This is a genomic window from Psychrobacter sp. NPDC064578 (genome assembly GCF_044901245.1).
Taxonomy (GTDB): domain Bacteria; phylum Pseudomonadota; class Gammaproteobacteria; order Pseudomonadales; family Moraxellaceae; genus Psychrobacter; species Psychrobacter cibarius_C.
The window spans coordinates 1-57671 of sequence record NZ_JBJDPI010000008.1; the positions used below are offsets into that span (position 1 = coordinate 1).

The 57671-nt window shown below is 43.1% G+C and carries 42 protein-coding genes (1 of these 42 running past the window's edge); 23 read left to right on the forward strand and 19 right to left on the reverse strand.

Features of this window, described 5'->3' with window-relative positions; all coding sequences use genetic code 11:
- Positions 1–203 precede the first annotated feature (203 nt).
- Entirely contained in the window at positions 204–698 is a 495-nt protein-coding gene (gene rimI / locus ACI2JM_RS10290; RefSeq protein WP_404644006.1) for a ribosomal protein S18-alanine N-acetyltransferase, read from the forward strand.
- A 63-nt stretch (positions 699–761) separates the two neighbouring features.
- Here the strand turns inward: rimI and ACI2JM_RS10295 are convergent, their stop codons facing one another.
- From ACI2JM_RS10295 to trxB, 3 genes are all read right to left on the reverse strand, one after another.
- The gene (locus ACI2JM_RS10295; protein ID WP_045447676.1) at positions 762–1196 is read right to left on the reverse strand and encodes a MerR family transcriptional regulator; all 435 of its coding nucleotides are present in this window, start codon (positions 1194–1196) and stop codon (positions 762–764) included.
- Between the two features lie 96 nt (positions 1197–1292).
- Positions 1293–2102 (reverse strand): leucyl/phenylalanyl-tRNA--protein transferase, encoded by an 810-nt coding sequence (gene aat, locus ACI2JM_RS10300; protein WP_404644008.1) that lies wholly within the window; start codon positions 2100–2102, stop codon positions 1293–1295.
- Positions 2103–3125, reverse strand: a complete 1023-nt coding sequence (gene trxB / locus ACI2JM_RS10305; protein ID WP_193007872.1) for a thioredoxin-disulfide reductase — start codon at positions 3123–3125, stop codon at positions 2103–2105. It lies immediately after the preceding gene.
- 589 nt (positions 3126–3714) lie between these two features.
- Here trxB and ACI2JM_RS10310 point away from each other — a divergent pair.
- The 3 genes from ACI2JM_RS10310 to ACI2JM_RS10320 all read left to right on the forward strand — a co-directional run bounded on the left by ACI2JM_RS10310 (position 3715) and on the right by ACI2JM_RS10320 (position 9092).
- Positions 3715–7095, forward strand: a complete 3381-nt coding sequence (locus ACI2JM_RS10310; protein ID WP_404644011.1) for a DNA translocase FtsK 4TM domain-containing protein — start codon at positions 3715–3717, stop codon at positions 7093–7095.
- A 97-nt stretch (positions 7096–7192) separates the two neighbouring features.
- Positions 7193–7474, forward strand: a complete 282-nt coding sequence (locus ACI2JM_RS10315) for a hypothetical protein (protein WP_201580932.1) — start codon at positions 7193–7195, stop codon at positions 7472–7474.
- Between the two features lie 124 nt (positions 7475–7598).
- Positions 7599–9092 (forward strand): amidase, encoded by a 1494-nt coding sequence (locus ACI2JM_RS10320; RefSeq protein WP_404644013.1) that lies wholly within the window; start codon positions 7599–7601, stop codon positions 9090–9092.
- A 31-nt stretch (positions 9093–9123) separates the two neighbouring features.
- Here the strand turns inward: ACI2JM_RS10320 and ACI2JM_RS10325 are convergent, their stop codons facing one another.
- The 8 genes from ACI2JM_RS10325 to dapC all read right to left on the reverse strand — a co-directional run bounded on the left by ACI2JM_RS10325 (position 9124) and on the right by dapC (position 18254).
- Positions 9124–10017 (reverse strand): DODA-type extradiol aromatic ring-opening family dioxygenase, encoded by an 894-nt coding sequence (locus ACI2JM_RS10325; RefSeq protein ID WP_404644015.1) that lies wholly within the window; start codon positions 10015–10017, stop codon positions 9124–9126.
- Between the two features lie 127 nt (positions 10018–10144).
- Positions 10145–10633 (reverse strand): 23S rRNA (pseudouridine(1915)-N(3))-methyltransferase RlmH, encoded by a 489-nt coding sequence (gene rlmH / locus ACI2JM_RS10330; RefSeq protein ID WP_404644017.1) that lies wholly within the window; start codon positions 10631–10633, stop codon positions 10145–10147.
- Positions 10634–10848: 215 nt separating this feature from the next.
- Entirely contained in the window at positions 10849–11397 is a 549-nt protein-coding gene (locus ACI2JM_RS10335; RefSeq protein WP_404644019.1) for a DUF421 domain-containing protein, read from the reverse strand.
- A gap of 147 nt (positions 11398–11544) precedes the next feature.
- Positions 11545–12060, reverse strand: coding sequence for an ABZJ_00895 family protein (locus ACI2JM_RS10340; RefSeq protein WP_404644021.1), 516 nt, complete (start codon positions 12058–12060; stop codon positions 11545–11547).
- Positions 12061–12117: 57 nt separating this feature from the next.
- Positions 12118–14127, reverse strand: coding sequence for a D-alanyl-D-alanine carboxypeptidase/D-alanyl-D-alanine-endopeptidase (gene dacB, locus ACI2JM_RS10345; protein ID WP_404644023.1), 2010 nt, complete (start codon positions 14125–14127; stop codon positions 12118–12120).
- A gap of 119 nt (positions 14128–14246) precedes the next feature.
- Positions 14247–14852 (reverse strand): 3'-5' exonuclease, encoded by a 606-nt coding sequence (locus ACI2JM_RS10350; protein ID WP_404644025.1) that lies wholly within the window; start codon positions 14850–14852, stop codon positions 14247–14249.
- A gap of 34 nt (positions 14853–14886) precedes the next feature.
- Complete coding sequence (locus ACI2JM_RS10355; RefSeq protein WP_404644027.1) at positions 14887–16827, reverse strand: DUF294 nucleotidyltransferase-like domain-containing protein; 1941 nt, start codon at positions 16825–16827, stop codon at positions 14887–14889.
- A 158-nt stretch (positions 16828–16985) separates the two neighbouring features.
- Positions 16986–18254: a succinyldiaminopimelate transaminase gene (gene dapC / locus ACI2JM_RS10360; protein WP_404644029.1), complete on the reverse strand. Its 1269-nt coding sequence runs from the start codon at positions 18252–18254 to the stop codon at positions 16986–16988.
- A 257-nt stretch (positions 18255–18511) separates the two neighbouring features.
- On the opposite strand from dapC, the gene ACI2JM_RS10365 reads away from it, so the two are divergent.
- Positions 18512–19183 (forward strand): hypothetical protein, encoded by a 672-nt coding sequence (locus ACI2JM_RS10365; RefSeq protein WP_404644031.1) that lies wholly within the window; start codon positions 18512–18514, stop codon positions 19181–19183.
- A 106-nt stretch (positions 19184–19289) separates the two neighbouring features.
- Here the strand turns inward: ACI2JM_RS10365 and glnD are convergent, their stop codons facing one another.
- Together glnD and map are read right to left on the reverse strand one after the other, a co-directional pair.
- The gene (glnD, locus tag ACI2JM_RS10370; RefSeq protein WP_404644033.1) at positions 19290–22052 is read right to left on the reverse strand and encodes a [protein-PII] uridylyltransferase; all 2763 of its coding nucleotides are present in this window, start codon (positions 22050–22052) and stop codon (positions 19290–19292) included.
- 215 nt (positions 22053–22267) lie between these two features.
- Complete coding sequence (gene map / locus ACI2JM_RS10375) at positions 22268–23059, reverse strand: type I methionyl aminopeptidase (RefSeq protein ID WP_372815769.1); 792 nt, start codon at positions 23057–23059, stop codon at positions 22268–22270.
- Between the two features lie 298 nt (positions 23060–23357).
- Between map and ACI2JM_RS10380 the strand changes: the two genes are divergently transcribed.
- From ACI2JM_RS10380 to ACI2JM_RS10425, 10 genes are all read left to right on the forward strand, one after another.
- Entirely contained in the window at positions 23358–24434 is a 1077-nt protein-coding gene (locus ACI2JM_RS10380) for an esterase/lipase family protein (RefSeq protein ID WP_404644035.1), read from the forward strand.
- Positions 24435–24508: 74 nt separating this feature from the next.
- Entirely contained in the window at positions 24509–25621 is a 1113-nt protein-coding gene (locus tag ACI2JM_RS10385; protein ID WP_404644037.1) for a lipase secretion chaperone, read from the forward strand.
- 312 nt (positions 25622–25933) lie between these two features.
- Positions 25934–26422, forward strand: a complete 489-nt coding sequence (locus ACI2JM_RS10390; RefSeq protein WP_055125201.1) for an META domain-containing protein — start codon at positions 25934–25936, stop codon at positions 26420–26422.
- 255 nt (positions 26423–26677) lie between these two features.
- The gene (locus ACI2JM_RS10395; protein ID WP_404644039.1) at positions 26678–27682 is read left to right on the forward strand and encodes a Xaa-Pro aminopeptidase; all 1005 of its coding nucleotides are present in this window, start codon (positions 26678–26680) and stop codon (positions 27680–27682) included.
- Between the two features lie 182 nt (positions 27683–27864).
- Complete coding sequence (locus ACI2JM_RS10400) at positions 27865–28530, forward strand: OB-fold-containig protein (RefSeq protein WP_201540432.1); 666 nt, start codon at positions 27865–27867, stop codon at positions 28528–28530.
- 251 nt (positions 28531–28781) lie between these two features.
- Positions 28782–30860, forward strand: coding sequence for a hypothetical protein (locus ACI2JM_RS10405; protein ID WP_404644041.1), 2079 nt, complete (start codon positions 28782–28784; stop codon positions 30858–30860).
- 564 nt (positions 30861–31424) lie between these two features.
- Entirely contained in the window at positions 31425–37580 is a 6156-nt protein-coding gene (locus ACI2JM_RS10410) for a DNA repair ATPase (protein ID WP_404644043.1), read from the forward strand.
- Between the two features lie 320 nt (positions 37581–37900).
- Positions 37901–38071 carry a DUF2256 domain-containing protein gene (locus ACI2JM_RS10415; RefSeq protein WP_083475743.1) on the forward strand — a complete coding sequence of 57 codons (171 nt, stop codon included), beginning with the start codon at positions 37901–37903 and terminating at the stop codon, positions 38069–38071.
- Between the two features lie 51 nt (positions 38072–38122).
- Positions 38123–38269, forward strand: a complete 147-nt coding sequence (locus ACI2JM_RS10420) for a DUF2256 domain-containing protein (RefSeq protein WP_404644045.1) — start codon at positions 38123–38125, stop codon at positions 38267–38269.
- Positions 38270–38295: 26 nt separating this feature from the next.
- Entirely contained in the window at positions 38296–38796 is a 501-nt protein-coding gene (locus tag ACI2JM_RS10425) for a hypothetical protein (RefSeq protein ID WP_404644047.1), read from the forward strand.
- 2 nt (positions 38797–38798) lie between these two features.
- Here the strand turns inward: ACI2JM_RS10425 and ACI2JM_RS10430 are convergent, their stop codons facing one another.
- The 3 genes from ACI2JM_RS10430 to metH form a co-directional block, all read right to left on the reverse strand.
- A complete protein-coding gene (locus tag ACI2JM_RS10430) occupies positions 38799–40775 on the reverse strand; it encodes an ATP-dependent nuclease (protein ID WP_404644049.1) in 1977 nt (658 codons plus the stop codon).
- Positions 40776–40859: 84 nt separating this feature from the next.
- Positions 40860–41789 carry a bile acid:sodium symporter family protein gene (locus tag ACI2JM_RS10435; RefSeq protein WP_404644051.1) on the reverse strand — a complete coding sequence of 310 codons (930 nt, stop codon included), beginning with the start codon at positions 41787–41789 and terminating at the stop codon, positions 40860–40862.
- Positions 41790–41997: 208 nt separating this feature from the next.
- Positions 41998–45786 (reverse strand): methionine synthase, encoded by a 3789-nt coding sequence (gene metH / locus ACI2JM_RS10440; protein ID WP_404644053.1) that lies wholly within the window; start codon positions 45784–45786, stop codon positions 41998–42000.
- 567 nt (positions 45787–46353) lie between these two features.
- On the opposite strand from metH, the gene ACI2JM_RS10445 reads away from it, so the two are divergent.
- The 3 genes from ACI2JM_RS10445 (at position 46354) to ACI2JM_RS10455 (ending at position 48990) form a co-directional block, all read left to right on the forward strand.
- A complete protein-coding gene (locus ACI2JM_RS10445; RefSeq protein WP_404644055.1) occupies positions 46354–46908 on the forward strand; it encodes a fasciclin domain-containing protein in 555 nt (184 codons plus the stop codon).
- Between the two features lie 342 nt (positions 46909–47250).
- The gene (locus ACI2JM_RS10450; protein ID WP_404644057.1) at positions 47251–48201 is read left to right on the forward strand and encodes a fasciclin domain-containing protein; all 951 of its coding nucleotides are present in this window, start codon (positions 47251–47253) and stop codon (positions 48199–48201) included.
- Positions 48202–48384: 183 nt separating this feature from the next.
- Positions 48385–48990, forward strand: coding sequence for a fasciclin domain-containing protein (locus ACI2JM_RS10455; RefSeq protein WP_055125212.1), 606 nt, complete (start codon positions 48385–48387; stop codon positions 48988–48990).
- Positions 48991–49348: 358 nt separating this feature from the next.
- Here the strand turns inward: ACI2JM_RS10455 and ACI2JM_RS10460 are convergent, their stop codons facing one another.
- Entirely contained in the window at positions 49349–50896 is a 1548-nt protein-coding gene (locus ACI2JM_RS10460; protein ID WP_055125213.1) for a sodium:alanine symporter family protein, read from the reverse strand.
- 1199 nt (positions 50897–52095) lie between these two features.
- On the opposite strand from ACI2JM_RS10460, the gene ACI2JM_RS10465 reads away from it, so the two are divergent.
- The 4 genes from ACI2JM_RS10465 (at position 52096) to ACI2JM_RS10480 (ending at position 55951) form a co-directional block, all read left to right on the forward strand.
- A complete protein-coding gene (locus ACI2JM_RS10465; RefSeq protein ID WP_045456163.1) occupies positions 52096–52728 on the forward strand; it encodes a LemA family protein in 633 nt (210 codons plus the stop codon).
- A gap of 261 nt (positions 52729–52989) precedes the next feature.
- Positions 52990–54153: a TPM domain-containing protein gene (locus tag ACI2JM_RS10470; RefSeq protein WP_404644059.1), complete on the forward strand. Its 1164-nt coding sequence runs from the start codon at positions 52990–52992 to the stop codon at positions 54151–54153.
- Positions 54154–54216: 63 nt separating this feature from the next.
- Positions 54217–54741 carry a TPM domain-containing protein gene (locus ACI2JM_RS10475; RefSeq protein ID WP_109591531.1) on the forward strand — a complete coding sequence of 175 codons (525 nt, stop codon included), beginning with the start codon at positions 54217–54219 and terminating at the stop codon, positions 54739–54741.
- Positions 54742–54952: 211 nt separating this feature from the next.
- Positions 54953–55951 carry an adenosine deaminase gene (locus ACI2JM_RS10480; protein WP_201601843.1) on the forward strand — a complete coding sequence of 333 codons (999 nt, stop codon included), beginning with the start codon at positions 54953–54955 and terminating at the stop codon, positions 55949–55951.
- Between the two features lie 128 nt (positions 55952–56079).
- Here the strand turns inward: ACI2JM_RS10480 and ACI2JM_RS10485 are convergent, their stop codons facing one another.
- A complete protein-coding gene (locus tag ACI2JM_RS10485) occupies positions 56080–56880 on the reverse strand; it encodes an NAD-dependent deacylase (protein WP_404644062.1) in 801 nt (266 codons plus the stop codon).
- A gap of 35 nt (positions 56881–56915) precedes the next feature.
- On the opposite strand from ACI2JM_RS10485, the gene ACI2JM_RS10490 reads away from it, so the two are divergent.
- Positions 56916–57284: a hypothetical protein gene (locus ACI2JM_RS10490; RefSeq protein WP_045454568.1), complete on the forward strand. Its 369-nt coding sequence runs from the start codon at positions 56916–56918 to the stop codon at positions 57282–57284.
- 340 nt (positions 57285–57624) lie between these two features.
- Here ACI2JM_RS10490 and ACI2JM_RS10495 read toward each other — a convergent pair whose 3' ends face one another.
- Positions 57625–57671, reverse strand: the end of a protein-coding gene (locus ACI2JM_RS10495) for a contact-dependent growth inhibition system immunity protein (RefSeq protein ID WP_193007849.1). Its footprint extends 247 nt past the window's final position; only the last 47 of its 294 coding nucleotides appear in the window; its start codon lies beyond the right edge, outside the window; the stop codon is at positions 57625–57627.

The following is a 57671-nucleotide window of genomic DNA, read 5'->3' on the forward strand; positions in this document are numbered from 1 at the left end:
GTTGTTGCTAACGTATTGAACTAATCTATTAGTCTCAGTAATGAGCTTGTAAGTTAGTCATAAAAAGCCATCCTTGTTTAAGGGTGGCTTTTTTTTGGCTATAAAAAGGTAATGGCATAATCAATATTGTAATGATAAATATTTGAAATACAGTAAGTGCTATTGTATTTGGGTTTGTATAAATAATAATAAGAGGATACATAATGCTGATGATAAAGATTTTATCAACCCATAGTGCAGATTTTGAGCAAGTGCTACAAGCAGTAGCGGATATTGAAGCCATCGTTCAGCCGCAAGATGCTTGGGGCTATCAGACATTGGTGGAATCACTCAAACAAGATAGCATGCATCTGCTGATCGTTTATGAGCAAAAAAATAATAGTATTAATAATACTGTGACAGGCTATTGTCTATATCAAGTGATTTTTGAACAAGCGGAGATTTTACGTATTGGCACACATCCTGATTATCAACGCCAAGGTATTGCCTCACAAATTTTTGCCAGATTGAATACAGAATTGACAAGGGATCAGGTAGAGAGCCTTTCATTAGAGGTGCGCTCAGATAATGTACCTGCGATAGCCTTATATGAGCAGCAAGAATTTGATCTAATTCATAAGCGTAAAGGGTATTACCAAACTCCCCATCAACCAGCTATTGATGCACTGATTATGCAGCGCCTGTACGTCCGAGAATAATGAATGGCATCGAATAGAACCAAATAAACCTGCAGAATAGTAGATGGGTCGGCACTTTTATCATTATTGAGTGGGTATTTTCTTTTTACAGATTTCAATATTGAGTTTATAGTCATTATCTACTTTCATACGCTCAAGAACGTCGATGCGTTCGCTTAATAGCTCTACCATGAGGCTGATATTGGCTTGCTGTTTTTGTATTTGCGCCAATTTTTGCTGAGTAAGCATCAGTTGTAAATCAACATCCAATTGACCATCGTAATAATCATTCAAGCTGTCCCTGATTTCAGTGAGTGTAAAGCCAATTGCTTGCGCACTTTTGATTAGCTCAATACGTTCGATACATTCTGGATGAAACTCGGTATATAAACGGGAGCCTGCCTGACGCTTACGAGATTTTAGCAAGCCCAGTTGGTCATAATGACGAACAGTGTCTTTGGTTGTTTGAGCTTTTGTTGCCAGTGTTCCAATCAGTAAGAATGATGTGTCGGGTGCCATGATAACCTCGTCGATAGGTAGCAGTTGATAAGGTACGAGTTAATAAAGTAGCGATTAACAAACAGACATAAGCTATCAATCACTTCGTCATCGTATTTATTTTAAGATAAGCTGCCAAGGTTCTATGGTATCAAGTAACGATACGGCGAGTGATTTGTGAGAGTTATTTTGCCATTTGACAATGTTATTAGCCGTTAAGAGATCCAATTGAGTCAAGAAGTCAGCACGCGGTAACGTGGTTGCACCCAAGCTGATCAAATGCTCATTTGGTAGCTGACAGTCGACCAGCGCCACATGGCTTTGTTCACATAAGCGCATTAAACCCCAAAATGCGAACTTTGAGGCGTTAGAGGCGATATGAAACATCGATTCGCCAAAGTAAATGCTACCTATTTTTAGACCATAAAGCCCGCCAATGAGTTGCCCTTTATCATTCCAAACTTCAATGCTATGTGCAAATCCTTGTGCATGCAGTTCGGTATAAGCCTCAATCATTTCTTCATGAATCCAAGTATGTTCGCCCTCGGGCTGTTCATTATTGAGGCGATCACTGCGCGGTAAACTACAGGCATGAATAACGTCATCAAAAGTTTGATTCAGGGTTAATTGCCAACGCTCGCGGATGGCTTGCTTACGCAGCGACTTGCTTGGCTTATAATTGGTTGGCACCATCACGCAGCGCGGTTCAGGGCACCACCATGCAATTGGCTCATCTTCATTAAACCAAGGAAACAGACCCTGCGCGTAAGCAGAAATCAATGTTTCGGGTGCCAAATCTCCTCCGACAGCGACGATGCCAATGCCGTCAGGATCAACCATCAAAGGGTCAGGAAAGTCATAACGCCCAAGACTTTTTAAGGTCTCAGGCGTGATGTGCTCATTGTTGTATTGAGAGAAATTACCCATTTAGGCTTCTTTATCAGCAGTCAATGTTGACGCATAAGTATGGTCAGCGGCTGTGGCTTCGCCAATCGCATCCAAGTATTTTTCAGCATCTAGCGCGGCCATACAGCCCGTACCAGCAGAAGTGATTGCTTGACGATAGACATGGTCTGCGACATCACCTGCGGCAAATACACCTTCGATGCTGGTTTGTGTGGCATTGCCGTCTAAGCCGCTTTTGACAATAAGATAGCCGTCTTTCATATCCAGCTGACCTTTAAATAAGTCTGTATTCGGCTTATGACCAATCGCGACAAACATGCCGAACACGTCTAATTGTTTGGTGCTGCCATCAATCATAGATTCGATGATTACGCCATTGACGCCCATGTCATCACCGACGACTTCTTTGACTTTATGATTCCACTCGATTTTAATATTACCGTTTTTGACTTTTTCAAACAGTTTATCTTGGAGGATTTTTTCAGAGCGTAAGCTATCACGGCGATGCACCAAGGTCACTTCAGCAGCAATGTTAGATAAATATAGGGCTTCTTCAACAGCAGTATTGCCACCACCGATGACGGCAACTTTTTGATCTTTATAAAAGAAACCATCACAAGTTGCACACGCTGATACGCCTAGACCACGGAATTTAGTTTCTGATTCCAGTCCTAAATATTGTGCTGATGCGCCCGTTGAAATAATTAATGCGTCACAAGTGTAGCTACCGTTATTACCCGTCAGCTCAAAAGGTCGCACGTTTAAATTGACTTCATTGACATGGTCATAAACCAGTTCAGTACCAAAGCGCTCGGCATGGGCTTTCATGCGATCCATCAATGCAGGACCTGTTAAGTCATGCGCATCGCCCGGCCAGTTATCGACTTCAGTGGTGGTAGTTAACTGTCCACCTACTTCCATGCCCGTGACCATGACAGGTTTCAGGTTGGCACGTGCTGCATACACAGCCGCTGCATAACCAGCAGGGCCTGAGCCTAGGATAATGAGTTTTTCGTGACGTGGAGCGGTATTGTCAGTTGCCATGAGTTGTTCCTTGCTAAATATAAATGTTAAAAATACGAGTGAGCAATATAATAAAAAACAGTCTTCAAAATTGATGCTAATGGGATTTTCTAATCGCTGCGTGATAATAACATAAGGGCATTGGACGAAAAGTACAAGTTTGCTAAAACAAACACAGGTATGATTACAATCAAAGTATATTTTTCTTGAAATATTATGGTTAGAAACCGCTGGTAGTTTATAGGTCTTGTCTAATATGACTGTCTTTGTTCTGTTCGTTATATTTTGCGAGTGACATAGGTTGTTGCTTAAACCGTATGATTTTTATCTAAACCGTATACAGACTGATTTTATTGCACGCTTTCTTTGTAAGACGGTCGCCACTATCCCTATGTATTTGTTATTATAAGAAGTTATGCCAAGTGTGCCAAAGGCAAAAAGAAGGCTGTTGTATATCGCTTTTATAATAGACAATGTTTTCTGTACACTTCGCTAAGTGCGTTTGTATCAGCACTTTATATCCAACCCTTTATCAGCGCTTTATGTCAGCATGATTAGGCTTAGTCATGCATTGGCGACCATTTAGTATTAATAACAAGGCAGATCTTACGTGATATCAGCACCGCTTATTGAGTATTTAAAAAAGGGAATATTTACCCTCCTTGGGTTAATACTGGCCGTTTATCTATTTGTCATTTTGATGACATATACCAGTAACGATCCTAGTTGGTCGCATATCAGTAGCGATATGACCACGATTAATAATGTAGGCGGTGAATCGGGTGCTTGGTTATCTGACTTGCTTTATAGCTTCTTTGGTTTTGGTGCATGGTGGCTGCTGGCGTTTGTGGTTTATGAGTCTATCCTTATTTGGTGGGACAACAAGCCAACGTTTTGGCTGATGCGAGTGGTTGCTTATGTGTTTTTATTATTAAGTGCCAGCGCTTTGTTTGCACAATTGGTGGCGTTAGTACAGCAATTGACCAATCCAGGAACGCTAGGGCTGGAAAGCGTAGCTGGTGGCATAATTGGGTTTGAATTACAGGCGCGTTTGGCACAGCTTTTATCGCAGTGGGGGAGTGTGATTTTCTTGACGGCATTCGTCATTATTACCGCGACTTTTGCCTTTAATATTCATTGGCTAGCGATTTATGAGAAGATTAAGGCGCTATCGTGGCTGGGCTCAGGGGTGAAGCGTCAGGGTAGAATGCATGATAGCGTGTCAACCACGCCAGAAAATATCAATGCCAAGCAAAATGATGAAAGCATAGCCAACAGTAACGCGAAAAAAGACGCGGCCGATCACGAGCAGTTACCACTTGAGTTGCAAGTTGCTGGCAATGCTCAAGCCGTAGACAACAGTAGTCGGTTCAGCAATGTGTTGTCAGAGTTCTTGGCAACGTCAGGGTTGGCTGAGAGCGTTAAAGCGTCTGTAGTTGCCGCAACACAAGCGGCGATGCCTAATTCAGCTGCTAAATCTAGTCGTGAGAATAGTGAGCCTGTCCCTGTCTCAGTAGAGAAACCTAGCAGTAATGTTCAAAATCTAGCAAGTCATATGACTACATCGACGCCGTCAAGTCCTGCCATGACTGCTATCCGTAAAGTCGAGCCAAGCTTTGCTTGGAATGACGCCAATACTGTCGATGACTTGTTAGCCAGCGAGCAAATGGCTTATCACGCTAATAATATGAACACTTCTGATTCAGCCGCTACTACTTCTGTATCTGCTGATAGCAATACTGAATCGTTAGATACAGCGGTGCTAGACTCTACAGCGATATCAGACGCAGAGATGTCCGAAGCTCAATCAACAGAGAACTTGCAGTCAACAGCTCAGCCATCAATAAATGAGCTGGTATACGGTGAGACGGCTGACGAAACGGATAATGAGCCTAAATCGTTTGAATTAGAGGATAAAGTGGAGGCCGTTGATATGCTGGCTGATGCATGGTTGGCAGAGCATGCGGATGTCTCAACATCTACAGCTATGCAGTCTATAGAAACAGGGCAACCTTCAGAAACAGTACAAGCAGCCAATAGGACTGAGCTGCCCAGACAAGCAGCAGTCACCGCGCCTGCGACAGACTCATCTAATAGCGAGATGAACGACTTTACTGATAAATGGTTTGATGAAGAGCCTGAACTGTCAGAGGATTTCGAGACTTCTTCTGTATCTAATGTAGCGAGTGTCGCCAAAGCAGTAGACGTGGTTGAACCAGTTGCTTCAGTCGCTGATATGACGCCGACCAATACGCCACCGTCTAATCCTAAACTGCCGCCTACGGTAGAAACCCGCGTCACAGCATCAGCTATTGAACCAATAGTCGCGCCTAAACCAACGGTAAGTTTTGCGGTACCTGAGGGCGATAGTAGCAATCATATCACTGACATGATGCCAGAGGATGACAGCGCTGAGGATGTCAATGCGCCCGTTATGCCAGATATTAGTGATGATGCCGCCTTCAGTCAAAAATCACGCTCGATGCAAACGGCTGCCTATCGCAGTAGCCTAACGCCTATTCCAGAGATTTCTATTTTGGATAAGCCAGACCCTGATCGTAAGCCCAGTTATACCGTCGCCGAGCTTGAGCAATTATCAGAGTTACTAGAGATTAAGTTACAAGAATTTAATGTAAAGGCGAATGTGGTCAACGCCATTCCGGGTCCTGTTGTTACCCGCTTTGAAGTGGAACTTGCTGCTGGAGTAAAAGCCAGTAAGGTTACCGGTATTTCACGTGATTTGGCGCGCTCGCTATCGATGGCGTCTTTACGTGTGGTTGAAGTCATTCCGGGTAAGCCCTATATCGGTATCGAAGTACCCAATAAGCAGCGCGAAATGGTACGTTTGATTGAGCTATTGAATACCGAAAAATTCCAAGATCCCAAAGCTCAAATCAGCATGGCGATGGGTAAGGACATCGGTGGTAATGCCATCATTACTGACCTTGCGCGCGCGCCGCATATGTTGGTTGCTGGTACTACAGGTTCGGGTAAATCGGTATTGGTCAACTCGATGTTACTATCGATGCTACTCAAATATACGCCAAATGAGCTGCGTCTTATCTTGATTGATCCAAAGCAGCTCGAGCTTGCCAACTATAATGATATCCCGCATCTGTTAACACCAGTCGTCACCGATATGACTGAAGCGGCCAGTGCTTTGTCATGGTGCGTGGCAGAGATGGAACGTCGCTATCAACTGATGAGTTTACTCAAAGTGCGTAAGCTTAATGAGTTTAATAAAAAAGTCATTGCTGCTGAGAAATCGGGCAATCCGATGCTTGATCCTTTGTGGCGACCTAATGACAGCGTGAGTATCAGCCAAGCACCGAAGCTAAAAACCTTGCCGATGATTGTCATTGTCGCGGATGAGTTTGCCGATATGATTATGCAGGTTGGTAAACAAGCCGAAGAGCTTATCACCCGCTTGGCACAAAAATCACGCGCAGCAGGGATTCATTTAATGCTTGCTACCCAGCGCCCGTCGGTCGATGTCATTACTGGTTTGATTAAAGCCAATATTCCCGTGCGGGCGGCACTACGAGTAAACTCAAAAGTAGATTCGCGGACGATTCTGGACAGTGGCGGTGCCGAAGACATGCTGGGTAATGGTGATATGCTATTTTTAGGACCTGGTCAAATTGAGCCAGATCGTGTGCATGGTGCCTATGTCAGCGATGAAGAGGTCAATCGTGTTTGTGATGCATGGCGTGAACGCGGTGCGCCTGATTATATCGATAATATGGCAGGCAACTTTGAACTGTCTAGTCCTAGTGGCGGTGGTAGTACGGCTAACGCCTCTGGTGAGGACGATGACCTTTATAACGATGCTGTGGCCTTTATTATGGAGACGCGAAAAGTTTCTGCTTCTAGTATCCAGCGTAAATTTAGCATCGGCTATAACCGTGCCGCACGTATCGTAGATTCTATGGAGGACGCGGGGTTGGTCAGCTCAATGGGCAAAAGCGGTAAGCGTGAGCTATTAATGTAGATAAATGTTGAGCTTAAAAGTAGTTATCGTTGGTTATCTATATTAGAATAAATATAAAGAGTAATAATTGCATCTGCTCAATATATAGGGAAGTTTTATGAAAAAGATAGTATTTACTATTATCGTTGCAACTTTAGGTATTTCCAACATTACGCTTGCTGATACGTTTCAAAAGCATATGTACTGTTCTAAGCCTAGTAAACCCTATAACTTTACATCTGAGGCTCAATACAATCGATTTGTGGATGATGTCAATAAGTATCAAAGTTGTATTAACGACTTTGTTGAGGAACAGAACCGTGGAATTAAAAATCATCAAAAATCAATAAATAATGCGATTGAAGAATGGAATAGGTTTGTTCAGTTTGAACTAAAATAAAGCTTTCAAAAACAGAAAAGTCAAACATAACTGTTTGGCTTTTTTTATGAGTAGACATTACTAAGAAAACAACACTATATTAGTTTAACTTAACTCAATACTTATAAACCAAGGAAGGTCAGTTATGTTTAAAGAATATACCCAATATGATGCCATAGCATTGGCGGCATTGGTCAATGCAGGTGAAGTCAGCGCTAAAGAGGTGTTAGATGCTGCCGTCTATCAAGCCAATACACTCAATCCCAAATTAAACGCTATTATCCATCGTTTCGATGACCGTGCTTATCATGCTGCACAGGCGGGATTACCCTCAGGTATATTTAATGGTGTGCCTTATCTGCTCAAAGATTTGTCATTTAGCTTTGCCGATGAGCCAATCACGATGGGCAGTCGTAGTGTTAATATCATCTCTGAAAGCGACAGTGAAATCGTCAAGCGTATGAAAGCCACGGGTGTGAATACCTTTGGCAAAACCAATACGCCAGAATTTGGTTTAATCATTACCACTGAACCAAAAGCCCATGGTGCGACTCATAACCCTTTCAAAAAAGGTTACAGCTCTGGCGGTTCATCGGGCGGTAGTGCCGCGTCAGTGGCGAGCGGTATCGTACCGATGGCGGGTGCGGGTGATGGTGGTGGCTCAATACGCTTCCCTGCTGCTTGGTGCGGCGCGTTTGGACTCAAACCCAGCCGTGGTCGTAACCCGATAGGCCCTAAATTCGGGGAAGGCTGGGAAGGTGCAGTCGCAGATCACGTGATTACCCGCAGCGTACGTGACAGTGCCGCGATGCTCGACGCTACAAATGGCGCAGAGATTGGTGCGCCTTATGTCATCGCGCCACCTGATGGCACATTTTTGCAAGCTGCGATGCGCGCACCAAGGCAATTAACCATTGCCTTGCATCAACAGCCATTGATTGCCAATACTGTGGTGGATAAAGAAGTGTTAGCCGTATTAGAGCAAACGGCTAAGCAGCTAGAAGCCATGGGTCATCGCGTCATACCCGCTGAGCCGAATATCAATATCGAGCAGTTTTGGCATGACTTTATGGTGGTGGTCTGCACCCATACCGCTTTTACCATTGATAATATCGAGCGTGACTTTGGGGCAGAGCATATCAAAAACCTAGAGCCGCAAACCTATAATATGGCATTGCTGGGTCGCTCATTATCAGCCGTTGATTTGGCGCATGCTAAGCATGGCTGGCATCACAGTCAGTATCAAACGGGTTTGCTACTTGAAACCTATGACATAATTTTATGTCCGACCGTGCCGACACCTGCAGTTAAGCATGGTGTACTGCCACCAAGTGTTATGGATGAAATGCTCATGCGTAGCGCAGGAGTGCTCAATAAGGGCATCGATATGGGTAAGTATGCCTTTAGCTCAGGTATGATCGAAAAGCTTAGTCAGCCTGTACTGGGCAAAATGGCCTTTACACTACTGGGTAATATCACGGGATTGCCAGCGATGTCATTACCGGTAGGAATGAGTAAAAAAGGTTTGCCAATTGGGATGCAGCTGATTGGGCGTATGAATGATGAAGCGACATTATTCAGTGTGGCAGGGGAGATGGAGCGAGCAGGGTTGTTTACCAAACACGCTTTTGAGAGGTAAGTTTGCATTTTATCGATTAAGTAATTATTACTTAATCAAATCGATAAATATCCATGCCTAAGCTATGATGCGCCATACTTTGATGGACAACTGAGACACGCTGACCTGTACCTAAGGCAAAAAACAATGGCAACAGATGCTCGTCACTCGGATGAATATCTTTATAGTCAGGATATTGCTGCCAATCTAAAGCACTAGGAATGTCTGTTTTGAGCTGTTGTAGCAGCCATTGCTTAAATGCTTTAGCCGTTTGATCAACACTATCTGCTTGCCAGCGTAATGCTTGCAGATTATGGGTAATGTTACCTGAGCCAATGATAAGTATTTGCTCTTCACGTAGGCGCGCTAGCTGCGCACCCAATTGATAACAGGCGATACTGTCATAATGCTGCGGTAGAGAAACCTGTACGATAGGTATCTCAGCCTCTGGATATAAGTGCCTGAGTGGCGCCCACACCCCATGATCGCAAGCCCGCACCGGATTAACACTACAAGTAATACCGCGTGCAGTGAGCTGCTGGGCAAGGGATTCAGCAAGTGCTGGCTGACCAGATGCAGGGTATTGAAGCTCATATAGCTCAGGTGGAAAACCTGAAAAATCGTGCCAAGTCTTAGGTTGCGGATTACTGCTCATTTCGAGTTTGGCGGATTGCCAATGCGCTGACATAATCAGGATGGCACGTGGCTTGGGTAGGTTTTGCCCGATACGTGCCAGTGCACTGGTCGTGGCTGATTGCTCAATGGCAAGCGTGGGTGCGCCATGCGAGATAAACAATGCTGGTAGCTTAGCCAAATTCGACCTTAAATCAGGTGCATCTGTCCAAACGCCAGTCGCCGTAATAGGCGTTGGCGAATGAGTGTACGAATCATCAGACTGATGGAGTGAATGAGAGGCGTTAGGTGTCGCGCGTTTTGGATATTTCATGTAGCGTTTATTAGGGCGCTCAGTAGTTTTTCAATCTTTTCTATCATTGATATTGTGCCCATAAACTATCAGCACAGAATATTGGTACAAAATATTAGCACAGAGTATAGCAGTGTTTAATGACTGCTTAATTGCCACGATGATAAGGATGGTTGTTATTGATACTCATCGCGCGATACAACTGCTCCATGAGCACAACGCGTACCAACGGATGCGGTAATGTCAGCGCTGATAGTGACAATTTTACATCGGCTTTGGCTAATACTTCTGGTGATACGCCGTCCGCACCGCCGATCACCAGTGCAATATCATCGCCTTGCTGCATGCCATCAGCTAATTTGTCAGCCAGCCCTTCTGTCGAAATCATTTTACCTTTGACATCCAATACCCATAGTTGCTCACGCCCTGATGCATTATGAGCGGCCAATATTGTCTGTCCTTCTTGCTCACGATATTGTGCCAAATTGGCATCAGAAGGGTTTTTTGCACGCTTTGCGGCAGCAATTTCCACGATTTCTGTGCTAAGCATAGGCTGGATACGCTTAAAATACTCATCGAACCCCGTCTGTACCCATTTAGGCATTTTATTACCGACGGTTAAAATCCTTACTTTCATAGCCAGTACCACTTTAATTTTAGTCATTAGTAAAATGTAACAGAAGAATTCTACGCTTGAATGAACGTAACAAACAAGACTCTTAGGACGCTTTTTTATGCTTTACTGTTTTTTGATAAACACTGGCTCTTTGTCCAAGCTTTATTTAGAAAATTTTAATAGTAGTTCGTTTGATATCCATATATGGATGGCTTGCCACTTATATTGTATGGGTCTTACATCAAAGGCAGTATGGTTTGCGAGACACTATCTCCTGTATTTTGGTCATTATTGCTAGCATCCATCGGGTTAGGTTTTGGAATAATCGTAAGCTTGGCGTCAGATTCAAAAACGATGGCTTCAACATCATCAAAACTATTCACTCCTTCAGAGCGCATCGCACATTCAATCTCTTGACGAGTTAGCCGCTCAGCGCGCATCGCATCTGGTAAAAACTGCCCTTGATAAAAAACAATACGCGGCTCTGATAAAATAAAGCTGCTAAATTGCGGTGAGATAGAAGCGTATTTGGTGACCAAAAACTGCAATAGGTAAAGCACTAAAATCGATGAAACTCCTTCGACAAAGGGAATGTCTTTGAGCAGAATAGTACTGGCACCAAGTGAACCGATCATCACGGTGACGATCCAATCAAAATTATTAAGCTGCGAGGTGGAGCGTTTACCTGAGATTTTGGTCACCAGTACGATCAACACATAAACCATGACAGTCGTCAAAACGATGCGTCCAAGCTTGTCTATATTGTCAAAAAAAACCATGTCCATGATAAATGCTCCTATTAAAATATAAAACCGTTAATCACCTAAAATCATTCAAAAGGTTACTCATTAAAGTTAGCCTAACGGATTTTATGTATTAATAGGAAGAAAAATTTGTAGCACCTTGTAGAGGTTCGGCTGAGGTCTCCTCGCTCACATAGTTTTGCGTTTAGGGTCAAGCAGGCGATTGATCGCCCAAAGACTGATGCGAGCACTGACCAGTGTCAGCGCCAATATCATCACCAGCGATGACACCAATGGCAATGGTTGCTGGACGGCCATCTCCAGTAGGACTTCGCGATTTACCGCATCAAACAACCAAAACCATATGGCTAAGAAGTAAATGACAGTCAGTAGCCAGACCACCGCGACGCCGCCAAACATTAAGCGATTAATTTCACCGCTATTCAATGCGCGCTGCTGATGTTTGACAAATTTATGAACCGCGATATAAGCGCCGATAATGATAGACAACACCGTTACCAGTTGCGAATTCACAGCAAGCTTGGTTTGAATCATCATAAATATTGCGCTGGAAAGCGTATAGCCAATCGCGAAATAGCCTACATATTGTGCCAGTTTAGGCTGCGCTGACTCATGATTCTTCGGCAGCGGCTTGCCACCTGAATGAGTCTTGGATTTATTGAGATTGGTTGTCTTGCGTGACATAAGTGAACCTTTATAAAGGTGGAAAATAGGATGTGGAAAATAGGATGTGGAAAATACTTAATGCTGCGCCGTCCAATCAAGCATCGCATCTAGCACGGGTCTGGCTGTATAAGCGTTATGTGCTTGCTCACTATTGATGAGTCCAACCACGACATAATCCTGTCCCGACAATCCTTTGACATAGCCTGCCATCGAGGTGACATTGTTTAAGGTACCTGTTTTTATCCACGCACGACCAATGGCTGCTGATTCTGGTAGGCGTTCACTATGAGCGGTAATGGTGCCACTAACGCCAGCGATACCTAACGAGTTGACGTAAGCGTTAAAACTTGGATGGCTATAAGCATAAGTTAATAGCTCGCTTAGGTTGGCGGCTGTGATGGTACAGTCGCGACAGAGTCCTGAACCATTGGTCAAATGTGGCGGCGGTGTGCTTAGATTGGTCTGCCACCATTGATTAATAGTCTGCAATGCGACAGGATAGCTCGTCGCAGTCGGCGTGCCAAATTGATACAAGCTATGTGAATTACTAATAGCTTTATCGAGCGTTTTATTATCAACTTTATCATAAACACCAATCGATAGCGCCACTTGCTCAGTCATCACATTGTTTGAAAAGTGATTGATATCGTAAATCTGCTGCGTCAAATTCAACGATGGGTAGCTGACAATAGGCAGCGGTGACATAGGAAGTGCTGCCAAACCATGCGTTGATTTGGTGTTTTTCATGGTAGTGTAAGGTGCTTCTTGAGTGATGACATGACCACTCAGCGTATTGCCTAGCTCTTGCCATTTTGCGGCAATAACGCGTGCGGCAAAATCTTTGGCGTCAGGATAAGCCACATAAAAAGCATGCTCTTGGCAGCTGTTTGGCAATTGAGTCTTTAACACCAATTGTTTTGTTTGCCACTCAGGTGCGAGACTATAACGCGCTTGCCCACAGGCCGCCGAACGCGTATTTATGATGCTGGGCAAAGCATAATTTGCTAATTTTGGTGTATAAGTCAGATTTGCTTGGTCATCGTTTAACGGATAGCTTTTGATACCGATGGTACTAAAATTCACCAAAAAACCATCGGGACTGGCGTTATAAGGACGCAGTGGCGAGTTGTCAAAGGCAGCAGGGTCTTTACTGACATTTTTAAAGACGCCACTGTCAATGATAATATCACCGTCGATATGACGGATACCGGACGACTGTACTTTATAAAGAAGCTGTTCTAAACGCTCGTGGGTCATTTTTGGATCGCCGCTGCCTTGAATAATCAAATCGCCATGCAGACGGTCACCGATGACAAGGCCTGTATGATAGACACGGGTATGCCAGACAAAATCAGCGCCTAGGGTGTCTAAAGCAATAAAGCTGGGAACGAGTTTCATGGTGCTGGCAGGCGTGCGAGCGATATCAGCTTGATGGTTCAGCAACGGCGAAAATGAAATTTTTATGGAGGGGTTATCAGTACTGATGTCATCAGTTTTATCATTATTAGCATTGTTGTTAATGATAGCTGTTTTTGCCTTATCACCCAATATCGTTGGGATGCTTTCTAAGCTTTGATAAGTGTAAGGATCATCGGTGTAAGCATGCAGTTTTTTCTCATGCTTTTCAATGGTACGCTGCTCAATAGTAATCAGCGTACTCTGTTGGCGCACATGGTTATTACTGGTTTTGTCATTATTATTTTGCGTGGTTTTTTGAGAATTACTTGTTATATCAGCATTTATATTGGCAGTCGGTTTTGGCTGAAGAGCGGGGTTAGGTGAGCGGTGTGTGCTGCTGCTATCAATAACCTGAATGGGAGCGGGCAGGTGACTGGCATTTTTATCACCGACTGGTGTGACGATAATACTAATATCAGCTTCTGTTAAATCGGCTCGTAATAATGCTGCTTCGATGGCTTTTGGTAGTGCTGCTTGCGCATGGATTGGCAATATTGTCGCCGTTGCTAATAACGCCATGATAGGTACGTATTTAGCAGGCGGCTTCGACGGTCGCAGATAACGAAAAAAAGGGAATAATTTGGCCGTAAAAGCAGAGGAATGACGGAGTTTAGAGGTGGGTCGCATGAGCATCTTTCATCAGGTGGCAAAAACAGCCTATGGTAACATGAGTTGACGTTTTCGCGTAGATGGCAGCCGTAGATGAAAACCTGTTTTTATCTGAATTTTTAAAATACGCACACACGTTAGCGCACATGTAAAAATGCCATGGCGGTCATGATTGCGTCGTTATAAGCATCGTGAGCGCCTAGATCGGGTATATTATAGTGCGCTAAAATATTGGTCAGATGCTGCGCTTGGCTAGATAGCCCTTGGGTTTGACCACTCATGCGCCGACTATATAAATGGCGCAAATCGATGACTTCGTTGGGCAGTGCTGTGCCCATATAGCGTTTGACCAGAGGGTTTAAAAACGCTGTGTCTAAACTCGTACAAAACCCCACAATCGGGCGATTACCTATAAATGGCAACAACAGCGCCAGCATCTCATCGTAGCTCATACCATGCTCAACGTCGGCAGTACGTAGACCGTGAATCACAATGGTGTCACGGTCTGGCATCACAGGTGGTCTGCATACGATATGCATGCCATTACCGGTATCGATTGTATTTTCATTGATATGAATCGCGGCGACAGACAATAAATGGTGGTTTTTTGGATTGAGTCCCGTCATTTCGCAGTCAATCGCTACCCATTGCTTAGCCACAGGTTTGGTAAACATCGATGCCAATTCTGGGCGCTGTAGCTGCGTTTTTTGCCAAGCGCAGGATAACTGTGTTAGCCAACTCATAGTTGTCGCTCATCCATTTATGCGATTGTTGTACTTATGCGAGTTCTAATTGATAATGCTGACGTAGCTGATTTTTAAAGCTTTTAACAACGGCCAAACACTCTTTTAATAAGTCGCGCTCAAGCGCGGTCAAGGTCATTGGGTTGACTTGCCGTGCATGTTTATCGTCGGTTGATAGGGCGACTGATAGGCGCTGTGCCATAAAAAACTCCAAGGCTTCCAACAAAGTATCTGCGCGCTCTTGGGTCAAGGCGCGCGCTTGTACCAGAGCTTTAAGACGATTTTTACTACTGGGCAGCTCTAAGATATCGTTTTCTAATGCCAAGGTACGAATGCCATGAACCAGTGGAAAGATACCGGCTTTCTTTAGATCAATGTCTTCTGACCCAGATTTACCACCAAGCAAAGGTACGAATCTTTGCCACCACTGATTGACATCACCGAACTGTAGCGCGGCACGTGCAAACTGGCGTACAAACATGAGGTCTGACTGCCTGTGGGCAACCTTTAAATGTTGGCGCACCTGAGTTAATAATGACTCATCTCCGCAGACGTATTCGCCATCAAGTATGGCGGACAAATAAATACCATGCATGGGATCCGTATTTCTAAACCATAAGCCAATCTGGGCGTTAAACTGTTTGAGCGGCTGTCGCCACATAGGATTGGTCATCATGATATTACCCTCACACAGTGGATAACCGAGGTCTGCTAGATGGTGATTAAAAGTATCCGCAAATTGCGCCAGATCAGGGTGAGTATAGCCATCACGTAAGATGAGTGCATTGTCTTGGTCAGTACGCATGATTTGCTCACCGCGCCCCTCGGAGCCCATCACGATCAGGCAGGTATTTGTCATGACCTCATCAGGCACGATAAGTTGCCAGAGCTTGGTAAATACCTGTGCATTCAAGGTCTGTACCATGCGGCTGATGTTACCGGTTTTGACGCCGTTTTGATGTTGGGCACGAATGTAACGACCGATAAGCTCGACGGCGGTATCTAAGCTCGATAAGTCTTTTGCTTGCTCGATTTGGATACTTATGAGCTGTGAATGATGACCAATATGCGCAAGCATATCGCTTTGTCCCAGTATACCAACGACATCACCGTTTTTATCCATCACTGGTAGCCGATGAATGCGATAGCGGGTCATGGTCAATAGTGCATCGCCAATCTCATCACTGGCTTTGATGGTACGCAAATTGAAATTAGCATAGCGCTGGCAGGGAGTAGTGGCGGGATCTTGCTGGTCACTCACGGCGCGGCAAATATCGGTATCGGTCAAAATTCCCAATAGATGATCGGTACCATATCGTCCATCTCCAACGTTTTTTAAGTGGTCTGATGGTTGAACCAGTACATGTTTTAGCCCCGCTCTCGTCATGATAGCAGCGGCTTCGTACAAGCTGTTATTGGCATCGACGATATGGACTGGCAATAGATTGACGTCAATGACGGGCTGCAACATGATTTGCTGCACTTCTTGTTGGTCGTTGTAGCTGGCAGAGACTATGGATTTATTATTGCGGCGTTGCTGTAATGCTTTTAGCCGTTCGGGCAATTTGTCTGACAGCATTTGGCGCACTAGGTGATTTTGGGCGCTGATTTTATCGACTGCGCTACCAGCGACTTGGAGTAGCAAGGTATCCTCAGCAGCTCGAAACTGATAGGTCTGCAGCGCTTCAGTATTAGGGCTGTTTTCAGTCAATGATTCAGGCAGACGACGGCTGTCGAACCAGTCGTTATTATTAAGATGGTCGGAGTGGTTACTACCCAAGTAGGTGGCGACAAACTCAGCATCAAGCAATTGCTCAATCTGCCCTTTAATGATCACATACAGATATTGCAACTCTTCGGCAGTAAGATTCTCATTTTTGGCAAGGTAGCGGATTTGAGTATTTTTTCTGATGCTTTGGCGTTCAGCCAGACTCAATACGTCAAAGGGCGGCTGGGTAAAATCAAGATGGGGCATGGCATCATCCTTGATGGCATATTGAGTAAAAGATAATTGATGATAAAAGACACTTTACTATAGCATTATTAAAGCAAAAAACCTCTAATAACCACAGTAATATTGTGGCTATTAGAGGTTGCTGTTTTTTTTGAAAATTTTACGTATAAAGCGACTGCTTATGCGCCTAGTAATTTTCTAATACGGTTTATCGCTTCGCGGCTTTCATCAACACTCGCAACGAGCGCAATGCGCACATAGCCTTGCCCAGGGTTTTTGCCATTAATATCACGTGACAGATAGCGCCCTGCTAGTGCGTGAATATTGGCCTGCTCATACAGTGCTTTGACAAACCGCTCATCATCCCCATCGAACGGCTCAGGGACTTTTATCCAAAAGTAAAATCCAGCCTCAGGCATTCGTAACTCTAGTAACTCACCAAGCTCAGACATCCACAAGGCAAACTTTTCTTGATACAAAGCGCGATTGTGTGCCACATGCTTTTCATCTTGCCATGCAGCGATCGAGGCGAGCTGATGTGGTATCGGCATCGCACAGCCTTGGTAAGTACGATATTGCAGGTAAGCTTGCAAAATATTGGCATCACCTGCCACAAACCCTGAGCGCAAACCAGGCAGATTTGAACGCTTAGATAAAGAGTGAAAGACAATACAGTTTTTGAAATCATGACGACCGAGGGCAGCGCAGGCTTGCAATAGTCCAATCGGCGCCGTATCAAAATACAGCTCGCTATAGCACTCGTCACTAGCAATAATAAAATCGTACTGATCTGACAGACGAATGAGATACTCCCAATCCTCCATCGTCATGACCGAGCCCGTCGGATTGTTCGGACTACAAACAAACAGCAACTGCGTGCGCGCCCAAACATCTTTTGGTACGGTGCGATAGTTACCTTTAAAGTCATCGTCCAGTGTGCAAGGCACAAAATAAGGCTCGGCTTGCGCCAGTATCGCTGCACCCTCATATATTTGGTAAAAAGGGTTGGGCATGACTATTGTAGGAGCAGTCGTAGGAACAGCCATAGGAGAAACGGCAGATAACCGGTCAGAGACAGACAGCAGACTACTCTCTGTATCGCTTACTTTATGATCCACGACTGCTTGTACCAGACTAAAAATAGCCTCGCGTGTGCCCATTACTGGCAATACTTGCGTATTGGCATCGACATGGTTCAAAAAGAAGCGTTTTTCTAGCCAATGCGCGATGGTTTGGCGCAGCTCAAACATGCCATTAGTCGTTGGATAACGACTTATTTTGTCCAAATTTTCACGTAGTACGTCCAGCACGAACGCTGGTGGCTCATGTTTTGGTTCACCAATACCGAGCTTGATTTCACTGTAGTCATGGGCTGGCACACTGTTAGCAAGCAATGTTGCCATCTTTGCAAAAGGATAAGGATGCAGGTACGTTAAGTTGTGATTCATAAGTAGGGTAACTATAATAGACAATTAATAATAAAGTTATAAAGAAAAATTACATTTAAGCAGTGTAGCACTTCTCTTATTTTTTGTCTTTTACTTCTCATGCTCAAGCTGCTTAGCTATTTAATCATAAATTATAATAACTAATGAAGCCGTCACAGATTTAAAAATCCTAAAAAAAGCTTATCAATTGGTAACTTATAACAATACAAAAAACTGCTGTCAGCCCTAATGATAGATTATGGTGAGGATAATTTGATATGCCTAGTATCTCAAAAACTAATGATCTTAACGCGACAGACATTCAAGATGAAAATTTTGATGATGCGCAACAGCGAACCAAATTGTACGAACTATTAAAACAGCGGGAGCAAAGCTGGTGGCAAGCTCGCCAGCAATTAATTAGCCATAAAGAACGAAAAATGTTTTGGTACGGTGAAAATAGCTTGATGATGTGGTTACTGTGGCAACTGGTCAGTTACGTGATCGTTGCGATGGTGCTGATGTTGCTTAGCAATCAGCTCGGTATTTTACTGCCCTTATGGCAATATATTGCCTTATTTGTTTTACAGACAGTGATTTTTGTGGCCATGCTCGCGTCCAAAAGTCGAATGGCAGACAGCTTACAACGTAAAATCGATAAAGATGAGTTGATGCGTGAAGAGGCACTGAATGAGATGATTATCTTAGCAGAGGACAGCCTTTATCCCGATGTGCATGCCAAATCGCCTATTTCTCTAAGACAAATCTATGTGTGTTTTGGCAGAGATTTTCATTTAGCAAGTTTACATTGTTTGCTGCAAAAAGAGGTCAACGCTGGGCGCTTAATACTGACGCAAAAACAGATTGAAGCAGAGATTCTGCCACCAGATCTTGCGGATGATGAGCTCAATGAGCACGCTAGCGAAATGATATATAAAAGCACCTTATAAAAGGTGCTTTTGGTATTAACGGGTTAAAAAATACAAAGCATGCCATCAATGAATGGATGATACACGCTGAGTATTTATCTTAGACTTATCTTGTAAGCCCATTTGTTCAATCACATTTGCTGTAAGCAGCAGGCTGCTCTCTTTGCATACTGAGACTGGCCATCAAGGCGGATCGTAGTGCGTCAAGTCTAGCAGCAGATAGCGGTTCATCATTTTGATCGCTGATATAAAACATATCTTCTGCACGTTCGCCCAAAGTGGTGATACGCGCCGCATGCACCTCAATTTTCTCCTGCAAAAACACCTGTCCTACTCTTGCCAATAGTCCCGGCTGATCAAGGGTTTCTAAGCTCATAATATGCTGATCAGAAGCCTCATTAAACTCAAAATTAATCACCGTGGTCACTTCAAAATGTCTAAGCTGACGCGGTATGCGCTTATTGGTAAGTTTCAGTAGTGTCGGGTCTTTAAAGGCATTGATTAGGCGTTGTTTGAGCTCTTGTTGACTGTCCTCATCGACCAATAATGTGCCACTGGGATCAAGCAGTACATAGGAGTCCAAAGCAAAATCGCGGGTAGCAGTAATGATACGGGCGTCTAAAACATCCAAGTTCATTTGATCAAATACAGCCATGGTGACTGCAAACAGGTTCGTCTGATCTTGGGTATAAACAAAGACCTGTACCGCATCAAGGGCCAACTCACGATGCTCACGTAATACCACCAATGGCGGGCTATCTGCATTAGAAGCAAGACCAATCGGCGGATGGTTCAAAATGGCTTCGGTATGCCATAAGATGTCTTCAGGAATTTCTCTCAAGAAATATTCATCACCCAAATCATCCCATAGCCTCAAGACTTCATCACGATTCATGTGTTGATTGTTGACACTATCGAGCATCGCTAAGGCTTGGGTTCGTGTCGCACTGATCATATCTTGGCGGTTAGTAGGTGCATCGATATCAGCGCGCAAAATGCGCCGAGTTTGTGAGTATAACTGTTTCATTAATGTGGCACGCCAGCTGTTCCACAACTGTGGATTGGTCGCATTCATATCCGCAACAGTGAGCACATATAAATGATTGAGGTGGGTGACATTACCGACTAAATTGGCAAAAATAGTGACCACTTCTGGATCTGAGATGTCTTTTTTCTGAGCAGTCATTGACATCAATAAATGATAGCGAGTGAGCCAACCAACCAAGTTGGCATCTGCCAGACTCATACCATGCGCCAAACAAAATTCAGTCGACTCGGTTTGACCCAGCTCACTATGGTTGCCACCGCGACCTTTGGCAATATCATGGAACATGGCGGCCAGTACCAAGATTTCCTTACGCTCGATACGTTGAAAGATAGAGCTGACCAGTGGAAAATCTTCATAAAACCGTGGGTCGGTAAAGCGATGTAAAATCCGAATCAAAAATAAGGTATGCGCATCAACCGTATAACGGTGAAATAAATCATATTGCATCAGACCGGTCACTTGGGCGAACGCAGGAATGTAGCTGCCTAAGACGCCGTAGCGATTCATGGCACGCAGGCGATGAAACAGATAATTCTGCTCTTTTAAATTGGCTAAAAAGAGCGCTTGGTGAGCGGGGTTATCACGGTAGACTTGATCGATGCCACGCGCGGCGATTTTTAGCGCACGCAAGGTATGAGTGCGCACGTTTTTGATACCGTACTGACCCATCAGTAAAAACATCTCTAGGATAGCATCAGGATGCTGGGCAAAAACCCGATGATGCGCCATGGCGATTTGGTCACCAACTTGGTTAAAGCGCGCATTGATTGGCTGCTTTTTTGGACGCTCATCATCAGGTAACTGCGGCTCTATAATCGTCTCGTAGTAGTGATTGGTCAGCATCTCAGACAGCGTCGATATCTGCATGGCACAGCGATAATAGTCGCGCATAAAACGCTCGACGGCGGCATTTGGCTGATCGTCTGGCTGCGTCTCATAACCCATCAATTGGGCAATCTCACGCTGATAATCAAACAGCAGCTTGTTTTCGTTGCGACCAGTCAATACATGCAGATAATGACGTATTTGCCATAAATAACCTTCTGCAAAGTTCAGCTCATCGAACTCTTTTTCAGTCAAAAAGTTTTGTTGTACTAAGTCATACAGCTTACCCACTCGAAAATAGCGTTTGGTCACCCAGCCGATGATATGAATGTCGCGTAGACCACCAGGGGCAGTTTTTATATTGGGTTCAAGGTTGTACTCAGTGGCATTGTGCTGTAAGTATCGCGCTTTAGCTTCTGCGATTTTTACTTCAAAAAACGCACGCGGCGACCACTGTTTGTTGACAATTTGAACGGGTACATCCTGTAAAGCCTCATTACCAATTAATAGCCGAGCTTCTAGCTGGGCACTGGCAATGGTGTGATCGAGCGACGCCTCTAAAGCGTTATTAACACTACGTACCGAGAGAGCAGGCTCTAATCCTATGTCCCACAATAGCGCCACCAACCGATCTATTTTCCCACTGGCATCAGCGCCAATCTCATCAGGGGAGAGCAATAAAATGTCGATGTCTGAATAAAGCGACAGCTCGCCACGACCATAACCGCCTGTGGCAAATAAAGCCAAATCTGTCTTATCCAGCTCAAACCAGTTAAACAAGGCAATCAGCAATTCGTCAATCGCACCAGAGCGTGCCGCCACCAATTGACGAATATTGACACCGCGTTCAAGTGCACGGTTAATATCCTGATTAATTTGAGTCAACCAGTGAGGAATACCCAGTAGTGACTTTTCAGTGACAGGAGTGTCCGCTAGCAGTGACACGTTTGTCGCTATATCCTTTGATAATAGAGGTAAAGGTGTCAGATCGATAGAAGCGACATCACAAGTAAACATGAGTGTTATCCCGTTAAGAGTTTAAAAATAAAACGTTTCAGCTGAAAAGCGTAGAATCAACAGTGTGCTGGTAGCTGACAAAAGCCACAAGTAGAAGTTACCAATATAATTTATTAAGTCATCAGAGTATAAAGATAAAAAGCGGGTGAGCACAATACTCAATATGACCTAATTATTGGCCAAAAAAAAGACCGCCTAGGCGATCTTTTTTGATATTACTGGGTCAAAAAACTCAAATCTTCTTCAGGGCGAGTGGTAAACACCTCACAGCCATTATCGGTCACGACCATCGTATGCTCCCACTGTGCTGACAGCTTACGGTCTTTAGTAATTGCCGTCCATTCATCAGGCAAAATCTTGGTTTGCCATGTACCTTGGTTAATCATCGGCTCGATGGTAAAGGTCATGCCTGTTTTTAGCTCAAAGCCTGTACCTTTTTTGCCATAATGCATGACTTGCGGCTCATGGTGAAACTCATTACTAATGCCGTGACCACAGAACTCGCGAACGATACTGAAACGTTCAGGCTCGACCACTGCTTGGATAGCAGCACCGACATCACCTAGACGCGCACCGTTTTTGACGACACTCATACCAGCATATAGGGCGTCTTGTGCCACTTTGCAGATACGTTGTGCCATGATAGAGCCGTTACCAACGATCCACATTTTTGAGGTATCGCCATAGTAGCCATCTTTTATCACGGTCACATCGATATTGATGATATCACCATCTTTGAGTAGCTTGTTTTCGGCTGGAATACCATGACAAACCACATGATTAATCGAGGTACAAATTGATTTTGGGAAGCCATTATAGTTAAGCGGTGCAGGAATAGCCTGTTGCACATTAACGATATAGTCATGGGCGATTTGGTTAAGTGCCTCGGTACTGATGCCAACTCGAACGTGCTCATCGAGCATGACAAGGACATCACTGGCAAGTTTACCGGCCACGCGCATTTTTTCTATGGCTTCTGGGGACTGGATAAGGGATTTTTTAGTCATCATTATATTACTTATAGTTATGGAATTAATGGCTTGAATTATAACATAAATGAAGACGCTACTGTTTTACGTTAAGTGATAGTGAACCTATCATTATTATTGATAATAATTGCTTTACAGCGAAGTAGGAGCAGTTGTGACCCTCTAGTCACGATAATATATTCATATTTTGACAATTTAGTTGAATGTTACAGAAGATATAAGTAATGTAATTTTGCATGCTAAAGGAATTAGCAGCAATCTTTGCCGATATTATGAGGTAAAGATAATCAAAATTAATGATAACAAGGACGTTATTATGACGCTAAAATCTTCTCTAGCTTCGGCTTTTGCGCCCAGCGCATTTCTCCCCTCACTTGGTGCTATCGGTGCCGGTGTACTCTTAATGGCTCTACAAACCACCTCGGCTCAAGCTGCTGGTCAATACTATAATTGTGCCAATTCAACCGGATGCAAGCTGGTCAGCAACAAATACTGGACGTCAAATCATACTGATACAAAATACCCAATTGTTATGGCACATGGTCTTGGCGGCTTCACTAACTTATTTGGGATTATCGACTACTTCAATGGCATTCCTCAAGAGTTGATGAAAGGCGGCTCAGAGGTATATACCACCAAAACGTCAGCCGTCAATAACAGTGAGATTCGCGGAGAGCAGCTGCTGCAACAAGTCAAAACCATCACTGCCATTTCAGGTGAGCCTAAAGTCAATTTATTTGGACACAGTCAAGGCGGTATAGATATCCGCTATGTCGCTGGCGTCGCGCCAAAATATGTCGCATCAGTTACGGCAGTCTCAAGCCCAGAACAAGGGTCAAAAACGGCAGATTTTGTCAAAAATACCCTTGAGCCAAACAACACCACAGGTAATCCATCCAATGTCACAACACAGCTAGTCTCAGGCGTGTTCAATTTGATTGGTGGCTTTACAGACGTGGGTTCAGGTATCAGTTTTAAAGAGATACAAGAGCAAGATGGCTGGCAAGCGCTCGTGGCTCTATCAACGGATGGTGCTGCTAAGTTCAATGCCAAATTTCCTGCAGCAATGCCAAAAAATTATTGTGGTCAGCCGACCAGTACTGCCGTCAATGGCATTAAATACTATTCGTTCAGCGGGGTTGGGCAAATAACAAGCGCACTGGATCCTAGTGATTATTTATTGGCAGCAACGAGCGTGCCGTTTGCAGGCGAGTCTAATGATGGGTTGGTGTCTGCTTGCTCAAGTCGTCTTGGTTATGTGATTCGGGATAATTATAGAATGAACCATTTGGATTCAGCCGATCAAGTATTGGGTCTGACGGCATGGGGCGATTCTGAGCCAAAATCTATCTATCGTACTCAGGTCAATCGTCTTAAAAACGCTAACCTTTAATAATGTAAGCTTTTAAGAACATACGCTTTTAAAAACATAAGCCTTTAAGCTGACTTATAAAAGAACCCTCATTTATGTCGAATAATCGCCGCCCAGCCTATCTACCAATAGTTATAATCGCCGTGGTTAGCATAGCCATAACGGCGGCGGTGATTATGTGGTTCAAACCTGATAATACACGTATGGCTACAGCGCAACCAGTATCCAGTGCCCTCACTAATGAGGCTGATGCTACTCTATCAACTGCGCTGGATAATGGCCAAGTAGTGCAAACAACTGCCGCCCAAAACCAGTCTCTATTTGTCACTGGATTGGAGCATTTGCCGCGCTCATTACAAGGCACGCAAATTGACGGCGAAATCATCATTGACGAAAATAAGCAGTTGGTCGTCACTGAAGGTCTACGGCGTTTATTCGATTATTTTTTGTCGGCGCTGGGTGAAGAAGATGAAGCGGTTATTTATGCCCGTGTTGAAAGCTATATTCGTCACCACACGCCAGAGCCTGCCGCTAGTCAAACGGTCGCTATATTTGACCAATATATTACCTATCTTAAAGCCATTACTGAAATAGAAGAACGTTATGGCAATCTGCAATTACAAGCGGCAAAAAGCGGTGAGCTGGATCTAAATGTCGTCGCTCAGCAAAAGCAAGATGTAGCCAAGTTGCGTCAGCAGTATTTTACTAAAGAAACCATTACCGCCTTCTTTGGTGCAGAAGAGGAGTATGATGATTATAGTATGGAGATGGTCAGAATTAACCAAAACCAGCAGCTAACGGATGTGGAAAAAGAGGCAACACGGCAGAACTATATAAGCCGTATGCCGGATAATGCGCTCAAAGCCGGTATCACCCAGCAAGCCAATCTGAACGAGCTGATGAATCGCACAAAACAGATGCAAGCAAAAGGGGCAACGGCTCAGGAATTGTATAACATGCGTCGTGATCTGGTAGGTGCTCCAGCCGCCGCACGCCTCGCGCAAGTCGATGCAGAAGATGCTAACTTTGCTCAACGTTTCGACCAATATCAAGCCCAAAAACAGCGCTTATTAAGTCAAAGTGCAGATAAAACGCAAGCACAAACCCAAATCAATCAAATCGAACAGCAGCTATTTAGTGAGGCTGAACGCAAGCGTTTGGTAGGCTATGCTGCTTTGCAAAAACAGAACAGCGCCAATCTAAAGTAATACCTAGCATAAATGAGTAAAACGGTAATTTTAACGAGAAACTGTCGGTTTTCAGGGTATATTCAAGAAGTTATAGAAAAAGTGTTAGCAGTTAATGTACCGTCTAACAATAGAGGTTAGCAAAAAGACTATAGAGCGCAACAAATAACAGGGTAATCATACACTCAATCTATAATGACAGTTAAGCTCCAGTTGTGCATAATGACCGCATTATTGAGAGTAATGAATAAAACAGTAAATTAATCATAATAAAAACGAATGTTTAGGATAAGAGCTATTTTTTATTCTAAAAAAACCACTAGAGGAGTTTATATGAAAAACATGACTAAAATGATGATGGCAGCGACACTTGCGGTAGGTACGTTGGCTGCTGGTTGCCAAACCACCCCCAGCGTAACAGCGCCAGTGACTCAACCAATTACTTCTAATACGCTACAAGCATATGACTGGCAGCTAGTTGACGCCAAACGCAGCAATGGCGATAAAGTTAGCCAATTGTTCTTTGATCCAGCGAAGCCGTTGACGCTAAAGTTCTTCAAAGACAGCGGCAGTGACCGTGTGACCTTTATGAACACCTGTAATAACATGGGCGCTGACTACAAGGTTGTGAATGGCAATGTCGTATTAGGCAACGTTTTATCTACTATGATGGCATGCCCTGAGCCACAAGCAAGTTTTGATACTGCGACTTTAGCGACCGTACAAGGTAAATATAGCATCAGTAAAAATGCCAATAACACGCCTATCTTGACCATTACCAATAGCAATCAAGTTGCCCATTTCAAAGCCGTTTCTAAATAATTCAATCATTACAGATGGTTTTTAAATAGTATTCGCTAAAAGCTTTTTTTTTATAAAAGTCAGATTTAGTTTTAAAAACGCCTCACTATCTAGTGGGGTATTTTTTTGTCCAAAATTTGGCATGGTTTACGCTACACTGTCATTTGCTATTAAGTAAAGTCTTTAGGCTAGGATATTTTAATGCACTCAATCTTTTAGCCTTGATTGTCAAGATTCTCAGTACGCAATAATCAATACTTTATTGGACGTTATTTTATGTCAAAAATGCTTGTATCAAAATCATCCGTCAATATACGAACGATAAGTAATATCACCGCACTAACGACTTTTATTCTGTTGACGGGTTGTCAGACCTTGCCTAGTACGATGTCTAAAACGATGCAAGCGCCTGCTAATAATATGAGTGCGAGCAATCCACTAACGGTGCAAATGTCAGCGATAGATCGGCATGGGCGCATTGCCTATGTCGAGGAGCAAGGAGTCGGAGCTGCAAAGATGTCGACGCTTTATAGCATTCGTCCTGATGGTAGTGATCGTCAGTTAATCGATCAGCTTAATGGTTATATTTATGCGCCAGCGTGGTCAGCTGATGGGCAACTGCTGGCATATAGTAAACAAGCGCCGCGCCAGCATCCTAAGATTTATATCTATGATCGCAAAAGCAACATCCGCAACCTTGTGGTAAATGCTGAAGGCAGCAATATGTCAGCGTCGTTCTCACCTGATGGGCAAAAACTCCTCTATAGCTCGACGGTCGGCGGCAATGCTGATATCTATGAGATGCGTCTGAGCGACGGTAAGACCACACAGCTCACTACGTTACCGAGCACGGAAGTGCAGCCAAGCTACGCCAGTGATGGGCAAAGCTTTGTCTATACCAGTGATAAAGTCCGCGCTGGACGTCCACGTATCTATCGCTATAACTTCGAGACTGCTAGTGCCACGCCTGTGCTAACAAGTGGCTATGTCGCCAGTCCGCAACTGAGCTTGGACGGTCAGCGTATGGCATATCTAAATGGTCGAAAGGCCGCCGTTATGATCCTGAGTACTGGGCAAATCACCAATCTAGCAGAGACTGGACTTGATGAACCAGCACGTCTTTCACCATCTGCACAGTATGCTGTCTATCCGACAAAGCTTTCACAAGTGGGCGGTCAAAATGGCGGAAGTTTGGTCATTCACTCATTATCTGGTAATACAAGTTATGCCATTGGCAGTAAGGTGGGCGGAGTCGTGCGCTCGCCGATATGGGGACGCTAAAGGCAAAACCTATGTATTATGTAATGGAATGTATATATAATCCTTGATAAAGCAACATAAGTTGATTTAAAAAATGTAAACTTGGCAGCATTAATTCGAGTGAGCATCATCCCCATAATACCAATTTGCATAACCAAGTCATTGAGCTAATAGATTGGGTGAGCAAAAGGAGAATACGCGCAATGCAAGAAGCTTTTTTAGTCTTTATCACTAAAATCAGTTTATATCCCACGATTATTTTTACGGGGCTTGTGATGTTCGTCACTTTATATTGGGTTGTGTCTTTACTCGGCATGGCAGATATGGATAGCGTAGACCTTGGTGAGTCAGGCGGTGATGCTGATGTCTCTACCTTATCATCGACTGGTTTTTTCACCGGTCTCATGCTCAAATTTGGTCTTTACGGTGTCCCTTTAATCATCATACTAAGCTTAATTAGCTTGATCGGTTGGTTGCTCAGCTATTTATATACCAGCCTTTTACATCAATATTTCGATTCTGGCGTTCTGTATTATTTATTCGGTACAGGGGCGCTCATTTTCGTATTGGTCGTCTCTATGTGGTTGACAGGCATTATTATTTCGCCGATTCGCAAAAATATCGCTAAAATTCCCAAACGTAATTCGTCTAATAATGTGGGTAAGATCGCTGTTGTGCGTACCCTTAGTGTCACAGATAAACATGGCGAAGCAGAGCTAAATGATGGCGGTGCAGGATTGATATTAAAGATTCGTTCAGACACCAATGATGGGTTGTTGAAACAAGGTGATAGAGTGATGTTGATAGAGTATTTAGACGAAGCCAATACCTACCGAGTTGCTGTCGTCGAAGATAAAAAAATATTGTAAAAGTATGAATACAACTAATTGTTTTTAGAAGTAATTGATTGTCAGAAATAGCGAATTTTTAGAAATAGCAAGAATCGTTTTAAATTTGGTTATAGTCGGTTCAGTTTAGTTTAGATATCAGAATGGTGCGTGACAGGGCTATTAGGCACACTTGTTATAAAAAGTGCTATAAATCGTAGAGTTAGCAGGCCTGATAGCGTATCTGATTTATATTGAATGGATTATGGAATGTTTTAATTAAAGGAATGGATATGGACACACTCATTATCGTCGGCGTGGTTGTAGTGCTGGCGTTTGTTTTTATGATGGTCGCACTATTGATGCTCAAGGCCTTTTACTTTAAGGTCGAGCAGGGCAAAGCACTCATTATTAACGGTGTGAGTAAAATTGCCGTACGTTTTGATGGTGGTTTTGTTTGGCCAGTCATCAACAAAAAAGAGTTGATGAGAATCTCGCTTATCACCTTAGAAGTGGACAGACGCGGTAAAGAAGGTTTGATTTGCGCAGACAATATGCGTGCTGATATCACCGTGGCATTTTATTTACGCGTTAATGAGACCGAAGAGGATGTGCTAAAAGTCGCCAAATCGGTTGGGGTTGAGCGCGCGTCAGATAAAGTCGCTGTCAACGAGCTGTTTAATGCTAAGTTCTCTGAAGCCTTAAAAACAGTTGGTAAACAGATTGATTTCGTCAAACTGTTTGAAAATCGCAGCGAGTTTCGTGACAGCATCGTTCAAGAAATTGGTAACGATCTGAATGGTTATGTCTTAGAAGATGTGGCGATTGATTACTTAGAGCAAACGCCAAAATCGTCATTAGATTCTAGTAATATCTTAGATGCTGAAGGTATCAAAAAGATTACTCAATTAACGGCCTTTCAGAACGTTATCACCAACGAGCTTGAGCGTGATGAAGAACTGGCCGTTAAGAAAAAGAATGTCGAAACCAGAGAGGCGATGCTAGAGCTAGAGCGTCAACAAGCCGATGCCGAAGCCAAACAGCAACGTGAAATCTCGTCAGTGATTGCACGCGAAACGGCTGAAACTCGCAAAATTGAAGAAGAAGAGCGTAAAAAGTCTGAAACAGCTGTTATCTCAGTTGAGCAGGATTTGGCCATTCAGCGTGAGAACCAGCAGCGCGAAATCGAAGTCGCAGGTCAAAATCGTCTACGTGCGGTCGTCATCGAAGAAGAAAAAGTCACACGTGCCCGTGATTTAGAAATTGTCTCTCGTGAGCGTGAAGTTGACTTGCAACGTATCGAAGCTGAACGTGCGATTGAGCTTGAGAAAAAAGAAATCGCCAACGTCATTCGTGAACGTATCGCAGTGGACAAAACCGTTGCGCAAGAAGAAGAGCGTATCAAAGAAGTTCGCGAAATTAGCGAAGCGGAGCGTTCGAAGCAAACACGTGTCCTAGCAGCAGAAGCCGATGCGGAAGAAATCAAAGTACGTCAGGTGAAAAAAGCCGAAGCAGAAGAGCTATCTGCCAAGCATAAAGCCGTCGAAATCACCACATTGGCTGCCGCGAATCTTGAAGCATCTGCCAAAGATTCAGAAGCCAAAATTAAAATGGCCGAAGGTATCAAAGCAGAAGAGTCAGCACATGGCTTTGCTGAAGCGGCTATCCAAGAAGTCAAAGCCGCTTCTTTGGAAAAAGAAGGCATTGCGAAAGCCAATGTTATCAAAGCGACTGGACAAGCTGAAGCGCAATCAGATCGTGAAAAAGGTATGGCAGATGCTGAGGTTATCGCGGCTCGTGGCGAGTCTAAGGCAAAAGCTGAGCGTGATATTGGTATGGTCGATGCAGAAATCATCGCCGCTCGTGGTGAATCTACCGCTAGAGCTGAGCGTGAAAAAGGCATGGCAGATGCTCAAGTCATCGCGGCTCGCGGTGAGTCAAATGCCAAAGCAGAACGCGAAGTTGGATTGGCAAAAGCCGAAGTTACTCGTGCACATTTCCAAGCCGAAGCAGATGGTCTGGTCGAAAAATTCAATGCCATGGGTAGCATGAGCGAAGAGGCACGTGAGCACGAAGAATTCCGCATGAGCCTTGAGACAGCATTGCAAGAAGCATTGGCATCGATTGATGCTGGTAAAGAGATTGCGAAAGAAAATGCTGAAGTATTGGCAGTGGCGTTACAGAAAGCCAAAATCGATATTGTTGGCGGCGAAGCGCATTTCTTTGATAACTTTGCCAAATCACTGTCTATCGGTAAAGCCATTGATGGCCTAGCGGGTAAGTCAGACACCTTGAGCGGTATCATCAATGGTGTGATGGCCAGTCAAGCCATGAAATCAAACCAGAAAAATGATGATAAAACGACTTATTAATAGGGTCTAAATGTCTAGGGCGAGTCCTCAAGTCAATCGATAGTTATCTAAATAGGTTAAAAATGGTTAAATCTTGCCAAACAGCGTCAAATAGCTGACTAATATCTCGATATTATCTGCGCTATTTTCCTTGTTTTACTGCGATTTATCTCATTTTTATCACCATTTTTAAAATGAGGACACGCCCTAGCCTTAATGGGTAATTATTAGTGAGCAAGTTTTTATCTAACAGTATGAATGAGTAATATTTTCTAAAATAAAGAATCTATCGTGTAGGCGGCAGATTTTTTTGGCTAACTCAGGGTGATTCAGAATGACGAATCATGATGAGTTGGTTAATCTAAAAAAATAGCAGTGACGACTTGTTTTTTTAGATTAGCCAAGTGCTTCTTTACTTTCAATGATTCTTTATTGCCCAAAATTCTCTTATAGTGGATTCAGTTTAAAAGAGATACAAGGCAACCGAGTGCAGATGTATATGTGATACTTCAAGCGAGGTTAACGCTGTAGCTCTTTTATAAAGGATTGACTATATTATGTAAAAACAGAAACGGACGAGCAACGATGGCGGACACGCAAAACTCAACAAATTCAGACAGCAACGATAATGCTAATCAAGCCAACCAAACCGATCAGGCAGTTGCTTCAGGCAATGCTTATGAGCTCATCAAAAAACGTCTGACGGAACAAGGCGGCCGTTTAGAAACGCAAACGCAGACGCTAAATAATGCGCGTCTCGAAGAGTTTGGCAGCACTCAAATGCAAGTCATCGCCCGTACCCGTATTCGTACTGAATACAACTGTGTGGCACAAGACATGGTGCAGGTCGGCGATTATTTGCTGTTTGGCTACAACGTTTTTATGGGGCTCAAACGCGCGAGTAATATTAAAGACGTATTGTCGTTATATCGTCTGAACGAGCCAGCTGGTAATGAAGAAGAGTATCAGCTTGAAGAAGTCGATTTAAAAGGAACGTTTTTAGATCAAGATGCCTTTGTTCAAGATTTCAATGAGTTGTATCGATATTACAAGCAAACGCGCCTGATTCAAATAACGGTGAAAGACAGCAAGTTGCTGTTAGCGTTTCAGATTGGCGAACGCATCACTGATATTCGAGTATTCCGTTTTGCGTTAGATTTTAGCCAAGGCACACCAGAGTCGGCGCAAGTCGCTTATGTGGACAATCGAGGCGAGCGTGATATTGAACTGCCGCCTGCTTATGATTTCGACTGGATTGAGACCACACGCGATCAAATGGTGAATGGTAAATATCCCCATATGAATATCTTAGACACGATATTTGTGGAAACGGTCGGTGGCGATTTGACCATAAAAATTGAGGACAATACGCAGTCAGGGCAAGGTATTTATAGTGAACCGGTCAATGACCGCACCCAGTCGCTGACGGATGCTGAGATTGCGTATGCCAAAGTCGGCAGTCTAATACTGCTCAAAATATTGCCTTATCGTGAAGAGGACTACCGTTATTTTGTTTATAACACCTTGACCGAAGCAGTGCTGCGATTGGATGCAATTGGACAGTCGTGTGTTCAGCTACCAGAAGACCATGGCATCATGTTTCCGGGTGGTTATTATCTACAGACGGGTGAGTATAAGCTGTTCGAGGCCAATAATGTTGGCGCTACTGACTTACGGTTTAAGCGTAAAATTGTATCGCCAAATGGGGAAGATGTTTTATTTCTATTTTACGACAGAGACTTGGGCGTCACGGGACTGTTTCCTTATAACTTGATTAAAAAGCAGTTGGCAAACCCTATTTATTGTAACGGTATGGCTTTGGCTGAGAATGGCCGCTTGGTGCTGTTTAGTGATCAAAGCGAGCCATCTCGTATTCACCCAATGCAAATATGGCACACGCCTTATGCCTCACACGAGTATGTGAGTGAGCTGCCAGAGAGCACGAGTTTCTATGGCAAGATTGGCAATAAAGAGCTGGTGCGCGGCATCTCAGACCTGTATAGCATTACTCGCCTGATTGATAATCAAAGCGTGTCACAGAAGCTCTATGAAGAGCTTACCAATAATACCAGCCGACTATTTGACAGCTATTATTGGTTGTCTGAACCTGAGCTGAGCGACGTCGCCAGTAGTATTAAAGAGGTGACGGCTACGGCTGAGCTGGTCATTGATGAGTTCGCCAAAGTACAAAGTATCCAAAAGCAAACCCAAACTGCGCTAGCTGATGCTGATACACAGCAAAGTGAGATTTTGCGGCAGATACGTGTTACTAGTTTTGAGTCTGCCAGTGATTATGTCGATCAGCTGTCAGCATTAAGACGTCAAAAAGGCCGTTTGGTTAGCTTGGAGGATTTGCGCTATCTAGATGCCGATAAGCTACAAGCGCTGCAAAAGCAGTTAGAAGAAGCGGAGAGCGAGCTTGCCGAAAAAACGGTGCTGTTTTTAAGTGGCGAAGAAGCGTTATCAAGCTACGAAGGCATATTGGTCGATGTCAGTGAGCGCTTAAATACGGCAGAAACCAATGCTGAACTAAAACCCGTACTAGAAAAAATCGATGAGACAGCGCAAGGGTTAGATTTATTAACCGAGTTGCTAGGGACGCTAGATGTGGCCGATGCCACAGTGCGTACGCAAATCATCGATGACATATCGACCATTTATGCGAGCCTAAACCAGAGCAAAGCCAAGCTCAATCATAAACGAAAAAATCTAGGCTCAGCGGAGGCCGTCGCGCAATTTGGCGCGCAGTTTAAGCTATTTGGTCAATCTATTGCCAATGCATTGTCCATTGCCAATACCCCTGAGAAATCAGACGAGCAAATGGCAAAATTGCTGGTACAGCTAGAAGAGTTGGAAAGCCAGTTCGCTGATCCAGAGACCAATAGTGGCGATCAGTTTTTAGCCGATATCATCAGTAAGCGTGAAGAAATTTACGAGACCTTTGAAAACCATAAGCAGCAACTGCTTGATGCTCGCAATCGCAAAGCGCAAAACTTAGGTGATGGCGCGCTGCGAATGCTTGAGAGTATTAAAAAACGCACACAAAGCACTGGCGTCACGGGATTTACAGAAGAGGAAGCGCTAAATACGTATTTTGCGGCTGATGGTCTGGTGCAAAAAGTCCGCAACATCGCAAAAGAGCTGCAAGCGATGGGCTTTAGCGTCAAAGCCGATGACATCGACGCACGCTTAAAAGCCATTCAAATTGAGAGCTATAAGAGTCTAAAAGACAAGTCGGACTTGTTTGAAGATGGTGGTCAAATCATCAAACTGGGTAAGCACCGCTTTTCAGTCAATACTCAGCCATTAGATTTGACCTTATTGAGCCGTCAACAGTTAGATGGCAAGCGCGTGCTGAATCTACATTTAACGGGTACAGATTATTATGAAGTGCTTAATAATGCTGAGCTAAACGCCTTGCGCCCGTATTGGGACATGAATATCGCCTCCGAGTCTGACAAGGTATACCGCGCGGAGTACTTGGCCTATAGTATTATCGAAAGTGCTAAGAACAGCCAAGATGGTCTAACCGAAACGCGTCTATATCAAGCATACGATGCGACCATTATTACTTTAGATATCAATGGCGATATCGATAATGACAGTCCATTGTCCAAACTGGTCAAAGCTTATGCTACTCCTCGCTATCAGCTTGGTTATGACAAAGGCATTCATGACCATGATGCCATGCTATTATTGATGCAAATATTGCCAACGTTGCGTGAGGCAGGGCTACTGATTTATACCCCGCAAGTACGTGCCTTGGCACAGTTGTTTTATTGGCAGTTAAATATCGTACAAGCGCTTGGTCTAGACAGTTTGCGTCAATTTGGTTATGACAAATGGCTGAATGAATCAGTGCTGACACGTGCAAATAACTGGACAGATAGAGCCGCGACCGCCGAGCAACTGCGCCGTGCATTGGGCAGTGATACGGCCAAATCTTTGCTGGTTGAAGACATGAGCCAAGTGATGCGTCATTTTGTTATGGCTCATAATGATGACAGTGCTAGCGTTGATAAAGATGGTAGCAAAAATTCAGAATCAGATTCAAATACCAGTGATGTTCATAACGCCAACATTTTCAAACCAAGCTACGTGCAGCTTGCTTGTGAATATTTGGTGAGCGTCATGGGGCAGTCGGCGGAATCAAGTGCAGGCGCAAACAGCACAGTCAATTGGCAAACCAGCCAACAAGCACAGCAGTTATGCGAACAGCTAAGCCAAACGTTGAATAGCGCTTCAGGCAGCACGCAAAATACCGCCAGTTTTGACCAATTACAATCTTCTATCAGTAAGCTTGGCTTCCAACCCAAATCAGCCTATGAGCTACTAGCCACATGGTTCCATGCCTTACTTGATAAGACTTATGGTGGTACTGAGTCGGCTGATGGCACGGATGAGGCAGGCGAGGCACTCAGTGAAGAGCAGCTTGCCGAGACTGAAACACAAAATGCGCTACGCAAGCAACAGCTAGAGAGTGGCCGTCATTATGTACCCGAAGCCATTGCTGTCTTACTGACGCAGTTAAATGATGCCCAGCGTGAAGCTTTGGTGCAACGATTGATTGATTCAGGTGCTACTTTTAATAAAGGGGCTTTTAATAAAGGGTTAGGTGCTAAAGGATTGGGTAATCAAGGTTTAGGCAGTAACGGACTAGATAATCAAGGCACAAGTGGCAAACCATCGGCCTTATCATTTTCCTCAATCACCTCATCAACGCCTTCATTGACCAGTATTAATAATCCGCTCAATCAAGTGCAAAGCTTTGAGCGTAGCACGGGTAAGGTATCGCTTGAGATACAAGTCAATAATTTGCTGGGTGAGCATATACGTATTCATCAGCAGACCTTAACCTTTGCCGTCGATGATTTCTTAAATCGTTTGCATCATCATGATGCCCAAGTCATTCCTGCCTATAGACGTTATCTGGCCATGCGCTCAGAGATATTACATGACTCAAAAAAGACGTTGCGACTGGACGAATTTATGCCGCGTCCATTGTCCTCGTTTGTGCGTAACCGTCTGATTAACGAGAGCTACCTGCCTCTCATCGGTGACAACCTCGCCAAACAGATGGGCACGGTCGGTGAGGATAAGCGTACCGATTTGATGGGTATCCTCATGATGATATCGCCACCAGGGTATGGTAAAACCACCTTAATGGAATACGTGGCAAATCGTCTTGGCCTTATCTTTATGAAGATTAACTGTCCGTCACTCGGTCATGATGTGACGTCTTTAGATCCCGAAAAAGCCCCGAATGCCACCGCTCGAGAAGAGCTGAATAAAATTAACTTGGCCTTTGAGATGGGCAACAACGTCATGCTTTATCTTGATGATATTCAGCATACCCATGCAGAGTTTTTGCAGAAATTTATCTCATTGGGTGATGGCACACGCCGTATCGATGGTGTCTGGCAAGGTAAGACCAAGACCTATGACATGCGTGGCAAAAAGTTCTGCGTGGTCATGGCAGGTAACCCGTACACCGAGAGCGGCGAGGCCTTTAAAGTGCCTGACATGCTCGCCAACCGTGCCGATATCTACAACTTAGGCGATATCATGAGCGGCATGGAAGAGGTGTTTGCACTCAGTTATATCGAAAACTCGCTGACCTCTAATACCGTCCTCGCACCAATGGCTAACCGTGACTTAAGCGATGTGCATCGTTTGATTAAAATGGCAAAAACAGACAATGCCAACCTCGCACAAGCACAAAGCAGCGACCTGACGTATCCGTATAGCACCTCAGAAGTTAACGAAATTATCGCTATCTTGCGCCATATGTTTAGGGTGCAAGAAGTCATTTTGGATGTTAACCAAGCCTATATTGCCTCCGCCTCGCAAGATGATAAGTACCGCGTTGAGCCGATATTTAAGCTGCAAGGCAGTTATCGTAATATGAATAAGATGACCGAAAAACTGTCGGCGGTCATGAATAAGAGCGAGCTGAACCAGCTGATAGATGATCACTATCTGGGCGAGTCACAGCTATTGACTCAAGGCGCAGAGAGCAACTTGCTCAAGCTTGGTGAGATGCGCGGTGTGTTGACCGAAGAGGAAATGGAGCGTTGGGTGCAAATCAAAGCCGACTTCTTGCGTAATAAAGCCATGGGCGGAGAAGATGGTGATACGGGCGCGCGTATCGTTGCACAGTTGGTCGACTTGGCCAGTGGCTTCAATGCCATCAGTAGCCAGTTTGAGACATACTTAACGAAAAACGATCCAGAGCAAATCGCTCGTTTACGAGAAGCAGGACAACAAGCGCAACTCGATGCCCAGCTAAACGCCCAATTAGAAGCACAAAAAATACTCGCTGATAGCGTCATTAACAATGCCAAAGTCGTCAGCGACAGTATCGATAATGGCTTTGAAAAAAGCGTGAGCCAATTGCTGCAAATATATAAGCACGATCATAAGTCAGAAGGCGAGTATCTCAAGCAAAACCAATATGCACAAAAACAGCTCATGGTGCAGCTAGTCAACGCTGTTGAACAACTGGCGCAAAAAATGGCGGATAGCTTGGTTAGCAATAATGATAATCAAACAGCCGATAGCGATATCCCTGATATTCATCAGCAGACCGCATTGATGGCAACTGCCCTCAAGCAAGCGTTAGAGCCATTGACGATGCGGATGGATGAGAAGCTGGCGATTGATACCAGCACCGATCAATCTGGTAAGTTAATCGTCAATAGTCTCAACAGACTAAACAAGATCTTTGATGACTATGATTAATAGCTGATGATTAATAGCTGATGATTAATAGCTGACGATTAGTCACTACTGGTTAACAGCTATGATTGATGGCTAACGATTAAGCGTTAATGCTTAATTATTAACGCTTATGAGCAATGTTGATGACTTGCACTTATGAACATCACTTATGAATAGCACTATAAATAGGGCTTATGATTAAGAGACAGTGGTAATATAGTCGGCAACAGCTACTTTGGATACGATGACAGCGAGTAAGGTTGCTACAAACAGTAGGTTAAGCAAGACTGACACCGTATCTGATGGTAGTGAATCGACTATATCAAACCAATGAGAAAATTATGGCGCACAAAAAGAAGAATGTCCGCAAAAAACTTTGCCCTGTCTGCGAGCGCGAATTTAGTTGGACTAAAAAGTTGGATAAAAACTGGGATAGCATGGTCTATTGCTCCGACCAATGCCGCCGTGTTAAAAAGTATGAAGGGCTGGATCATCAAAAAGAAGATAAATAGGCAGTAACAATTAACTATAGATATTAGATACACGGCACAAGGGGGCAGATGATGGCACATAAAAAGGTAAACCTACCGCAAAAAATCTGCCCCGTCTGCCAGCGCCCGTTTACGTGGCGTAAGAAGTGGGAAAAGGATTGGGAGCAGGTGGTCTATTGTTCGGAGCGGTGTCGGCGGAGTAAAGATAAATCAGATTGAGTTATTCCAGAATATTAAGGTAAATTATGAGTAAGCATTTTGAACATTCAAGCTTTCGAGAAAAGCTTATTGAGCACTTATTTATTGGTGAGATGTTAAAGCTATCATGGCTAAAAGATGATTGCCAACTAGAGGTCATGAAACCTGAAGTTGATAATGCAGGTTGTGATGTTGTCCTTGAAGACAATAATATTATTCGTCATATTCAACTGAAAACTTCGAAACTATGTGCTAAAGCGTCAGGTCAAAAAGTTAATATTCGTTTAGCCAATAAGCCTTCAGGATGCATTGTTTGGATTATATTTGATGAAGAGACTTTAGAGCTGTGTTCGTTTTATTTCTTTGGTGCTGAGGCTGGGAAACCACTAACTGGGATAGAGAATGCTAAAATTGCAAAACATACCAAAGCCAATGCGGATGGCATAAAAGCTGAAAGACCTAATATCCGCACTATTAATAAAGGTCAATTTGATCATTACGATAGTATTGAGGCTTTATATAATGTTTTGTTTTTTCCAAAAAGCTAAAGTTATTCATTATTCCTTTTGATATGCTGGAATATTGCCTCGCATAGTTCTATAGCAGAGTCTGTTAGTTTCCAATCTTCAGTTTGCATTGATTCAACGATATCTCGGCAAAAACCTGTTTTACCTTTAATAGTACCTTGACCTCCATCTGAGAAAGTAAAGGATTTCTCATTAGCTGTTAGCTCAGGTATAACTTCATTTTTACGCATCTTCTCTAGAACTCTATCAAAATATTTACCTATTCCTTTAGGAGATGTTTGATAACTATCAGTGAAACAATTTTCATGATCATAGCTGTATTCTAATTTTTTTCTACCTCCTTGATTAGCTAGTCCATTATTAGGACACATTTCAAAGAATTTTTTTATCAATAGATTTCTAGGAAGTGAGTTCTCAGTTTCTTTGCCTTTAGTGATAACTATCTTATCCCCTAGCTGTTGTTCAAGTTCATTGAATCTAGGCTTTTTCGTTAAATCAGAATCTGCGATCACTAAGGCATTAGAAGTGATAAGTACTGCATTTAGACCCTTGTTCTTGCTGCTGTCCACATCTTCTAAAGAATCAACTTCGAAATCCCAATGTTCTAAGTTTGAGCCTTGATACTCTACGAATGCATAATGATAACCATCAATGAAACGTGAATAATCTTTCCATTTATCTTCATCAGTCGTCTTTAGTTCTTCCAAATATTTCTTTAAATATTGAACAAAATATAGACGGTCAGTGATACCTTCTATCCAAATTGTACAATTAGCTAGAAAGACTGAAGAAGGCGACACACCAAGTGTTTTCAATATAGTACGGTCACCGTCACAGCGCTTGATTACCGTTTCGTATTTGTTCTCTTCGTCATCTATTTGATCTTTATCCACACGATACAAAGCAATACGTTTGTCTTCGTTAATCATATCAAGCAAGTAGTTAGAATGGCTTGTCATCATGTAGTAGTGTTCAGTTTCATTCAACAAAAACTTCATTAACTGCTTAACGTAGCCAGCATGCAAATGCATCTCTGGTTCTTCAATAAAGAAGAAAGAAGGTTCGGTAGTTAGAAATGCTTTATAGGTAAGAATGATGATTTGCTGTAAACCATCACCAAGTTGTGAGATAGGAAATTGTTTGTCATCACCAATTTTGATTTGCAAGATGTCATCTTTACGATTTGGAATTAGTATGACGTCTTGATTGTTAAAGAAATAGTGTGAAAGCTTAGCTTGATAATTATATACTTTCTGTCTTTCTTCAGGCATCCCTAGCAATGAGTCAGTTAAAAAGTCAAAGAAGTCTTCACCCGAAGTTATTTGATTTTCAGAAAAATTGTAGTCTTCATAAGTTCTGAGTAACAGAGGAGTCTTGAATAAGGTATTTTCAGCTTTATCATCTATTTCGGATAGCGATTTGGATACCTTCACTTTTCTTAAACTTCTCAAAGTATCTATATAAAAGATATTGTAACTACTAAAGTTAAAAGAATTAATTCTAGATGTAATATTGGATATCCTCACCGTGTGCTTCTCTGCTTCGACTTTAAATCTATCCTTATTACCAGACATTGAACTATGTATTTTACTAGGTATCTCATCTCCTTTACGAAAATATACTACTGAACTCCTTGTGAGATTTTCATAAACGATTCTAGTTTCCTTAATAGTTGCTTTTGCACTTTCTAATTTTTGATTTATGCTTTGATAATTTGAAATTCCTAGGTTATCTAAATTTAAATCAACAGAACTAATAGATCTAAAGGAGTCATTAATACTTTTTAGATCATTCAAAATCGAAAGTGATAAGTAAAAGTCAACCTGAACACTATTAATTTTAAGACCTAATGATCTCATGAAACGACTTTTACCAGAGTTATTCGCTCCCACAATAACGTTCAAGCGTTTAAGCTCAAAAGGATGGTCTCGATTCAAACCTTCGCTTGAATCGAAATCTGTATATCCCTCTTTAAACCAAAGCTTTATAGTTTCTTCCATTGATATAACCTTAGTCATTCACAAATCTAAATTCCATCAACATTAAAGCAACTATAACTAAGACACAAGCAATAAAACCCTTGCTTATTTAGCCTCTCTCTTAGCAAAAATATTCGCAACCAACGCACCACTAAAGTTATGCCACACACTAAATATCGCACTAGGTAAGGCGGCGACAGGGTTGAAATAAGTCGCTGCCAGGGCAGCGCCCAGACCAGAGTTTTGCATGCCCACTTCTATCATAATCGCGCGGCGTTGTTTCTCCGTAAAGCCAGACAAGCGAGCGATTACATATCCCAAGGTATAACCCGTCATATTATGTAAGGCAACCACGATAAATACGATAGCACCGCTATCTAAGATGGTCGCTTTAGACACTGCCACCACCGCCGCTATAATGATGGAAATACCCAATACCGACACCATCGGTAATACCTCGGTGACGAACTCGATCTTTTTACCCAAAAATTTATGAAAGATAACACCTAGTAATATGGGCAAAATTACGATTTTCGTAATGGTTATCATCATACTGGCTAGGTCGATATCAATCAGCTGACCTGCAAAAACACTGAGCAGAATAGGGGTCAGAAAAGGCGCAAGTAGGGTAGAGATAGAGGTAATCGCCACACTCAATGCTACATCACCTTTGGCTAAGAACGTAATCACGTTACTAGAAGTACCGCCCGGGCAACAACCAACCAAGATAACACCGACTGCTATTAAAGGATCAAGGTTGAAAATGACCGTTAATAAGTAAGCAATGAGAGGCATTAGCGTGAACTGTACCAATAGACCAACCAGTACAGGCTTTGGGCGTTTGACAATCTCTAGGAAATCTTCCGTTTTGAGCGTCATGCCCATCCCAAACATAATGATGCCAAGTATGGGAACGATTAAAAAAGCCAACGAGGCAAAAAATTCAGGAAAAATAAATCCCAAAACAGCACTGACCAATGCCCAGATTGCAAAGGTTTTGCCAATCCAACTAGAAAGTAATGCAATCTGATTCATAGCCTATCTCACAAAGATAATAATAATAGAATAGACAATAATCTAGCATGGTTATTGTTAGCAAATGATGAAAGTATTTTGCTATTAACGTAGCGATAAGTTTGCTGATGGTAAGCAAAATGAAATGCCATAAAAAATGGCTTACTTATATTAAATAAGTAAGCCAAAAAAGAACTATTAGGTTTCTATAATTGCATTAGCTAATCGACTACAAATTCGGATTTAACCACTTCTCAGCAGTCTTCATATCCCAGCCTTTACGCTCAGCATAGTTCTCTAACTGATCACGGCTGATTTTACCGACGTTGAAGTACTCACTATCAGGGTGTGAGTAGTAGAATCCGCTGACCGATGACGCAGGCCACATCGCATAGCTTTCAGTCAAAGTCGTACCGATTGCATCTACCGTACCCAGCCAATCAAACAATTTGCCTTTTTCAGTATGCTCAGGACAAGCAGGGTAGCCAGGTGCAGGGCGGATGCCCACGTATTTTTCTTTAATCATCTCATCATTAGTGAGTGATTCAGTCGGTTGGTAACCCCAGTACTCTTTACGGATTAGCTCGTGCAAATGCTCGGCAAAGGCTTCTGCTAAACGGTCAGATAGTGCCTGTACCATGATGGCATTATAGTCATCACCTGCTGCTTTATACTTTTCAGCCAGGGCTTCTGTACCCACGATAGAAACGGTAAAGCCGCCCAAGTAATCGGTATGCGTCTCTGATGGCGAGATGAAGTCTGCCAAGCTAAAGTTCGGCTTACCACTGGCTTTGTCGCTTTGCTGACGTAAGTGCTCGAATTGATATTCTGCTGCACCGCCTTTAATAGCATGGTCATAGACAGTGACAGTATCGGCACCAGTACGGCGAGCAGGCATGAGTTTAAACACCCCTTTGGCGACGATTAATTTTTCATCAATCATCTTTTGCATCAGCTCATTGGCATTATCGAACAAATCGCGTGCCGCTTCGCCCACCACATCATCTTGCAATATCTTCGGATACTTACCGACCAGTCCCCAAGAGATAAAGAATGGTGTCCAGTCGATATAAGGCAGCAGGTTAGCGATTGGATAGTCATCAAATATCACTTGCCCCAGCTTATTGGGGACTGGTGGCACATAGTTTTCCCAATCATACTGAAAACCAATCTTGACCGATTCGGCATACGTGACCTTCGCCGCTTTTGGTTGACGCTTGGCAAGGCGTTCACGTACTTTGACATACTCTTCGCGAGTTTCATCGATAAGCGCTTGACGGTATTCTTTGGAGAGCAGTTTGGTGACTACACCGACTGAGCGTGAGGCATCAGATACATAGATGACGGCATCATTTTGGTATTGTGGCTCGACTTTGACCGCGGTATGCGCTTTGGAGGTCGTTGCACCGCCAATCATCAAGGGTAGCGTCATGCCGCGCTCTTGCATTTGCTTGGCGACATAGACCATCTCATCGAGACTTGGGGTAATCAGACCTGATAAGCCAATGATATCGACTTCTTCAGCGATAGCGGTATCGAGGATTTTTTCACACGGTACCATGACCCCCAGATCGACAATGTCGTAGCCGTTACAACCAAGTACCACGCCGACGATGTTTTTACCGATATCGTGGACGTCGCCTTTGACGGTTGCCATGAGGATTTTGCCTTTCTTTTCACCCTCGACTTTTTCTGCTTCGATATACGGATTTAGCCACGCAACGGATTGTTTCATCACTCGCGCAGATTTCACGACCTGAGGTAAGAACATTTTACCGGCACCAAATAAGTCACCGACGATATTCATCCCGTCCATGAGTGGCCCTTCGATGACTTCTAGCGGCTTGGGGTATTTCTCCCATGCTTCTTTGGTATCGGCTTCGATAAAGGTGGTGATGCCTTTGACCAGTGCATGAGCAATGCGTTCTTCTACCGTACCTTCGCGCCATGACATATCAACGGTGCTGTCTTTTTTCTTGCCACCGTTTTGGTAGTTCTCAGCCACAGTCATCAGACGTTCGGTGGCATCTTGACCGCTCTCACCTTGGTTGCGGTTGAGCATCACATCTTCGATGGCGTCACGAGCTTCCTTTGGAATATCGTCATACAACTCAAGCATAGCAGGGTTAACGATACCCATCGTCAGACCATTCTGAATCGCATGATAGAGGAATACGGAGTTGATGGCTTCACGGATAGGGTTACCACGGAAACTAAACGAGACGTTAGAGACACCACCGGATACCATTGCATTGGGCAAGTTATCGGTAATCCATTTGGTGGCGTTGATAAAGTCCGCACCATAATTATTGTGCTCAGTGATACCAGTGGCAACGGCAAAAATGTTCGGGTCAAAAATAATGTCTTCTGATGGGAAACCAACTTCGTTGACCAACACATCATAGCTGCGTTGACAAATCTGAATCTTACGCTCGTAAGTATCGGCTTGACCGTCTTCATCAAATGCCATGACGATAACGGCGGCACCGTAGCGCATGCAAAGCTTGGCACGCTCAACGAATTCAGTATGACCTTCTTTTAATGAGATAGAGTTGACAACGGACTTGCCTTGGATACGCTTAAGGCCTTCTTCGATGATGTCCCATTTAGACGAGTCAATCATCAGCGGTACGCGGCTGATATCAGGTTCACCAGACACCAAGTTGACGAAATGAATCATCGCTTGCTTGGAGTCGAGCATGCCTTCGTCCATATTGATATCGACGATTTGCGCACCGCCTTCGACCTGATCTCGCGCCACATCGAGTGCTTCGGTGTAAGCTTCGGTTTTAATCAAGCGTAAAAACTTTTTAGAGCCTGTTACGTTGGTACGTTCACCCACGTTGACGAACAGGCTTTCAGGTGTAATCGTAAATGGCTCAAGACCTGACAAACGGCAGGCAGGTGGGATATCTGGAATGACGCGCGGTGGATAGTTTGCCACCATTTTAGCGATTTGACGGATATGCTCAGGCGTCGTACCACAACAGCCGCCAACGATGTTTAATATACCCGCTTTGGCAAAACCTTCGAGTAGGGCAGCGGTTTGTTCGGCTGTTTCATCATATTCACCAAACTCGTTGGGCAGACCTGCGTTCGGATGCGCGGACACATAGGTATTAGCAATGTTCGATAGCGTTTGGATATGCGGACGCAGTGCATCAGCGCCCAATGCGCAGTTAAAGCCAACCGATAATGGCTTGGCATGGCGAATTGAGTTATAAAAGGCTTCGGCGGTTTGACCTGATAGCGTTCGACCTGAGGCATCAGTAATCGTACCCGAAATCATAATTGGTAATTCAAAACCAATGTCATCAAACACGCCGGTAATGGCAAAGATTGCAGCTTTGGCATTGAGCGTATCAAATATTGTTTCGATGAGGATGAGATCAACACCACCTTCTATCAGGCATAAGGTCGCTTCACGGTAATTTAGTACCAATTCGTCAAAGGTAATGTTACGAAAAGCTGGGTCATTGACGTCCGGTGATAGCGAGCACGTGCGTGAAGTTGGCCCCACAACACCAGCGACAAAACGCGGTTTATCGGGCGTTTTTGCGGTAAATTCATCCGCCGCTTCACGGGCAATCTTGGCTGCTGTCTTATTCAGCTCAGGCACTAGATACTGCATATCGTAGTCAGCCATCGACAGACGCGTACCGTTAAAGGTATTGGTCTCGATGATATCGGCACCAGCTAGCAGATGATCGTGATGAATGTCTTTAATCATGTGCGGCTGTGTCAGTACCAATAAATCATTGTTACCGCGTACGTCTTGACTGATATCGGCAAAACGCTCACCACGATAATCTGCTTCTTCTAATTTATAGGTCTGAATCTGTGTACCCATCGCCCCATCTAACATCAAGATGCGTGATGCCATTTGCTCGGTGATACGTGCACGTGCCGTCAATTGCTGTTCTTTATAAGGAAACACGGCAGGTGGCGTTAAAATAAAGTCATCAGCGGATGATGGACTAGAAGTAGGAGCAGGTTGAGAAGTCATCGTTTGAGTCATAGGAGCGCTGCTTATATCGTCAATGTTATAAAAGGGGAAGTAATAAGAATAAGAATAATAAATAGCGTGCAACATTCATAAAAGGCGCGGGCAAATCCGCATTATTCTAGCATGAAAATCATACCTCACGTGGGACAGTACTTATTCCTGTTTGGCAATATGCTAGACAAAAAATCTGCCTGCTGATTGAGTGAGCATGATGTTCAAAGTTTATGCCATTAAGCGATTAGGAACAAATGAATATCATTTCGCTTAAAGATTACATAAAGCTTTGTTTCTATAAATGAAAGCACAACGATTGTGCTTAAAAGTCAGACAGAGTTTACACCTGTACTACAAAAAGTTGCGTAAAGAGGAATTGATAAAGCTTGGTTATATGTTAATTTAATTTCAGAAGGATTGATGTTTCATAAGCAATACTTACTAGTAAATGTTAATAGTTGTATTCAATAACACTTGGCATTTATCACTATTATTAGCGCTAGTATTTGCTATAAGGGAAGACGATCTAATCTGCAAGACAGTTATAGAACAGTCAATAAATACTCAATCATTAAGGATAATGTTATGAAGCTTACTAAAATTGCTACCATCGGTATATTAGCACTCTCAATCGCTGGTTTAAGCGCTTGTAATAATATGATGCCAAGCAAAAGCGCAGCCATGAAAGCGCCTATGCACAGTCAATCTATGGCAAAAATGAACGTAGTACAAGTTGCCCAAAGTAATCCTGACTTCTCGCTACTGGTCGAAGCCGTCGTAGCGGCAGATCTGGCGGGTGCTTTGTCTAACCCGAATGCAAACTATACAATATTTGCGCCGACCAATGCCGCATTTGTACAAGTCCTGCAAGAAACAGGCATGAGCAAAGCACAACTATTTGCCAACAAGCCACTATTGACTAAGATTTTAGGCTATCACGTGATTAACGGTGCTGCGCCAGTATATGCGAAAGACGTTAAACCGGGCAATATTACTATGTTCAGTAAAGATACTCTGATGGTCACCAATCAGGGCAAATTGATGGACGAAAATGGTCGTACTACCAATATTATAAAAACCGATATTGCTGCTAATAACGGCGTAGTACATGTTATCGATAGAGTATTACTGCCCAAATAAGATTGATTTCAAAATTTCAGTTAAAGAATTATATCCCTATTACTTTGTATGATGCAGCTGGTATGAGTACCAGCTACCGTCTTTGATGACACGATTGTTAAATACACGCTATTTTAATTGCCAACTATTTTAGATGAAGCTTTTCTAAATGAAATTGCTGGCATCTAGAATGTTTGAGCTATTTTTTAAGCGTGTCATCATTATTGTTTAACACTACGACAATAAACGACAGTCATCTTTGTTTCTTGTTGAAAGCTTTGATCATTTAACAATTTAAATCATTCGACGGATGCTACTGACAAAGTAGATGGTCCATTTGGACTCATACATAAGGATATACTCATGCTAAAAAGAACCCTATTATCTCCGGTGCTTGCCATGACCGTTTTGCCGCTAGCCGCTTGTAATGACGACGACAATGATTTTTCAGTTGTTGTAGAAGCGCCAACACAAAATATTGCAGAAATTGCTGCTGAAAATAAAGATTTAACCATTCTTAACGCTGCGTTAAAGGCATCTGGACTTGATAAAGTTTTGATGTCATCAGAGGACGAATTTACTGTATTTGCACCTACTGATGCTGCATTCGCTGAATTATTGGAAGAGCTTGATGTGACGTCAGAAGAGTTATTGGCTGACAAAGAGCTATTAACCATGGTCTTAACTTATCATGTTATTCCCAATATGACAGTCAAAGCTGCTGACATTCCTTATGGCGACAGTATCGAAACAATCAATGGTCAAGCGTTTTCTATTAGTGATGCCAATATCATTATGGATGCAAGTGGGGATACCTCTAAAATTATCAAAACAGATGTATTGGCCACTAATGGTGTTATTCACCTCATTGACGACGTATTGCTACCTACTGACAAGTCTATAGTCGATCTAGCCGTTGCCACAGAGGATCTCAGTATCCTCAAAGAAGCGGTGGTAGCAGCAGGACTGGCTGATGCCCTCGCCAATGAAGACGCTGACTTTACTGTCTTTGCGCCAAACAATGCCGCTTTTGCTAAATTATTAGCTGAACTTAATATAAGTAAAGAACAGCTATTACAAGATAAGCCGCTGTTGACGAAAGTGCTCACCTATCATGTGATTAAAGACGACCGCGTCTTTGCCTCTGAAATTATGGCAGGCAGTCAAGAGATGCTGGAAGGCAGCAGCATCACATTTGACGATAAAAAACAAATTACCGATGGGAGAAATCGTACCTCTAATATCGTGACCGTGAATATACAAGCGAACAATGGAGTTGTACACGTGATCGATACAGTGTTGCTACCTAAGTAAGCATTAATCCGAAATTAATCAGTTAAAATTATAGTTATTGGTATAGCAGAGGCGACATTATTACTATTGTTTAGTTGCTATCAGTTGCAACAGATAAGTGGTTCGCTGTTATATACATTAACTGGGTTAAGTTATTTGTTAAACAAGTCACTTAACAGACCATCCCTTTATAAGGAAATACTTATGTTGAAGAAAAACTTACTTTCTATCGCTGTCGTTACAGCTGCCATGTCATTAGCCGCTTGTAATGATAAAGAAGCAGCTACTGATCCTGTTGAGCCTGAAGTGACTACTGAAGAAGTGGTTGTAGAGCCCGTTGCCGAAGTTGAGCCAATGACTGAAGCTGATCCAATGGCCGATACTGCTGCGACGCAAAGCATTGCTGAAATAGCAGCTGGCAACGAAAATCTAACGATTCTAACGGCTGCATTACAAGCTGCTGGCTTAGATACAATGATGATGGATGCTGGGACTTATACGGTATTTGCACCAACTGATGATGCATTTGCTCCTGTTTTAGAGAAGCTAGGCGTTACTAAAGAAGAGCTATTAGCCGATACAGATCTACTGAAAAAAGTACTTCCGTATCACGTAGTGCCTATGGTCGTTATGGCAGCTGACATTCCTTATGGTACTGATGTTGCTACTGTAAATGGTGCTACTATCAATATTAGCGATGCTAATGTCATCACTGATGCGACTGGTAACACGGCTAATATTACTGGTACAGATATCATGGCAACGAACGGTGTGGTTCACACTATCGATGCAGTATTGATGCCTGAGTAAGTTGTTTCTATAGCCTCTTTATTTATGATTAATGAATTATTTAAATAATGACGTCGAAGGAGCCTAGCTATTGAGCTGGGCTTTTTTGCGTTTGGGGGATACCTAATGTTTACCATAGCATTGATATAAGTCAGTCGCATGAAAACGGTTCAATGTAGTGGAGAGTAAGATAAATAGCCTCTCATTGGTTCACACTAATGCAAGTCTAAAGAGTAATGATGACTTATGTAAGATATCTATTGAAGGCTTATGAATGCAAAGGTTTGAAACAAAAAAGCCCGAAACGATTGTTTCGGGCTTTTGTTTTGGAGGTTTGAATAACAATTATGTTAAAGAATAGTAGCTACGTTATAGAATATTACTTATGCTCTTTACGTAGTGGATCTGCTGCCATTCTTTGTTGCTCTTTTAGATGACGCTCTTCCCAATAAGGGGCGTTTTTGATGCCGAATTTTGCAGGATCAAAACTGTAGCGCTCAACACCTGCTTTACGCTGTGCTTCATAGTCTTTTAGCATGGTAAGTGTTGGACGAGCCACAATGAAGATGACCAAAATACCAACGATGTTCAACCAAGCCATAAGCCCAACACCAATATCACCAATAGCCCAGATGTAGCCAGCTGAGTTTAGGCCGCCGTAAGCAACCATCACCATGATTAAGATTTTGACTAAGAATAGACCAGTCTTGTTGGCACTGCGACCGACAAAGCGCGTTAGATAAGCAACGTTCACTTCGGCGATGTAGTAGTAAGCCAAGATAGTGGTAAAGGCAAAGAAGAAGACAGCAATAGCGATAAAGGTGTTACCAAAACCACCATAAACAGATTCCATCGCCATTTGCGTGAATGCAGGGGCGTTGATTTCAGTGGTAGCAGCGACATTCTGTACGATGAACTGACCGTCTGGTAATGTTCCTTGAATGTTGTAAGTACCCATTGTTAGGATCATGAAGGCAGTAGCAGAACATACTAATAGGGTATCGACATATACTGAGAATGCCTGAACCAAACCCTGCTGTGATGGATGCTCAACTTCAGCAGCAGCAGCAGCATGAGGACCTGTACCTTGACCTGCTTCATTTGAGTAAATACCACGTTTTACGCCCCAACCAATCGCTGCACCAAAACCTGCTTGAGCAGTAAAGGCATCGCTAACGATTAGACCGAATACTTGTGGAATCATATCAAAGTTAGTAAACATGATGATCAGTGCAAGGACGATATAGCCCAATGCCATAAAAGGAACGGCATACTCGGTAAACGTTGCGATACGCTTGATACCACCAAAAATGATAATACCTAATACAACAAGGATAATGGCTAAGGCTACTAGACGCATTGAGCCAACTTCTAAGGCGCCAATGCTCATAACAGACCCTTCGCCCATTACCTGTGCGAAAGCATTGATAACGCCGTTTGCCTGTACACCTGGTAAAAATATACCACAAGCGAGGATAGATGAGATTGCAAAGAGGATGCCATACCATTTTTGGCCAAGTGCGCGTTCAAAATAGTAAGCTGGGCCACCGCGATATTCGCCAGTGATGACGTCTTTTTCTTTATAAATCTGTGCGAGCGTAGACTCAACATAAGCAGTAGATGCGCCTAAGAAGGCCACGACCCACATCCAAAATACGGCACCTGGGCCACCGAAGCCGATAGCCGCAGCTACCCCAGCGATGTTACCCATACCCACGCGTCCTGCGAGTGATACGGCAAGTGCCTGAAATGATGAAATACCTTGATCACTAGATTTACCAGTAAAGAGTAATTTGATCATTTCACCGAACAGACGCACTTGTACGAAGCGCGTCATAATGGAATAAAATAGGCCCGCGCCCAAGCACAGATAGATCAGTGCGGGGCTCCAGATAATTCCGTTTACTAAGTTAACTAAACCTTCCATATGTATATTCCTAGTACTGTCTCAAAGTGGCTCTGTATGCTAGGAGTAAGCTAACTGGTTAACTTACTTATTTAAGTTAAGCAGTTAAATTATCTACATCGACTCATGTATATCCGTTAAGTCTCATACGCGCTTAGCCACTAAGAATGGACTGTAGTTGTCTGTAGTTATCCGCTTGGTTTATCAGTAATATTGACAGTTTGCTTATGCTTATTACCGACGATATGCGTATCAGCATAGTTGCAAGGCGTAAGCTGTCTCAATTACTGCGACATTTATCTTATCACTTCACTTAATATCTGAGATGAATGTTCAGTAGACCGGTGGATAAAACAGGCGGTTATAATATTAAATACTTATCATGCCGATAGCATTCAACTTTTTGTGAGCAGTATCGATTGACTACAGGGTTGGTGTGGCTGATTGAAACGATTAAGCGAGTCTCTAATAATTGAGTAATATTTTACATAGAAATCAACAACTCGCTAATACTAATCAAGCCATAAGTCCACTACCAAATGTATTCAAACCGTACGGCTACGTAACTGCAATTTGCCATATTTTTGTAGTAATTACTAGAATTTTCTTTGTACAGAAGCATATATATTCATATTGAGTCAGGCAGATATGACTACAAATAACGATAAAATATCGCACGTTTTGACCGTTGTTAGATATCGAATCAATAGATAAAGCCACATCGACTACACAAAAATAGAGCGGTCATTCAGCGCTTATCTGTCACTCCTCTATACTGGAAAAGGTATGGAGTAAAGATAATGCCAGTGGTTCGATGATATTTGTGAGGTAGATGTTATCAATGACAGGTAATAAAAACGAGCAATAGTCATGGGATAGCAGTGTGGTTTTGCGGTTGTGTTTTGGTAACGGCTAATTGTAAAAATACTGAGATAGCGCCATCATTGTGTAAAATATCTTATCCTATAGTTTCGTTTCGTTGATAAGACGAAAGCATAGGGCGGTATACGATTGCTATCGTACTCATTAATTGCTGTTTTTATGTTTAGTGTGGCTTTAATATAAGTGATGTGCCTTTATTATAAAAAATATACGGCTTCAATATAAATAGACATACATTTGCATGACCTCATGTATCAGCTTCAAAATACAAGCTTTAGAAAATTATTAAAAAAGTGTTACTGGCTATTTATTATTTACCATTATTAGGAGAAACAATGATGACGCGTCAATCAATTGTAAAACCCATATTGCTCGCAGCCGTGTTAGCGACGTCTACCGTTGGTCTAAGCGGTTGTGGCTACAACAACCTGCAGGCTCAAGATGAGCAAGTTACCGCGTCGTGGTCAGAAGTGGTGAACCAATATCAACGCCGCGCTGATTTGGTGCCAAACTTAGTCAAAGTCGTGCAGCAGTATGCTGAGCAAGAACAAGAAGTGTTTACTCAAGTAGCTGAGGCACGTTCTCGTGCTGGTAGCATTACTGTGACGCCAGAAGTATTGAATGATCCAGAAGCGATGGAGCGTTATGCAGCTGCACAGGAACAGATGACAGGTGCATTATCACGTTTGATGGCTGTCTCTGAACGTTATCCTGAGTTAAAGTCAGATGCTTTGTTCCAAGACTTACAAGCCCAGCTCGAAGGCACTGAAAACCGTATTGCCGTCGCTCGTAACCGTTATATTCAAGAAGTGCAAAGCTATAATACGACGGTGCGCCAGTTCCCAACCAACATTACAGCAAAAGTATTTGGTATGAATGCCAAGCCGAACTTTAGCGTGGCGAATGAAGACGCTATTTCAACCGCACCAAGTGTTGACTTCGGTGATGATAAGTCAGCGACAGCTGAGTAGTGATGATTGAATAGAGATGAAAACAGAGCGGGATTTGCCGCTCTGTTTGTTTACATTTTTATCGTTTAGCTTAGTTAGCCACTAGTTTGCTTAGCCACATTTTTAAAGGTATTGATGGATATGAATGCCTATTAAATGAATACCAAATCCCAAAAGTACGATTGGCTATGTCAAATTTGGTTTCTTTGCTATGCTAATTTTTGTGAATGGTATCACGTAGATTCACTCAGTACAGATGTCACTTGAGGTGGTATAGATTAGATGAACAATTCAAAAGCAATCCTATCAGTATTACTGTTCACACTCAGCGTCAGTAGTGCGTCTGTGTTGTATGCTGCGCCTAATGAAGCCATTGATAGCACCTCAGACACGCAAAGTCGTAGTGTTGAGGACTTGGTAGCGATTGCCAAAGCGGGCGAGTCTAATGAAGCGATCAATGACGCTGTATTGGGTAATGATGCAATCAATGATGCCATTTTAGGTAATGAGGCGATTAACCCCAATGCGGCTAATAATGAGGCAACAGTTGGGTCAACAGCTGCAAATCCTTCTCCTATACAGTCAAATGCACCCAGTGTCGATGCCGATAAGCTCATATTAAATAACCCTGTCGTTGATCAGGCTAATATTCTAAATCCGCAAGAAAAACAGCGTCTAGAGGCGCAGCTTAGAAATATTTATCAGCAAGGTCTTGCCCAAGCAGTGGTGGTTATCGTTCCTACGACCAATGGTGTTCCTATCTTTGACTATGCTCTACAAGTAGCTGAGAAGTGGCAGCTGGGCAATAAAGACATCGATGATGGCTTACTCATGGTAGTCGCCGTCAATGACCGTGATATGTACATTTTGACGGGTTATGGACTAGAAGGTGTCTTACCAGATGCTGCCGTCAATCGTATTATTCGTGAAGATATCACGCCGTTATTTAAACAAAATAACTACGGCGCTGGGATAATAGCTGGCGTTGACGCACTCAAAACGCGGCTGACTGCTGATCCTGAGGTATTGGCTCGTGCCGATGCGCAAGCAGCCGAGCGTAGTGCACAACAAGGTTCAGACGAGCTACCATCGCCCATATTTTTATTCATTATGGCAATGATATTTGGAAGCTTTATTACCAGTATTTTTGGTCGTGTATTTGGTTCTATTATTACTGCTGGTGGGTTTTTTGCGGGATCGTTAGCCTTAGGCGGTGGTTTTTTTATGACCGTTATTATGGCTATCTTCTTATGGCTATTTTTGATTTCACGAGGTGGCGGCGGCGGTGGTAAAGGTGGATCTGGCGGCGGTCGTAGAGGCGGCGGTATGATATTCCTACCTGGTATGGGCGGTGGCGGCGGCTCTGGAGGTAGTGGTTTCGGCGGCGGCGGCTTCGGTGGTGGCGGCGGTGGTTTTGGCGGCGGCGGTGCTGGTGGCTCTTGGTAGATGCTTAAGTAAGAACGGATACTAAACGACCGTCAGCAATGACGTATTTGAGGAAATAGTAAAATGTCAGAAAACAACGCGTCAAATCCCAGTTTTGCCCGCTGGTGGCGTCAAGTCTTATTTATTCCTATATTGCATAGTAAATGGTTAACAGCAGCGGCCAAAGCACGTTTAACAGACGAGGTGACCCATGCAGAGCGAGGGCATCGGGGTGAGGTGTTTTTGATTGTAGAAAACCATCTGCCGATTCAAGAGGCGTATTATATTGGCTGTCGCGAACGTGCGATTGAGCTGTTTAGTGAGTATCGAGTTTGGGATACTGAGGAGAATACGGGCGTCTTGGTGTATGTCAATATTTGCGAGCATCAGTTAGAGATCGTAGCTGATCGTGGTATCAGTGCTCATGTCAGCCCCACCGTTTGGCGGGCGATGTGTGATAAGGCCGTGTCAGGTATTGCCAATCAAAAAACCGAAGAAAGCCTTGCTGAATTGTTAGATGAAGTTGGGCAAGTGCTGCGTCAGTATTATCATTTGGAGCAGGATCCAGCGGGTAACGAGTTGTCTGATACTGTGGTGTTTTTGAAGTAACGTAGATGAGGGAATCTGATGGCTTGTTATTTTGCTAGCATCGTGTTCTTTTATAGGGTTTTGGCATCAATTACAATATAATAGCGCCTCTAGAAATCGAGGGTGACTGATATATTGCTCAAGCGTCTATACAGGCTTTGCATTTATAAAGGCGCTTCTCAAAAGCACTTCTCAAAAGTACTCTACTACAAAAAGCCGTCACTGGAATCCTATGATTGATTTAATAAAGAAATTACCAAAAGCTGAGCTGCATTTACATATTGAAGGCTCACTAGAACCTGAGCTGATGTTTAGATTGGCCAAAAAGAACCAGATAGAGATTCCCTATAAAAACATAGAAGATGTGCGCAACGCCTACAACTTCACCAACTTGCAAACCTTTTTAGATATCTACTATGCAGGCGCAAATGTCCTGATCACTAAAGACGATTTTTATGATTTAACGTGGGAATATATACTTAAGTGTGTTGAAAATAACGTCATTCACACAGAGATATTTTTTGACCCGCAGACGCATACTGAACGAGGCATACCTTTTGAAGTGGTGATAACAGGCATCAAAGAAGCGCTTGCAGATGCCAAAGAAAAATATGGTATCACCTCTTGTATTATCATGTGTTTCCTAAGGCATTTATCACAAGAAGAAGCGTTTGAGACCTTAGAGCAAGCACTGGTATTCAAAGATGACATCATCGGTGTCGGTCTTGATTCATCAGAGCTGGGCAATCCACCATCAAAATTCAAGGATGTGTTCAAAAAAGCTAAAGAAGCAGGTTTTAAGCTGGTCGCTCATGCTGGTGAAGAGGCAGATTTTTCGTACATTTATGAAGCACTGGACTTATTAAATATCAATAGAATCGATCATGGTGTGCAATCGATAAAAAGCCCAGAGTTGATGCAAAGACTGAAAGACGAGCAAATGCCGCTGACCGTTTGCCCGAACTCAAATATTGAGCTGAAAGTCTTTGATAATTACAAAGAACACAATATCAAAGAGCTGCTAGATTATGGTCTAAACATCACCATAAACTCTGATGATCCAGCCTATTTCAAAGGTTATATGAATCAGAACTTTATAAATATATGCGAAAATTTACCGCTAACAGAAGACGATGTTGTTACTTTGGTAAAGAACTCCTTTAATGCTTCATTTATTAGTGATGAATTAAAAGCAGCATATTTGGCGAAAGTTGATCTGGCGCTAAAGTAAATCAACTATGACTAGGTTTTAGTATCCAAGGCTTAACGGTTGATATCAATCGTTAAGCCTTTTCTTTTTTACACGGTATGCTTTTTAGGTTCAAGTGACTTAAGTTCAGGCGACTTAGGTGCAAGCGACTACAGCGCAGTGGTTTTCTGGATTAATAACGGCATAATCACACCAGCTTTTTCTGCTAAGGTGATATCCACAATAGTATTCGGCGTTGGATTGGGATTTATCTCAATAATTTTGGCACCATTTTGTTTCGCTAACTGTGCGAGTCCAGCGGCAGGATAGACGAAACTGGAGGTACCAATATTGATAAATACCTCGCAATTCGCCGCCGCATCTTCTGCTGTTTGCCATGCTTGTACTGGTAATGCTTCGCCAAACCAAACGATATCTGGTCTGATATAGCCATCGCAATGGCGACAGGTCATCAGTGTGTCATCAAAATTGATTGTATCCTCGCTATGATACGAACCCCTCGATTGACTTTGGCAGACTGTCTCGCATTGACTACAGCGGTTATGCCACAGATTGCCATGCAAATGAGTTACCGTACTACCAGCTTGCTCATGTAAATCATCAACATTTTGAGTGATAAGCGTTAATGATTGGTTGGACGACTGAGTATGGTATTGCCACTGCGCTAAGGCAAAATGTGCAGGATTCGGTTTTTTATCTGCGACCAATTGCCTGCGCCATTGATACCATGACCACACCAGTTTTGGATCACGAGTGAAAGCCTCAGGTGTCGCCAAGTCTTCCACACCATAGTTTTCCCACAAGCCTGTTTGCTTATCTCGAAAAGTTGGAATGCCACTTTCTGCTGAAATCCCTGCACCCGTTAAGATGCAAATATGCTGTTTGGATGTCAATAATTTAGCAGCAAGTTCTACTTCTGCTATTAACGCTGGTGATAATTCTGCTAACATGAGCCAACCCTTGCTAATAATGGATATCTCTTCTAATGATAGATGGAATTTGGTGGCTTGTCATATTGTTTGCTGTTATTGCCGCTTTATGGTTGTTGGCAAAGTCACGCGGCGTAAAAGTGGGTGAGACAATTCATAATAAATCGTCTAAAAGCGTGAAAAAACCTATTAATGACGACCTGCAAAAAACCTCCGTACTGATTAAACAGTATTTTCCTGATTATCGAGTCACACGCAAAACCAATCACTTATTGCTCAGTAAACAAGATAAAAAAATTGCAATGATTACGATGGATAAGAAAATTGCTTCAGGTCAGCGCCTGTTGGGTAACGTGCCCGTGATTAATTATCATCGTGTGCCCAACCGTGCCCAGCTAGCAGCTAATTTGCAGCAAGCAGAATAGGCGAGTGTTATAAGCGAAATGCCTATCATATAAGAAAACTATCTATCAATAGACGAGCACGCACGGCGAAATCCGCAAATATTTTGAGTACGGAGTTAATGGGTATTCAGGATTTAGGGTAATACTAGGGAAGGATGAAACAAATATTACCGATACAATGATTGGTGCGCTCGGCGGGAGTCAATCATTTATGGTAAGTATTTGATATTAAATAGTTTTAAATAAATTATTAATTATATGTACAACGTTATGTACAACATTTTAATATCGTTACTCTCGGCTTATAACTTGGAAGCTTACTCATAGCTACTTACAAAATAATTATGCTGATGAAAGTCAATTATCTAATTTCAGCCATTAGCGTCTTATAAGCTGACTCAATCCATG

What these genes read in the sequence shown, in the direction of transcription:
- rimI (WP_404644006.1), top strand. Translation starts at nt 204, where the DNA reads ATGCTGATGATAAAGATTTTATCAACCCATAGTGCAGATTTTGAGCAA.
- ACI2JM_RS10295 (WP_045447676.1), bottom strand. Translation starts at nt 1,196, where the DNA reads ATGGCACCCGACACATCATTCTTACTGATTGGAACACTGGCAACAAAA.
- aat (WP_404644008.1), bottom strand. Translation starts at nt 2,102, where the DNA reads ATGGGTAATTTCTCTCAATACAACAATGAGCACATCACGCCTGAGACC.
- trxB (WP_193007872.1), bottom strand. Translation starts at nt 3,125, where the DNA reads ATGGCAACTGACAATACCGCTCCACGTCACGAAAAACTCATTATCCTA.
- ACI2JM_RS10315 (WP_201580932.1), top strand. Translation starts at nt 7,193, where the DNA reads ATGAAAAAGATAGTATTTACTATTATCGTTGCAACTTTAGGTATTTCC.
- ACI2JM_RS10320 (WP_404644013.1), top strand. Translation starts at nt 7,599, where the DNA reads ATGTTTAAAGAATATACCCAATATGATGCCATAGCATTGGCGGCATTG.
- ACI2JM_RS10325 (WP_404644015.1), bottom strand. Translation starts at nt 10,017, where the DNA reads ATGAAATATCCAAAACGCGCGACACCTAACGCCTCTCATTCACTCCAT.
- rlmH (WP_404644017.1), bottom strand. Translation starts at nt 10,633, where the DNA reads ATGAAAGTAAGGATTTTAACCGTCGGTAATAAAATGCCTAAATGGGTA.
- ACI2JM_RS10335 (WP_404644019.1), bottom strand. Translation starts at nt 11,397, where the DNA reads ATGGACATGGTTTTTTTTGACAATATAGACAAGCTTGGACGCATCGTT.
- ACI2JM_RS10340 (WP_404644021.1), bottom strand. Translation starts at nt 12,060, where the DNA reads ATGTCACGCAAGACAACCAATCTCAATAAATCCAAGACTCATTCAGGT.
- dacB (WP_404644023.1), bottom strand. Translation starts at nt 14,127, where the DNA reads ATGCGACCCACCTCTAAACTCCGTCATTCCTCTGCTTTTACGGCCAAA.
- ACI2JM_RS10350 (WP_404644025.1), bottom strand. Translation starts at nt 14,852, where the DNA reads ATGAGTTGGCTAACACAGTTATCCTGCGCTTGGCAAAAAACGCAGCTA.
- ACI2JM_RS10355 (WP_404644027.1), bottom strand. Translation starts at nt 16,827, where the DNA reads ATGCCCCATCTTGATTTTACCCAGCCGCCCTTTGACGTATTGAGTCTG.
- dapC (WP_404644029.1), bottom strand. Translation starts at nt 18,254, where the DNA reads ATGAATCACAACTTAACGTACCTGCATCCTTATCCTTTTGCAAAGATG.
- ACI2JM_RS10365 (WP_404644031.1), top strand. Translation starts at nt 18,512, where the DNA reads ATGCCTAGTATCTCAAAAACTAATGATCTTAACGCGACAGACATTCAA.
- glnD (WP_404644033.1), bottom strand. Translation starts at nt 22,052, where the DNA reads ATGTTTACTTGTGATGTCGCTTCTATCGATCTGACACCTTTACCTCTA.
- map (WP_372815769.1), bottom strand. Translation starts at nt 23,059, where the DNA reads ATGACTAAAAAATCCCTTATCCAGTCCCCAGAAGCCATAGAAAAAATG.
- ACI2JM_RS10380 (WP_404644035.1), top strand. Translation starts at nt 23,358, where the DNA reads ATGACGCTAAAATCTTCTCTAGCTTCGGCTTTTGCGCCCAGCGCATTT.
- ACI2JM_RS10385 (WP_404644037.1), top strand. Translation starts at nt 24,509, where the DNA reads ATGTCGAATAATCGCCGCCCAGCCTATCTACCAATAGTTATAATCGCC.
- ACI2JM_RS10390 (WP_055125201.1), top strand. Translation starts at nt 25,934, where the DNA reads ATGAAAAACATGACTAAAATGATGATGGCAGCGACACTTGCGGTAGGT.
- ACI2JM_RS10395 (WP_404644039.1), top strand. Translation starts at nt 26,678, where the DNA reads ATGTCAAAAATGCTTGTATCAAAATCATCCGTCAATATACGAACGATA.
- ACI2JM_RS10400 (WP_201540432.1), top strand. Translation starts at nt 27,865, where the DNA reads ATGCAAGAAGCTTTTTTAGTCTTTATCACTAAAATCAGTTTATATCCC.
- ACI2JM_RS10405 (WP_404644041.1), top strand. Translation starts at nt 28,782, where the DNA reads ATGGACACACTCATTATCGTCGGCGTGGTTGTAGTGCTGGCGTTTGTT.
- ACI2JM_RS10410 (WP_404644043.1), top strand. Translation starts at nt 31,425, where the DNA reads ATGGCGGACACGCAAAACTCAACAAATTCAGACAGCAACGATAATGCT.
- ACI2JM_RS10415 (WP_083475743.1), top strand. Translation starts at nt 37,901, where the DNA reads ATGGCGCACAAAAAGAAGAATGTCCGCAAAAAACTTTGCCCTGTCTGC.
- ACI2JM_RS10420 (WP_404644045.1), top strand. Translation starts at nt 38,123, where the DNA reads ATGGCACATAAAAAGGTAAACCTACCGCAAAAAATCTGCCCCGTCTGC.
- ACI2JM_RS10425 (WP_404644047.1), top strand. Translation starts at nt 38,296, where the DNA reads ATGAGTAAGCATTTTGAACATTCAAGCTTTCGAGAAAAGCTTATTGAG.
- ACI2JM_RS10430 (WP_404644049.1), bottom strand. Translation starts at nt 40,775, where the DNA reads ATGGAAGAAACTATAAAGCTTTGGTTTAAAGAGGGATATACAGATTTC.
- ACI2JM_RS10435 (WP_404644051.1), bottom strand. Translation starts at nt 41,789, where the DNA reads ATGAATCAGATTGCATTACTTTCTAGTTGGATTGGCAAAACCTTTGCA.
- metH (WP_404644053.1), bottom strand. Translation starts at nt 45,786, where the DNA reads ATGACTCAAACGATGACTTCTCAACCTGCTCCTACTTCTAGTCCATCA.
- ACI2JM_RS10445 (WP_404644055.1), top strand. Translation starts at nt 46,354, where the DNA reads ATGAAGCTTACTAAAATTGCTACCATCGGTATATTAGCACTCTCAATC.
- ACI2JM_RS10450 (WP_404644057.1), top strand. Translation starts at nt 47,251, where the DNA reads ATGCTAAAAAGAACCCTATTATCTCCGGTGCTTGCCATGACCGTTTTG.
- ACI2JM_RS10455 (WP_055125212.1), top strand. Translation starts at nt 48,385, where the DNA reads ATGTTGAAGAAAAACTTACTTTCTATCGCTGTCGTTACAGCTGCCATG.
- ACI2JM_RS10460 (WP_055125213.1), bottom strand. Translation starts at nt 50,896, where the DNA reads ATGGAAGGTTTAGTTAACTTAGTAAACGGAATTATCTGGAGCCCCGCA.
- ACI2JM_RS10465 (WP_045456163.1), top strand. Translation starts at nt 52,096, where the DNA reads ATGACGCGTCAATCAATTGTAAAACCCATATTGCTCGCAGCCGTGTTA.
- ACI2JM_RS10470 (WP_404644059.1), top strand. Translation starts at nt 52,990, where the DNA reads ATGAACAATTCAAAAGCAATCCTATCAGTATTACTGTTCACACTCAGC.
- ACI2JM_RS10475 (WP_109591531.1), top strand. Translation starts at nt 54,217, where the DNA reads ATGTCAGAAAACAACGCGTCAAATCCCAGTTTTGCCCGCTGGTGGCGT.
- ACI2JM_RS10480 (WP_201601843.1), top strand. Translation starts at nt 54,953, where the DNA reads ATGATTGATTTAATAAAGAAATTACCAAAAGCTGAGCTGCATTTACAT.
- ACI2JM_RS10485 (WP_404644062.1), bottom strand. Translation starts at nt 56,880, where the DNA reads ATGTTAGCAGAATTATCACCAGCGTTAATAGCAGAAGTAGAACTTGCT.
- ACI2JM_RS10490 (WP_045454568.1), top strand. Translation starts at nt 56,916, where the DNA reads ATGATAGATGGAATTTGGTGGCTTGTCATATTGTTTGCTGTTATTGCC.